Here is a 56,829-nt window from a genome sequence, read left to right as displayed (position 1 = left end):
GCACGCCGACACCTCCTTCCTTTTTAGTCCCGGGAAGGACGGCGCGCGCGCTGGACCACGGACGCCGGACACGACTGAGCCCCTCCCCCGGCCACGGGGAGCACGAGCCGCCCCGCCCTCTCGCCCCGCACCGCACCGTCGCGTGGCGCTCCTGCAACGAGGTGCTGCTACGGGTGCTCTTCGCCGCCGAACCTGAAGTTCCGCACCGCACAACCCGGCCTCGTCCAGGAGCCGGGGCAGCGCTCTTGGGCTTCAGCGGCAGCAACTTCTCACGCGTGGGGTCAATTTGAATGGAAGTGTCACCGGGCGGGCTGCCTCTGGGTGCCAACGGAGCGCCAGGTGGCTGGGAATGTGCTCAGGAAGTGAGGATGCTGATGCCGTCCCCGAGTAGTTTCAGGCCCAAGACGAAAAACAGGACCGCCATCACGGCGACGTTGTGCTGTGCGGCCCAGTCCCGCCAGGAGCTGAGCACACTCTTCGCCCGTTCTCCCATGGTCAGGTAGACGGCAAGCGGTGCGAGCACGCCGAGTGAGGCGATGATCACGAACACGGCGAGCGTCCCGATCTGCTGCGGCACAGGGATTCCGGCTGAGCTGATCGAGGCGCCGGCAGCGACGGTCAGGGGAGCGTTCTTGAGGTTGGCCGCCGACAGGGCCAAACCCAGCGCCAGGATCTTGATGGGGGTGAAGCGGTCGATCGCGGCCATCCATTTGGGCAGCTGAGCCTGCGAGGGGTCGGTGGGGCGTCGGCGCCACTGCCGGGCACCGAAGAGGAGGAGCAGCACACCGAGTGCGAGCTTGAGGGCGCCTACCCAGGTGACCGGTTGCTTGTGTGCGGAGGCGCCGGCGGGCCCGCCGATCGCCAGCATGATGGCACCCAGTGCGGCGAGTCCCAGGAGCCAGCCAAGGGCGTACAGGGTTCCGTTGAGGCGTCCGCCTGGCGTGGCCAGGATGAGGATCATGGCCACGATGGGGAGCGGGCTGACCGCGACAGCGGCTGCCAGACCCAACACATCTCCGACCGCGTGTCCCAAAGCTGCCTCCGCGGGTGGTTTCGGTCGAGCTGGAGTCGGGAGCCCACCACTGTCGTCGAACAGGCGCTCGGCGGAGGCGATGTCGGCGCGCCGGTCACACAGGCCGGCCGGCGCCCCGAGGGTCTCGAAGTCCGCACGGCGCCGGGCGGCCTCATCACTACAGGGCGGCGACTTCGGAGGGGGCCTTCGGCAGGAGACCCGCCTGAGGAGCGGCCGGAACCCCCACCGCGGCCATACTGCCCTGCACGAACCGATGCACCGTCACGGGACATTCTGAAAAAAAGGGCACGTTCACCCTGTTGGCTGGGCCTGACTCCGAGCCGGGCAGTGATGCGTTCGCTCTGTCGCGTGAGGGCCGGGAGCGCACTACGGGTACCGCACCCGAGACGTGCCTCACTCACGTCAGTGCGCGTGTCCGCTCGGAGTCGGTGCGGCGTTCTCGACCGTCAGCGGCAGCAACTTCTTACCGGTCGGGCCAACTGCTGCCTCGTCGGCTGGTGACCGATGAGTTCTGGAGCCGGGTGGGGTCTACCTCTGCACAAGCGAAAGCTGCGCACGAGCTCTGTGAGGGAACCATGACCACCCACGCACTACCACCCGTCGTCGACGCCGCAACTTGGGAGCGCCGGCTCGAAACACTGCGTGCCCGGGAGAAGGCCGCGACGCGGGAGCTTGACGCCATCGCCGCCGAGCGTCGTCGCCTGCCGATGGTCGAGATGCCCGACTACACCCTCGAGGGTGAGGACGGCCTCGTTCGGCTGGCGGACGTCTTTGAAGGCAAGAGGCAATTGATCGTCTACAACCACATGTGGTTCGCCGGCAAGGAATGGCAGTGCCCGGGCTGCACGGGGTTCACCTCGCAGTACACCCGCCTGGAGTTCCTGGACAACTACGATGCGCGATTCGTGATCGTCACCCAGGGCCCGATCAAAGAGGCGCTCGCCTACAAGCAGCGGGTCGGCAACCAGATGGCGTGGTACTCGACTGCCGACAGCTCATTCGGGGCCGACGTCGGCGCACCGCCCGACGGAGGATTCGCGGTCAACGTGTTCCTGCGCGACGGCGACACCGTCTATCGCACCTGGCACACCAACGGTCGGGGAACCGAGCAGCTCAGTCACACCTTCGCGCTGATCGATGTCCTACCGTACGGACGGCAGGAGGAATGGCAGGACTCGCCCGAAGGCTGGCCTCAGTCGCCCACCTACAGCCGGTGGACGACGTCCAAGAACATCGCTGCGCTCTATGGCTCAGGCTCTGGCGGCGGCTGAACTGATCACGGCCGATGAGCGGGTGGATTCATCTTCGCCAGGGCCTCAATCACCCCTTCGAGTACCTCGCTCACCTCAGTGCGCGTGACCACTCGAAGCAGGGGCCGGCGCCGCGTTCTTGACCGCCAGCGGGAGCAGTTTCCTGCCCGTGGGTCCGATTTGAATGGAAGTGTCCATCTGCGGACAGGTAGCCATCCGGACTCGTGCCACCCCCCAGAAAGCAGGCTGGTACACGGGTCTGCCGCCGACCACCGCTTCAGGAGCGAGGTAGGCCGGCTACCCGGCTGACCTCGGGGATCGCTGCGATGGCGACGGGGCGCTGTTCTGTCCGTACTCCGCCGGCCTGCCCGCGGTTCAGCCGGCGCAGGCGGATCGCGTTCAGGAGGGCCGACTCATCAACTCCCTTCCTCAGCCTCGCTGTTCCGGCCCGGTCCATCACAGGAGCACGCGATCGGAGCCGGTGTCCGCGAGGAGTCGTGTGGTCTGCGGGGACGGGTAGTGCAGTCGCAGGGATGCGTGGGTCTCGGCGGCGTGTCGCGACGCGTCGAGGAAGACGCGCAGGCCGCTGCTGTCGCAGCGGACGACGGTGGTCAGGTCGACGTCGATGGTGGTGATGCCGTCATGCAGGCACCGTTCCAGAGCGGTCCGCACCTGGGGCGTGGTGGCCGGGTCGATCTCACCGGCCAGGGTGATCAGTGCTCGCCTGCCCCGGTCGTGCCGGTAGATGTTCAGCTGCGGAAGAGTCATGATGCCTCGGTTCAGATGCCTCGGTTCATGGGTCCGGCCGCTCCTCGCGCAGTCCATGGCCGGGGCGTACGTTCCCGGCCGCAAGCGTCGGGACGGGCGGAGTCGGCGGTCCGTGCATGGGGCCGGTGACAGAAACCTGCTGGTCACGTGTAGGGAGTGGTACGGCTGCGGCGGCGGCGCGGTGGGAAGCGGCCTCGGCCCCCGTCGCGGTGGTCCCGTCGTTCGCCGGGGGTTGGTGACTCGGACCGATCCGGTCCCACCGGGGGCTGCGGCGTGCCGCGTCCGCGGCGGCGGGGCAGGGCGTCGCTGTACCGGTGCACCGCGATTCTGTCGGCGTGCTGGATGTTGAGCCGGTGGATCACGTACGCCGCCGCTGCGATGAGGACCACGAAGGCGGCGGCCGTCAGGAAGGCGTTCATGGCGGCCACCTCACATACCGACGATCAGGCGACTGGTCTGACTGGCCCGACTGGGCGGACCGGTCTGTTCCGGAACGGCCGCGGACACCGCGCAGGCGCCGCCCTCGTACTCCCATGCCTCGTCCGGGTCCAGTGGCCGGTCGGCCGCGGAGACGGTGTGCCGGGCCTCGTCCGCGGCGATGAGCGCGCTCGCGGTCAGCGGTGGGCCGTCGTAGTCGGACGCGGCCGCCATCAGCCGGGCCGCCGAATCCACCCCGGTTTCGGGCGGGATGACCAGCAGGTCCCAGCGGCCGGTGCCGTAGGAAAGCAACAGCAACTTGTGGGGATCGATTTCCGGGGTGAACCAGCCGACCTTGACGATGTGGCCGTCCACGGGTACCCGGCGTGGGACGACCCGCCAGTACTTCGGGTTGACGGCGATGCGGGTGATGCGGCCCCACAAGGGATCCAACACGTCGGTCAGGGCGGGCAGTTCGCTCAGCAGATCCCGGGAGCGGGGCCACCAGGCACCGTCCAGGAGTCCACGGGACGTGCCCTCGGTCTTCAGCACGAGACGCGCGGCCGGGGCTGCGACGGGCTCGACGTGCGGCAGGGTTGGGTACAAGGTCGCCGACATGATGCGGACCCGTCTCAGGGCCGCCTCTGCGGCGGCCCGGGTTTCATCGTTCGCCGAGAACGACCCGGCGTGGAAGCCGGTGTACGAAATGCCCTCGGTACTGTTCACACTACTCCGCGCCGTCACCGGGGCGAAGCTGCGCGACCTCCAGATCCCTGAGCAGGATCTGGCCGCCGCCTGCGCGTATCTGATGGGCGAGGAACTCATCACGGTCGACTGGGCGCAAGGCAATACACCCGCGATGGTCATGCTGACACATCAGGGGATCCGGCTCATGGAGGCCGAAGAGGAGGAACGCGGCTGACACGCCGCGGGGCCCTCTCCGGGCACCGGGGACCGTATTGCCACGGAAGAATCCTTTATGCCGGAAAAGCGTCTTAGGCATAGCATGATGAGTGGGTCGGCGCACTCTCACGTGCGACCACCCGGAAGGGCGGCCCCGGTGTGTATACGCCGGGGCCGTTGCGCGGCTTCACCCCCACCGTGTATGACGAGGGGACGGTCGCAAGCATCCGAGCCGCCGCCGATCTCGTTGCCCGGGACGCTGTCCGTACTGCGTGCCCGCCTCCTGCATCTCGGCGCTCCCAGGGACCATCTGGCGACCACTCACCGGACCGGCCTCTCCCAACCAACCATGGTCGGTGCTGTGGCGCGCCGCCGACGGCTTCGACAGAGTGCGCGCCATCGTCGCTTGCGCGCGAACCATGCCCGAGAGATTCCACTGGCTGATCACCACGGGCCGGACGGCTGGCGGAACGGGGTGATCCCGGGGGCTGTCTAGGGCCTGTCCGGCGGATCATGCCGCAGACGCGGGGCCTGGCACGCCCTCCCCCAGAGGGGGCACCCCCAGCGGCGTTGTGGTCGGTTGCCGACTCCCCCACGCTCGGCTTCGCTCGCGTGGGAGGACCCCCATCGCGTCGACGCCCTTCTCCGCCTTGCAGCTGCACGCTCCCCCACTCTCGACTGCGCTCGAGCGGGGGACCCCCATCGTCCCCGCTCACCTGGGCTGATTTGGCACCGTCGCTTCTCTGCAACCTGATCCGCCGGACAGGCCCTAGTCCACGGTCGCCAGATGGTCGGCGGTTCCACCGTGCCACTCGACGAGGAAGATCGTCGCGTCGTCGCTGGTGACCCCGCCTCGCGCACTCATCAGGGCATGGGAGAGGGCCCGCACCATGGCCCGTACGCCCTTCTCCTTGACCCCGACCTTCGTGACGATGTCGATCAGTTGCCCAAGGCCGAACTGCTCCCCTCCGGCCTCGCGTTCCTCGATGAGGCCGTCGGTGAAGCACAGGACCCGATCGCCGCGCCGCAGCATCTGTTCGCTGACCCGAGGCTCCTCCCCGCCGAAGCCGACCGGCAGGGTCGTCGGGCTCTCCAGCCGTCCGATGACACGTCGGTCGCGGATGAGGAGCGATGGCGGGTGGCCGGCGTTCACCCACTGCAGGTGCCCCGTCGCGATGTTGAGGCGCATCATCTGCGCGGTGACGAAGTGCTCGGGCCCGAACTGGTCGGCGATGACCCGGTCCATGAATGCGTAGATCTCGGACAGACCCACGTCGGCGCGTCGGGCGTGGCGGTAGGCGCCGATCGCCGCCGTCGCCATCACGGCAGCACCCAGACCGTGACCCATGGCGTCGATCACAGCCAAGTGCAGGATGTCGTCGTTGAGGGCGTAGTCGAAGCTGTCGCCCGCGACCTCGTAGGCGGGCTCGAGGATTCCCGCCACCTCGACCTGCGGGACGGACATCATCAGCGGGGGCAGCAGGGACCACTGGATCTCCGCGGCGACACTCATCGCGGTCCGGCGCCGGGCCTTGGTGAACTGGTCGGTGTAGCTGTTCTTCGTCACCAGTATGTCGGCGATCAGGCCGGCCAGCCTCCGCAGCAGCCGCCGGTCGTCGTCATCCACGCGGTCCATGGTGACGCCGAGCACCCCCACCTGGTCGCTGCCGTCCAGCAGCGGCAGGTACATCCGGACCCCGTCCGCCCGCGGCACCTCCACAGGGGTCGCTTCCAGGAAGGCCCTGCCGGCGTGCGACCCCGCGATCGGTTCGGCCTCATCGACCACGAGCCGTCTGCCCGGCAACGGCACGAGCATCACCTGCTCGTAGTCCTGCAGGAGCACCGATACGTCACGGCCGCCGACCCGGCCGATCTCCTCCGCGATCAGCGGCGCGATCAGCTGCGGCGGCATCTCGTGGGCACGGTCGAGCAGCACACCCAGCAGCCGTTCCCCAAATCCCTCGGACCGATCGACCGGGACGTCGTCAGGCCCCCGTACACCCTTCGCCATAACCCACATACCACCATGTTCTCGCTCGATCCTCTGCAATGAGATGCATAAGGCTTACGCACGGTCACCATGAAGCGTTTGGTCCGGTGTCGTGATCTATGAGCCTGGCAGCGCCATGCGCCAGATGCGCGCCCAGACGGAGGCGTACTGCCGTACCAGCCGCCCCGTCGTGTAGGGGACGCCGTGCTTCTCGCACAGTGCGCGCACCCGCGGGGCGATCCTGGCGTAGCGGTTGCTGGGCAGGTCGGGGAAGAGGTGGTGCTCGATCTGGTGGCTGAGGTTGCCGGTGAGGATGTGAAAGACCAGGTTGCCCTCGATGTTGGCGGAGCCGAGGGCCTGGCGCAGGTACCACTCGCCGCGGGTCTCACCCTCGATCTCGTCCGCGGTGAAGGACTCCGCGCCGTCGGGGAAGTGGCCGCAGAAGATGACGGTGTGCGCCCAGATGCTGCGGGCCGTGTTCGCGGTGAGGTTGCCGAGCAGACAGGGCAGTGCCGAGGGGCCGGCCAGCAGCGGGAACAGCACGTAGTCCTTGCCGGCCTGCCGGGCGCCCTTGCGGAGCATGTCCGTCAGGTCGCGGAGGAAGACGCGCAGCGGTTTGCGGCCGTCGAGGACGGCGTCGTGTTCCAGGTCGTACAGCGCGATGCCCCACTCGAAGACCGGGGCGATCGCGGCCGCGTAGAAGGGCTGGGCCAGGTGGGCGGGGTGCCAGGGCTGGTCCGCGCTCATACGGAGGATGGTGTAGCCGAGGTCGCGGTCGCGGCCGACGACGTTGGTCCAGGTGTGGTGAAGGTCGTTGTGGGTGTGTTTCCACGCCGCGGACGGGGTGGGAAAGTCCCATTCCCAGGTGGTGGAGTGGATGGCCGGGTCGCGCATCCAGTCCCACTGGCCGTGCAGGATGTTGTGGCCCAACTCCATGTTCTCCAGCACCTTGGCGACGGTCAGCATCGCCGTGCCGGCCAGCCAGGCCGGCGGCAGCAGGGAGACGGCGAGCGCGGCACGCCCGCCGGCCTCCAGGCCGCGCTGCACGGCGATGAGGGTGCGGATGTAGCGGACGTCCTCGGCGCCGCGTTCAGCGAGGACCTCGCGGCGGAGGGCGTCCAGCTCGCGGCCGAAGGATTCCACGTCGGCGGGGGCCTCGGGTGTGTCGGATCGGACGGCTTGCAGGGTCATGGGATTGCCTCTCGTTGTCTCAGTACGGTGGCTGTCCGGAATCAGCCCTCGCGGAGCTCTCGGATCTCGCGGGTCTCACAGGTCGAGGGCGACGGCGCCCGCGGCGGCCGACATGCAGGTCTGGACGAGTTCGCCGGGCTCGCCAAAGACCTCGCCGGTACGCAGGTCACGGACCCGTCCCGACACGAGGGGGCTCACGCAGCTGAAGCAGATGCCCATACGGCAGCCGCTCGGCATGAGGACTCCGGCGGCCTCGCCGATGTCGAGCAGCGGCGTGTCCGGACCGGCGTCCGTCTCGACGTCGCTGCGGACGAAGCGCACCCGGCCGGGCGCGCCCTCGCGGGACGGGGGAAGCAGTGCCGCCGGGCGGAAGCGTTCGAGGCGCAGCCGGTGCCCGATGCCTTCGCGCTGCCAATGCTCCTGGAAGGACTCGAGCATCGCTTCGGGGCCGCACATCCAGGTGTCCCGCTCGCGCCAGTCGGGGCACAGTGCGGCCAGTCGGCCCACCGTGAGGTGCCCGGCAGAGCGGGTGTGGTGCTCGTACAACCGGAACCACGAGAGCCCGGCGTGCAGTGCGCGCAGCTCCGCCCCGAAGACGGTGCGTTCGGCGTCCGGCGCACTGTGCACCATCACCACGTCCACGTCCGCCGTGTCGTGCCCCCCGGACCGGGCGAGGGCGCGCAGCATGCTCATCGCCGGCGTGACGCCGATGCCGGCAGTGAGCATCAGCACCTTCCTGGGTAGCTCCCCGTCCGGCAGGACAAACTCCCCTTGGACCGGGCCGAGCCGCAGCACGGTGCCAGGGCGCACGCGGCGTGCCAGGTGCGTCGAGACCCGGCTGTCAGGAAGCGCCTTCACGGTGATGGCGAACGGCTCTCCGGGCCGCCGCCCGGGGGCGGAGGAGATCGAGTACGTACGCCAGGTGAGCACCCCGTCGATCTCGGCCCCGACCGGCACGTACTGCCCCGGCCGGTGTCCGGACCAGCCGTGCCCCGGCCGGATCACCAGGGTCGTGGCCTCCGGGGTCTCCTGCTGCAGGGCCTGCACCCGCCCGGCCGGCCACCTGGCCGACAGGAGGGGGTCGAGCAGCGCCAGAAAGTCATCGGGCAGGAGCGGAGTGGTCAGCCGGCCCGCGGCCTGGCGCGCGAGCCGCCCCGCTTGATCGCGCAGGGTGGAGAGAAGAGGCAACGCCATGTTCTGGATTCCTTCGTTCGCCCCGGCCGCGGGGTTCGATCGTCGGCGGTCCAGCCCGGTGAGATCCGGACACCACAGTGAAGCGCTGCTGTCCCGTCCGGGATCAATCGTGCGCCAGTCGTACGCACTCCGCGAACCGGTCTCAGCGGTGGGCTCGTCGTGCCTTTGAGTGGCACATCCTGCCGGAGTTCGAGGACCGAGCGGTCGCCGACATTCTCAAGGCGGACATCGACGCCTGGGAGAAGAAGGAGCGTCAACGGGGCTATGCCGCGTCGAGCGTGAAGACCTGGCGCGGCACGCTCCACCTGCTGCTCGAAGACGCCGTGGACGAAGGGCTCCGGGAGTCCAACCCGGCGACGAAGCGCCGCGGGCGAGGCAAGCGTGCCGGCCGCGCTCGCCACCGTGGCCCGGAAAAGGTCATCGCCGACCCACTCGGTGCGTTGCTCATCGCAGAGCGGGCCGCCTTGCTGTCCGGCCGCGACGACGAGTTCGTAGCCTGCAGCCTCACCGCCTACACCGGCATGCGGTGGGGCGAGGTCGTCGGATCGGAGAGAGAGTTCGTGCGCTCCGACTCGCTTCGCGTCGAGTGGCAGCTATATGAGCTGGACACGGGTGAACTGCACCGATGCCCGCCCAAAGATGACTCCTACCGGACCATCGACGTCCCGGGCCGGCTGTCCGGGCTGATCGCCGACCACATCACCCGCACCGCGCCAAGGCCGTGCCAGTGCCACGGCCGGACGTACGTCTTCCGGGGCCTGGGCGCGGCCAACGGCGCCGCGCGGCAGCCTGGAGCGAAGCTCATCGACGTGGCACGCCGAGCGGCGCTGTCGACGGGCACTGTCTCGAACGTGCTGAACCACCCCGAGCGGGTCACCGAGGCGACGCGGGCCCGCGTGATGCAGGCAGTGACCTTGGGTTCGTGCGAGGCGGCGCGTCTGGTGAGTCCGCGGCGCACTGGCGTCGGACCGGGTTTGCGACCTGGCTGTTGCAACCCGCGGCGACGGGGTGGTACCCGAAGAAGGCGCCCCTGGAGGCACGCCCCGTGCCGGTGCTCGCCGAACCGTGGCCGGGGGTGCCGGCCGGGCGAAACGCCACCGGCCGGGCGGACGGCTGCTGGCTGCCATCGCCCGCGGGCTCACTCCGCACGGGCTCCGGCACTCCCACAAGACCTGGATGGAAGGAGCGGACACGCCACACATACTGATGGACGAGCGTATGGGCCACATCGGCGGCTCGGTCTCCGCCCGGTACTCCCACGTGACTCGGGACATGCGCGCCCGGCTGATGCGGGACTTGACGAACATGTGGGTGACATCACTGGACGCGAGATACCTGCACTCTTCGGAAAACCAGACAGAGGAACAATCATGCAAGCCATCACCGCCCCAGACCGCAACGCCGGCGTCAGCGGGCTGACCCTGACCGACTTGCCGTATCCCCATGCCGCCGAGAACGACGTCATCGTGCGGGTGCATGCCGCGGGATTCACCCGTGGAGAGCTCGACTGGCCCGGAACGTGGTCCGATCGCGTCGGCCACGACCGCACTCCGAGCGTGCCTGGGCACGAAGTCTCGGGTGTCGTGGCGGAGCTCGGATACGGAACCACCGGGCTCACCGTCGGCCAGCGGGTCTTCGGACTGACCGACTGGGCCCGCAACGGCTCGCTGGCCGAGTACGTCGCCGTGGAGGCCCGCAACCTCGCCCCGCTTCCCGCGGACGTCGACCACACGGTAGCGGCCGCACTGCCGATCTCCGGACTGACCGCCTGGCAGGGCCTGTTCGACCACGCACGGATCATGACCGGCCAGACCGTCCTGATCCACGGCGCCGCAGGTGGCGTCGGATCGATCGCGGTGCAACTCGCACTGGAGGCGGGAACCCGCGTCATCGGCAGCGGTCGCTCCGCCGACCGGGACACCGTCCTGGCTCTGGGCGCGCAAACGTTCCTGGACCTCGAGGCCGGCCGACTGGAGGACGCCGGCGAAGTCGACGTGGTGTTCGATGTGATCGGCGGTGACATCCTCGACCGCTCGGCCGCGCTCGTACGCGCCGGCGGCACGCTCGTCACGATCGCCCAGCCGCCCACCGTCCGGCCCAAGGACGGGCGGGCGCTCTTCTTCGTCGTGGAACCCGACCGTGCGCGCCTCAAGGACCTCGTGCAGCGGCTCCGGGACGGACGGCTCGACGTGCGGGTCGGCGCGGTGCGGCCGCTGGCCGAGGCAGTCGCCGCCTTTGTCCCTGAACGACGCATCCCCGGCAGGACGATCATCCGGGTCGCCGAGGACTGAGAGAGTGGCCGACTCACAGGTGCCGCTAGCCATGCGCCCTGCACCATGTCTGCATAGGCGCGCTCGCTGGAAGCCGACACGTGAGGTGGACCACCGAGGCTGGTGCCTCGGTAGCCGCCGTCTGCGATCACCGCCGTCCCGCTGCGATCGACTCAAGCGCATCTCAGGCCGAGCTGCTTGTGGTCCGTTGGGAAGCGGTCAGCCGGCGACGGGAGTCTCAGGCTGCATCTCGTAGGAGTGCTGGATGGCCTGATGCCGGGTCCCGAGGCCATCCGTGACCTTGCGCTCCCAGGGAGCCTGTTGGAGGCGCTTGGTCTCTTCGAGCATCGACGTGGGCTCCAGATTGCGGAAACTGTCGACCTCTCCGGCAGCGACGGACGTCAACGTCGCATAGACCGCTTCAGGATCGAACTGTGACCGGGGGAAGGCGAGCTTGGAGTAGTCAAAAAGCCGTTGAGACGGGTCGTCCTCCCAGCTCTCCCAGGTCTGGAACATCCGATCGTTGAAGCCGGTCAGAAATGGCCCCGGGTTGACCGTGGCGACTTCGATGTTGTGCTCCTGCAGCTCGTAGGCCATGGTTTCGGCGATCGCCTCGACCGCATGCTTGGAAGCGGAGTAGATGCCGGTGAAGGGGTTGACGTTCAGTCCCTCTCGGGATGAGACCCAGACGATTCTTCCGGCGCCGCGCTTGACCATCTGCTTGGCGATCCCCTGAGTGAGGAGCAGCGGTCCGGTGACGTTGACCTCGAACTGGTGCCGGATGTTCGGTGCGGGAATGTCGACTGTTGAGCCCCCTTCGCCGACTCCTGCGTTGTTCACGAGGATCTCCACACCCCAGTTGAGAGCTTTGCGACGATCACCGTCGTTGGTCACATCGAGCTTTTCGACCTGCAGGCTTACCCCTCGCTCGGCCGCCTGGCGCTTCAGCGTCTGGACCTGGCCGTAGATCTCCACCGCGGCGATCACGGCGAAACCCTTTTCCGCCAAGCGCATGGCGGCTTCATGCCCGAAGCCGGTACCCGCTCCTGTGATGAGGACCTTCTTGAGCGCTGAATTCGCCATGTTGATGCGCTTCCTTTCGTATTGCTGGTTCCAACGGCCATCGAGGCCCTGGCCGCCGAGTGAGCTCGACGTGGAGCGGACTGAGGCATGCTGGCACGCTGTCCGTCATATGTGAGCACACCTTCTCTCAAAGGCCGCAGGCTGGGCCGCTGAACTCGAAGATGCTGAGACCTCGACCGACCCTCGATGGTGAATGCCCGTGATCGTTGGCCCAATGCCATCAGTCATGGTCTAATTCCGATCGCTTTCTGTGAAGCCCAGCATTTAGCCTGGATACTCACGGCGTCGTCCGTTCCAGAGTCAATCTTGGAGCTTCATTCTGCACCTCTGTTGCGTCCAATCGTGCAGTCCCCGACGGCGTCGCTGCAGGCAGTGCGCTCCAAAAGGCGCTCCAGGGTCGAGCGTGAGACCGTGTTTGAGATCTGCCGTGCCCTGTGGCTGTAGCAGTCGTTGAGCCGGCGGTGAGCAGCGCTGGCGGGTATCCGTCGGATCTGACCGATGCGTAGTGGGCGCTGGTGGAGCCGCTGCTTCCGCCGCCGCGGACGGGGCCGAAGGGCGGGCGGCGGGAGAAGCATCCGCGACGGAGTTGCGGGTCAGGAGCACTTCCCACGCTATTGATCAGCGCTCGGACAGCCCACCTCGTGAAAGCGCGAGGGGTCAGTCGGCCTGGCTCGTGACTGATCGATCCGGTTGAGAGATGCGGCCCCTGCCTGTCCACTTGACGATCTGATTCACGATGACCAGCGTGACAATTCCTGCGACTACGCCGATGGAGGTGTCCGCCAAACGTAGCAGCGGCTGTTTCCAGGCCCCCTGCGGGCTCAGTCCTGCGACGACCATGACGACAGTGGTGGTGATGGCTGCGGTCGCTTCGTCGCCGGGCCGTCCGACTAGCCCGGGCACCAGGACGCTCAAGCCCACGAGCAGGGCGAGGCCCCAGACTTGGAAGGGCAAGAACGCGAGGTAGACCAAGCACAGTACGAAGCTGATGAGCGTCGCCGACATGCGGGCGATCGCCGCTGTTACGCTCCTACTTTTGGATTCTCGGACCACGAAAATCGCAGAAATCGCAGCCCACATGCCGCCGAGTTGGCCATCCTCGTATGGCTGATGAGCGCTCGACCAAATTCTGGTGGCCGCCCAGTAGCTCAGCAGACTGGCCAGGCCGACCTCGATCGAGTACGTCAGCAGCTTCTCGTTCCCCGCCTTTAGCGAACCCGCCCTCACCGCCATTCTCCGACCGCCGTTTCCTCTTTTAGCCTGTCTCGTCGATGATCAGGACACCGCCAGGCTCGCCGAGCCGCTGAGCTACATATTCCTGCAGGTTGTCCCGGATCTCGTCCGCATCCCACCGGGCCCGGTGCAGCAGGTCCTGCAAGCCGGCCGGGACGTCGTGGCCGACATACTCCGCGAGCTGCCGGCCGTTGTTCCAGCCGACAGGACCCACGGCGTAGAACCGCAGCCCGCGGCTGTGGCAGGTCATGCCCGTTCGCCTACTGCTGACCGGAGTCGCGGGCCGCGCTCACGATGAGATCCGTGACCGCCTGGGGATGGGAGACGAGGGACACGTGCGAGGAGTTGATCTCCACCGTCTTGCGCGCGTGTGCGCGCTTGGCCTCGTACCGCTCGAGCCTCGGGTCTATGGCCCGGTCCTGCCTGCCGACGAGCACGTAGACCGGCTTGTCCCGCCAGGCCGCTGCGGTGAGCTTGTCGGTGAACGCGGACTGCGCGATCGGGCGCTGCGTCGACGCCATGACGGACGCCTGCTGCTGCGGGAGGTCCTGGGCGAAGGTCGCGTGGAGCTTGGCCGGCTGGATGTACACGTCCGTGCCGGTGGTGCCGTCGCCGTTGCGGAACGGCACTTGCCTGAACGCCTTGGTGAGCGGGGCGGCCGGGAACTTGCCGGAGAGGCTGGCGAACGACTCACCCTTGTCCGGCATGATTGCGTTGACGTACACCAGTGCCTTGACGTTGTCGAGCCCGGCGGCCGCCTGCGAGATCACCTCGCCGCCGTAGGAGTGTCCGACGAGGACGATCGGCCCCTTGATGGTCTTCAGGAGGCTGTTCAGGTACGTCGAGTCCTGGGGTATGCCGCGCAGCGTGTTGGGCGGGGCGATGACCTGGTAGCCGTCCCCCTGCAGGCGCTGCACCACTCCGTTCCAGCTGGACCCGTCGGCGAATGCTCCGTGTACGAGCACCACGGTCGGCTTCTGGCCCCCCGGGGCCCTGCCGACGTCGTCTGCGGCGTGAGCCGGCACCACGGTCAGGGCGGAGAGCACCGCCATTCCGAGGGCCAGTCTGCCCTCGCCTGATTTCAAGGTCCCAGAGGGGGTCATATGCTTCCACTTCCTCGACGTACAAGGTGAACTCGGCCTTTTCGGCAACTGAGAACAGCAAGGATCGTGCGGAAGGCGTCGGCCATGGCCGCCGCGATTGCCGTAGCCGGTCGGCTACGCGAACCCGGGCGGCAGCCTCCGGCACAGAAAGCGGAGAGCCGACATTAGACGCCAGATCAGCTTAGCCCTGAATCGACGGCGGTCAAGCCGAGAGGTCACCCAGAGATCGGTGAATGACACCCGTTCACATATCGAATTACTCGTTGACCCGTCTCACATAATCTCAGGAACGTGTCCTACGTGGCGAGGCGGACGAGTCGCATGTAGCAGCAGCTGGCGGCTGCCATGCCGAGAAAGACACCTCAGGCGCTCAGCGTGTCAAGCCGCGGCCGTGAGTTCGGCTGGGAAAGCGACCCAGGACTCCGTTAGGTCTGTCTTGATCTCGGTGCGCTGGGTGTCCTGCTGGGCAGGGGCTGTTGACAGGTGGTGCAGATGCCGGTCCAGCACCTCAAGGTGTTCTGGAGGGCATCGAGGACTGGGCGGATGGTGAGGTCGGCCCGGGGGCTTTTGGGGTCAGGCGTTGTTCGACGAGGAAGGCGTGGGCGGCGGTCACGAGGGTGATGTGGTGGTGCCGGCCGGGCCAGGATCGGCCTTCGAAGTGGTCCAGGCCCAGGCAGCAGCCCGGCAACGGTCGTCGCGCAGTTTCTATATGGTGACACCGAAATTCTATTTGACGTTTCACGATGCCGACATATGTACGCCCCGTTCGGCCACAAGTTGCAGCCTCCAAGAGGCCTGCTCACACTTGTCGCATACGTTTGAACGGTCCCTACATCGTTTCTAGGGCGACGTCTTCCACAGGAGCGTCCTATGGCCAAGATCCTGTGCGTGCTGACCGGCGCGAGCTACTGGACCCTGAAGGACGGGCACCGACACCCCACCGGCTACTGGGCCGAGGAGTTCGTGGCGCCTTACCGCGTGTTCACCGACGCCGGACACGAGGTCACCGTGGCAACTCCGCGTGGAGTCGTCCCCGTGGTGGACACGATGAGCCTGGAGCCCCGCATGGCGGGCGGCGAGGAGAACGCCCTTCGGGAGGAGGCCGTCATCGAGTCGGCGGATGAACTGCGGCATCCCATTTCCCTCAAGGAGGTGCGCCTCGAGGACTATGACGCGGTCTACTACCCCGGAGGTCACGGCCCGATGGAAGACCTCTCGGTCGACCCCGACTCCGGGACACTGCTGCGAAAGGCACTCGCTTCCGGCAATCCACTCGGCATCGTCTGCCACGCCCCGGCCGCTCTCCTCGCGACCCGTGACGCTAACGGCAACACGCCCTTCGCGAACTACCGTTTGACGGGTTTCTGCAACGAAGAGGAGGCCGGCGTCGGTTTCGCCGACAAAGCCAAGTGGCTGCTGGAGGACGAGCTGAAGAGGCTGCCCACCCAGTATTCGCGAGGTCCTGCCTGGGAGCCCTACACGGTCGTGGACCGCAGCCTCTTCACAGGACAGAACCCCGCTTCCTCCGGCCCTCTCGCCAAAGAGCTCGTCAAGGTTCTGTCCTGACCGGGGGCGAAGCCAAGGGGGATATCAATTATCCTCCACCGGATGCCAGTCATGAGTCAGGTCGTCGCCGGCTCCAGGATCACCGGAGTCCACCACATTTCCCTCACTGTATCCAACCTGCAGGACAGTCTGGATTGGTACCAGCGACTGTTCAGCGCCGAGCGCGTGGACTACAAGTTCGCACATCTCTACCGCGAATCCACGGGGTACGGAGTCCTGTTGATCACACCCGGCTCCGGTGTCGTGATCGGGTTGCACGAGAACACGGGCAACCAGCACGAGGGATTTCTCGAATCCCGGACAGGACTGGATCACGTATCGTTCAAAGTCGGCTCGCGTGCCGACCTCGAATCCTGGATGTCCTGGCTCGACGAGCTGGGAATCGCACACACACCCATCAGGGACGAGACGGAACCGTTCGCCTACTCGGACTGTCGTGTTCCGTGATCCTGACAACCTTCAACTCGAGTTTCTCGCCACCCCCTGATGTCTGGATCGCTAGAGCTGCACCAGCACGCCGACGTCCAGGATTCGCGCAGGTGCAGGGGGCAAGTACTCCTCCAGCGACCACGCAAGCAACTCCCGCTCTATATCCCGTGGCCGCTTGGCGGGTCGCTCGCTGTTGGACCGCGGGGTGTTGGACTGCCGGTGGAACGTATGGCTGCAAAAGATGGGGCCTGACGCTGTGCGGGGCGGGCGAGAGTGGGGCAAACGGGTGAATTGCCGGTCTTGTCGAGTGGTCATACGGTTGATTCATGGCTATCGCAACGACGAGTCCTGTGACAGGTGAGGTCCTCGAGAGGTTCGACGAACTGACTCCCGAGGAACTGGAGGACAAGCTTGCCCGGGCCGCGGCCGCGGCCGCCTCGTACCGGTTGACGAGCATCGAGGAGCGGGCGGGATGGCTGCAGCATGCGGCCGAGCGTCTGGAGAAGGAGATCGAGAGCGTCAGCCGGATGATCACCACGGAGATGGGCAAGACCTTCCGTGCGGCGGAGGATGAAGTGGTCAAGTGCGTACACGGGCTGCGTTTCTACGCCGCCGAGGGCCCCGCGTTCCTGCGGGACCTGGACCGTGACGCCGGGCGCGTGCGCGCGAAGCAGACGTTCGTGACGTACCAGCCGATCGGTGTGGTGCTCGCGGTGATGCCGTGGAACCTGCCCTTGTGGCAGGCCATGCGGTTCGCCGCGCCTGCCCTGATGGCGGGGAACGTGGGCCTGCTCAAGCACGCCTCGAACGTGCCGCAGTGCGCCTTGTACCTGGAAGAGCTCTTCCGTGACGCGGGCTTCCCGGACGACGTGTTCCAGACTCTGCTGATCTCCGCGGGGAGGGTGGAGCAGGTGCTGCGCGACCCGCGGGTGGCGGCCGCGACGCTGACCGGCAGCGAACCGGCGGGACGGTCGGTGGCCACCATCGCCGGCGACGAGATCAAGAAGGTGGTCCTCGAACTCGGCGGCTCCGACCCGTTCATCGTCATGCCCTCCACGAACCTGGAGCGGGCCACCGATGTCGCGGTCAAGGCGCGGTGCCTGAACAACGGGCAGTCCTGCATCAACGGCAAGCGGTTCTTCGTCCACCAGGACATCAGTGACGCGTTCATCGAGATGTTCGTGGCGAAGATGGGCGCGCTGGTGGTGGGCGACCCGATGGACGAGGGCACCGACGTCGGGCCGCTGGCCACCGAGTCCGGCCGGCAAGATGTGGAATCCTACGTCGACGACGCCGTCGGCAAGGGCGCGACGGTGCTGCTGGGCGGCCAACGCCCGGACGGCCCCGGCTGGTTCTACCCGCCCACCGTGCTGACCGGCGTCACGCCGGAGATGCGGATGTACCACGAAGAGGTCTTCGGCCCCGTGGCGCAGGTGTGGACGGTCCCCTCCCTGGAGGAGGCCCTGCGGGAGGCCAACGGGCACCCCTACGGCCTCGGGTCGAACCTGTGGAGCGAGGACGAGGCCGAACGCGAACTGTTCATCCGCGACGTTCAATCGGGCATGGCCTTCATCAACGGCAACACGACCAGCTACCCCGAAATCCCCTTCGGAGGCGTCAAACGCAGCGGCTACGGACGCGAGCTGTCCGACCTCGGCATGCGGGAGTTCATGAACGCCAAGACCGTCTGGATCGGCCAGGACGCCTGAACCCCCGGTACCGGGTGGCAGTCGACACCACAGGCATGCGCTCGCCGGCTGTCGCGGCGCGCGGCCCGCCGAGCGTATGGAGGCGCGACGATGAGCGGAGCGAACCGGACGCCGTCGTCCGGGCGGAGAAGGCCCGTGGTCGCGGTGCTCGGCACGGGCACCATGGGGAAGGCCATGGCACGCAATATTGCGGCGGCGGGACTGGGACTGCGCGCGTGGAACCGCAACCGCGCCGCCGCCGAACCGCTTGCCGACGTCGGCGCCGCGGTGTGCGACACGCCGGCCGAGGCCTGCCGCGGCGCCGACGTCGTACTGACCGCGCTCGCGAACGAGAAGGTGGTCGCCGACGTGATGGACCAGGCCCGCGACGGCCTGGACGGCCACACGGTGTGGGCGCAGACATGCACGGTCTCCCCGGACGGCGGTCGCCGCCTCGCGGAACAGGCGACCCGCCTGAACGTCGCGTACGTCGAGGCCCCCGTCCTCGGCACCAAGGAACCGGCCGTGGCCGGCACCCTGACCATCCTGGCCGCCTCCCCCCAGAAGGAAGCACGGGAAGAGGTGCAACCGGTCCTGGAGGCGGTGGGCACGCGCATCGTGTGGCTCGACGAGGTCGGCCAACCGAGCAGCCTCAAACTCGCCTACAACGCCTGGGTCCTGACCACCGTAGAGGGCATCGCGGAGTCCCTCACCCTCGCCGGCGCCCTCGGGGTGGACCCCCGCCTGGTCCTCGACGTCATCGACGGCAGCGGCCTCGACAGCCAGTACGTCCAGAGCAAGGGCCCGAAGATGATCGACGACGACCTCGACACCCCCTCCTTCCCCCTCGAAGCCGCGGCCAAGGACGCCGGTCTGATCACCGACACCGCCCGCGCCGCCGGCCTGCACCTGGGCATCGCGGAAGTCGTACGTGAACGCCTCGACCGCGCGGCCGACGACGGACTCGGCCGCGCGGACGTCGCCGCGACCTACCGCATGTCCCGCCAGGCCGCATCCTGACCGAGCCGTCCCTTCGAGAGAGGCGAGGGAGGAACGATGACCGGTGTCGGCCTCGCCGCCGCGCGTTCGAGCACGGCGCAACTAGCCGAGGTCATCCCCCAGGTGGACGACGAGCAATGGGAGCTGCCGTCCGCGTGCGTCGGCTGGCGCGTCATCGACGTGGTGGCCCACCTCGCGGCCCTCGCCTCCGAGGCGGTGGACCCCCCGCCACCCGACCCCTCACTGCCGAAGAACCGCGAGCGCTACCACGACCTCCGCGTCGACGAACGCCGTGGCTGGAGCCATGCCAAAGTCCTCGACGAGTGGCGGCACAGTACCCCCCGGCAACTGGACCTCCTGGCAGCGGCCCAGGAACCGCCCGGGGCCGACGAGCTCGTCGAGGTGCCCGGGCTCGGGACGTATCCGCGCCACCTCCTGGCGAACACCATGGCGTTCAACGTCTTCTGCCACCTGCGCAACGACATGCTCGCCCCGGACGGCCCGCTCCCGTTCACTCTGCCGGAGCCGACCGACGGCCAGGTCGCCCCCGCCGTCGACTTCATGCTCACCGGCCTCCCCCAGATGCAGGGTCCCGAACTCACCGCCACCGTCAGCCGGCCGCTCGTCCTCGACCTGACCGGGCCGGGCGCCACCACCGTCACCATCCTTCCCGCGACCGGGCCGGACGGGCATCTGACCGTGGCACCCGGTGCGGACGCCACCACCCGGGTCCACAGCACGGCACTCGACTTCATCGCGTGGGCCACCACCCGCAAACCCTGGCGCGACCACTGCCGCATCACGGGGGACCCATCCGCCGCGACACCGTTCCTCGACTGCCTCAACATCATTTAGCAGAAGACTGCGTTATGGCCGAGGACGGCTAGGTGCCCTGCGCTCCGCAGGCTGACACCGCGCCAGTCCGGCGGCCCGGCCGATGTTCACGGCCGCGTTGTCCTGGATGGGAGGGTGCCGACGGCTGCACCGGCGGTACGAACGTAAGGCCGAGCACTTGAACCGCCAGATCAGACCGTTATAAGGGCTGTGCGAGGAGCCACGGCCGAGGGGGGTATCTGGGGTGTCTTGTTTGGATCAAGCCGTCGACGTGAAAGTCGGACCTCGTTGCCGCGTGCCGGCCCCCCAGCATTGCTTTGGGACGAAGAGCGGTCGTGCCACATCCGTGCCAGATCGGGCGGGGACTCACGGGGAATCGGGGTGGGCAGGGGTGCGTGCCGTCCGACTCGGTGCAAGGTAGGGAACCGCTGGTCACGCCAGTGATGGCCCAACCTCGCTCCTAAAGCGGGTGTCGCAGGTGGCGTCATCAGTCGGTCCCCGCCGCGCGGATGCCGGCCTCCAGCGCCGCCATCAAGTCCACCGCCGATGCCGTGCTTTGCGGTCGCGGCGAAGAGCTGCACAGGGATCGTGAGCAGGTTTGCGTCTCGGCGGGCGGCGTTTCTTATCCGAACCGCCACGTGGCCAGAACGCGCCTTCGTCACCCGTTCGGCCTTCAGCATCCGCCTCATCGAACACAGAGAGCAATAATGGAATTACGGAGCGCGTTCATCTCGTTCCGAGAGGGGGCCGGGGTCGTACTCGACGGGGCGCCCGGGATGGGGGCCGTGATCACCCGGCCCCGTCGTCCGACGTCCTGGATTCCATCGGCGCAAACAGGAGGACGTGGCGATGAACCCTGTCCGGCACTCCGGCCGCATACCGGCACGCGCGCTGCGCGGGACCGTCGCGGTGCTGAGCACGTGCGGTTTGCTGCTCACCGCCTGTACGACCATCGGTCCGGAGCAGGCAAGCGCGCGACTGAGCCCGGCACAGGCCCCGCAGGGGGCGGCCGACGCTGCCTCCACGTCCCCGGTGCCGCCGGGGCTGCAGCGCTACTACGGGCAGGAACTGCACTGGAAGACCTGCCCCGATACGCCCGCATTCCAGTGCACGACCGTGAAAGCACCCCTGGACTACGCCCACCCGGACGCGGGCGACATCAACCTCGAAGCCGCCCGCAAGAAGGCCACCAGGACCGGCGCCACGAGGATCGGATCGCTCCTGTTCAACCCCGGCGGCCCCGGTGAATCGGCCATCGATTACCTCACCGCCGCCCCCGATAAGTTCGCCTCCGTGAACGCGGCCTTCGAGCGCCTGAACGCGACCTACGACCTGGTTGCCCTCGACCCCCGCGGTGTCGGCCACAGCACCCCGGTCGACTGCGGCACCGATACGTCCACGGCCGCCACGGACTCGGGCGCGAGTACCCCGTCGACGGACCAGAAAATCCAGGAGAGTGCCGCGGCGTGGGCGGAGGTCGCCGCCGCATGCGCCCGGCACGCCGGTCGGCTGTTGCCCCATGTCGGCACCCTGGACGCGGCTCGGGACATGGATCTGATGCGCGCGCTCCTCGGTGACGAACAGCTGCACTACATCGGCTGGTCCTACGGCACCTACCTCGGGGCGACCTACGCCGAACTGTTTCCCTCCCGCGTGGGCCGCATGGTGCTCGACGGAGCCGTCGACCCCTCGCTCAATGCCGGCAGCCACTACCTGAGCCAGGCGCGGGGCCATCAGGTCGCCTGGGAGGCGTTCGCGACCGACTGCGCCGCCCGTAGCGACTGCCCGGTGGGGCACTCCGTCAAGGAGGCCGGCCGCACCCTCGACTCCCTGGTCGCCCGGCTGGATCGCACCCCCCTGCGGCAAGGCAAGGACATCACCATCGACGGGCAAACGGTGCTCATCACGACCATTTTCCTGCTCAGGGCTCCCAACTGGCCGACGCTCCGCCAAGTGCTCCGGGAGGCGCTGGCCGGTGACACCACCACGCTGCAGGAATCCTACGGCGGTCAACTTTCCGACAGCCTAGGCGTCCAGTCACAGACAGCGGTCAGCTGCCTGAGCTCCACCCTCGGTCCCCGCTACACCGCCGCACAGGCAAAGGCGCATCTCGCCGAACTCAAACAGGTTGCGCCGCAGTTCGGGAAATTCTGGGTCCAGTTTCTCACGTGGTGCACCTCCTGGCCCGTCCCGGCCAACCAGACCGCGCATCCCATCACCGCGCCCGGCGCGGCACCCATCCTGGTCGTGGGCACCACGCGCGACCCCGCTACCCCGTACAACCAGGCACAAGCACTCGCCCGCCAACTCCAGTCCGGCCGGCTGCTCACCTGGGACGGTGACGGGCACGGCGCCTACATACAAGGGAGCACCTGCATCCAAAACGCCGTCGACCACTACCTGCTCGACGGGCGCCTCCGAGCTGCCGGCACGATCTGCACCGACGCACCCGACACCGCGAACGAACCTGTGGGCACGGCGCCCGAAGCCCTCACACCCGCCGAAATGCACCGATGACGATGCACAGGAGATAGCGAAACTGCATACGCCCCCGACAGCGGGCAACACGGGAGGCAGGCGGTAGGGCCCACCGCATCCCTACGCCCGGCGGTGGGGCCTCCCCAGGCGCTGCCGCGCTCCGGGAAGCGCCAGCCATGAAGTGGGCCCGGCGCGCAGTCCGGGCCGACTGCGGGCCGTCCCAGGTCAGCCGAGACCGACCAGCAATGACAGAAGCCCACGGCACCTGAGCCGGTCAGAGCCGTGGGCTTCTGGGGTCCTGCTGGTCGGCCGCAAGGCTGATCAGCAGACCGGCCACTGAGGACCGTCCGCAGACCCCGACAGGCATCGTGCCGAAGACGTGCCGAAGGCGACATGCGAGGCTCCGCCGGGCCGCACGACTGCCCAGGTCAGCGACCCACTGCGGGCGAACAAGCTGTGCGCCTTCTAAGCGCCGGGTCGCATCCAGGGGGGACGAAGCGGGTGCCCCGTTAGGGTGCTCCACATGACCAGCGACGCCCCGGCCTGCCCCGAGTGCGGCCAGCCGATGAAGTCCGGCGGCTTCGTTCTCTCCGAGCGGGAGGACGATGGCCGGCGGACCTGCCGGTCGTTGTGGAAGTGCGTCGATCGGCACGTCTGGTGGGGCTGGGCCGACCGGCCGGATGAGCCATTGGAGGTCTGCCCGGTGCCGGGGCTGTTCCGCTGACATCCAACGTTGACATCAACGACCACGGACAGCGGCAACAACCGGCAGCCACGTGCGGCCCCCGTGGACGCGGTGGACCGCGACCACGCCGGGGCGAGATCGAACTCCTAAAGCGGCGGTCGGCGGCAGCCCCGCGGCGTATCTGTGGGATGGCCGGGCAGCCCACAGCGGGCGAAGCCCTCTCAGCTGGGCAAACCTGGTGAACCGCGTCGGCCTCCGGAGCCGTGCCACTCTCGTGCCAGAACGGACGGGGACTCACGGGGACTCAGGGTGCGCAGGGGTGCACGCCGCCCACTCCATCCAAGGCGGGGAATCCACAGGTCAGGCGCGTGACCGCCAACCTCGCTCCTAAAGCGGTTGTCCACTGTGGAGTTGGGCATCAATGATCCGCCGCACATCAGCGAATTCCACGCCGATCTGTGGTTCACGCCCCTGACCAGGGTCGGTGCAGATGCAGCGGCATGCGCATGACCGTTATGGCTGCGGCATCGTCGGCGAGCTGGCCCCCGACGTGGGCGAGGAGGTCGGTGCGCAGATGCTGGAGCACGTCGTCGGGCGTGCAGTCACTCCACGCGGCGAGACGTTCGGCCAGCAGGTAGAAGACACCGGACTCGTCACGGGCCTCGACAACGCCGTCGGTGTACAGCAGCAGCATGTCGCCCTCCTCGAAGGCGAACTTGTCGAGGACGTATTGGCGGCCGTTGAACTCGCCGAGTCCGAGCGGCGGCGCTGGCTGGCTGCAGTTGAGCGGCACTACGGTGCCGCGATGCAGCATCAGCGGTGGGGGGTGCCCGCAGTTGATCACTTGGACGCAGCCGCCGTGGTCGGGGAAGTCGAGGAGCGCCGCCGTGATGAAGCGCTCATCGTCGTTGTCCCCGCTGCCTTGCGAATCCCATCTGACGCTGCCGTCCAGGTGTGCCGTGAGCGCGGGCAAGGTCGCCTGGCGGTAGGCGAACCCGTAGAAGGACCCGAGCAGCATCGCGGCGTCCCCGACCGCGGCCAGCCCTTTGCCCCGGACGTCGCCGATAAGCAGCCGGGTGCAGGTATCGGTGCGCGCCGCTGCGTACAGGTCGCCACCGATGTGCGCCTCGGCTTCGGCGGCGAGGTAGACCGACGCGACCGTCAACGGCCCGATCCGATCCGGCAGCGGCCGCAGCAGCACCCTCTGCGCGGTCTCGGACACGGAGCGCACCTGGCTCAGCAGCCGCCTGTGCCGGTCGCGCACAACCGTGAAGACGACCAGCACGATCATGGCGACGGCCAGCGAGGCGATCTCCCCGTTCCGGATCTCCGTCCCCAACGCGTGCTGCAGTGAGAGCACCGTGAGCCGGGCGCCCACGGCAACGGCACTGACCAGCGCGGTGAGCCTGGGGCCGGCGAACGCGGCGGTGACGGCGGGCGCCGCCATCAGCAGCGGTCCGAGTTCGATGTACGACGGGATCAGTGCGTCCGCGAGGGCGATCACCGCGATCCACGCGAACGGCAATGCCACCAGGGCACGCCTCCGCCGCCCCCGCACCCCCTCGAAGACTCCAGTCGCCCTCACGGCCGTCACACAACCCTCACCACTGTGGCATACGCCGCCGAGTCAGCCCGGTGCCGCCGACGACGAACCGCGGCCGGCGACGGCTCGCCGGACAGAGGTGTCCCGGCGCCATGCCGACCCGGCGCAGCACCTGGGGGACGCGAAACCGCATTGAACTGAGCTGTTTTTTACGCTATGGCGACCGGGTAAGGAACCGGGTAAGGAAAGGAGCCATGCCTGCCCCGTGAGCCACGCTAGTCAGCTCTGAGTCCACCGCCCGGCAGGCCCGCTCCGTCGCCGCGAACGCCTCCGCAGCCGCCTCATCAAGCCGGTTAGCGGCCCGGACCCCACCACCCGGCCCCGCCCGTTCGCAAGGCGCACGAAGTAAAGGCGCACGAAGTAGTTGGGAGCGTGCCGACGCCTGCAGTTGCCGTCGTGCCAGTGCAGCCAGAACGGCTGCGAGGCCATCCGCCACCCCTGACCACCAGCACTCCGTGCCGATCAAACTTCGATGGTACGAACCTACTGATCATCAACCTTCGAGGGCAAAGATCAACCTTCGACGGCACCGGACAACTGAGCGCTCCAGTCGGCGCACCCAGTCCTGTAGTCGGCCAGACGTGACGCGTGGCGTTACCTGCTTGTCCCGCTGATCCGGTGGGCACGACGTGGTGGGTCGGTAGATGAGCCGTAGCGGCTCCGCAGGGTTTCAAGACTTCGTGGGCCATGTGTGGGCCAGGATGCCCTTGGACGCTACGACCAGACGCATCCTTGCTGGTCAAGACCGGAATAGGTGGCCGTAGCGACCCGGTCTTGAAAACCGTCGTGGCAGCGATGTCACCGTGGGTTCAAATCCCACCGCTTCCGCCCACTGAGCAGTGAGAACGGCCCCTGACCAGGCGAAACGGTCAGCCGTTGTGCTGGGCGGTGCCCGCCTACACCCGTGGTTCCCCGCTCGAACGGGCACGGGAGGGGCACGCTCCCCATCTCTTCACCCGGCGAGCACGCCGACTTGCCCCTCGCTCCTCGCCGCATGTCGCTGGATCGGGCGGGTCGGGGAGGCAGGATCGACCAACAAGGCGCACCATGCGCGACCATAGGGGGCAAATCGGGACTAATCCGTGATGTCACTCGGCTTGTCGGGCACTTCTCGCTCCACGCCCAAGCCTGCGGCGCCGCATGACCCTTTCCGGGGGCCGGACGCCCGCAGCGGGTACGACTTCAAAAGGAGTGACATGCTCACGCGTAAGACCCCTTCTCGGGCCGCCCAGGTGCTCGGCATGGGCATCGCCGCCACGCTGGCCCCCGTCGCGCTGGCTTCCTCTGCCTCGGCCGCGACGCTGCCCGTGGCATGCAGCGAAACCGCCCTGCAGACCGCCATCAACACCGCCAACAGCACCCCCTCGAGCGACACCCTCAACTTGGCGCCCGGCTGCACCTACCAGTTGACCACTGAGCTACCCGCCATCACCTCACCGATCGTGATCAACGGCAGCGGCAGCACCATCACCCGAGTGTCGGGAACGTTCCGCCTCCTCACCGTCAGCGGCGGCAACCTGACCCTGCGAACGGCCATCCTCACCAACGGTGACGCCACGGGCAGCTCGGTCCAGAACGGTGCCGGCGGCGCCATCGTCGTCACGGGCAATGGCACCCTGAACGTCACCAGCTCTGTGATCCGCCACAACCACGCCAACTTCGGCGGCGGCATCAGCGTGTTCAGCGGCTCCCAGGCACGGGTGGGCGCGTCCGTCTTCACGGGCAACACCGCCGCCAACAACGGCGGCGGCATCGTCAGCGACGGCACGCTGACCGTCAACTCCAGCCAGTTCAGCAGGAACACGGCCAACATTGCAGGCGGCGCCGTCGCCAACATCGGAACGCTGACACTCAACTCCTCCAACATCACCAACAACACCGCGCTGAGCGTCGGTGGCGGCCTTGCCAACGGCGTACCCAACGCCCCCGGCGGAACCTCCACCGTGACCACCAGCAACATCAGCAACAACACCGCCGGGAACGCCGGCGGCATCTACAACAACGGCGGCACCGTGACCCTGCGCCTCAGCTTGGTCGCGCGCAATAGCCCGAACAACTGCGCGGGCAATCCGGTGCCCGGCTGCGTCGGCTGATCCTCGGCATCTACCGCAGCACCAGACTCACAGGCTCACAAGCCACTGCAGACCAACGAGCCCCCTCCAGGCCAGGAAGGGGGCTCAAGGGTCACACCGGCTTGCACAGGCCTGGAACGGGGCTCCCCGCTGGATCTGGCACTGAACTCTGCTCAAGCCTCAACTACTTCTTCGCCCCCCACCTTCCCCAGCTTCCATCCCGTACGCCGTCGACCCACACACCGTGGAGCGGGCGTGGTTCATGGCGTCCAGGTGGAGCGCGCCACTGTACGAACGACTGGACGCCATGGGCCGCGTCTGCTCGGCTCTGCCTGGGTCGACGGTGTACGGGATGGAAGCACCCTGCGCACGCCCCTACGGACCCGCGGCCGCGAACGGCGCCCCCTCCATCCCGGTGCCGGCCGATCCCCCGCCGGAGGCACTGCTCTGACCGTGGCCGCTCTATGCGGTGATCGGCTCATGGCCTCCGGCCCTATCCACATGTGGGCGCGCGTCGGCGCAGCCCGCGCGGAGCGGGCCGGAGGCAGGAGCGGCGCGCGGAGCGGAGCCGGGAAGCGCGCCCGGCGGAGCGGAGCGCAGCCGGGGCTTGACCCCGTAGAGAAGGTTGTAACTCAGCCGTGGTCTGAGGCGGAAAACCAGGCTGAGTCACAGATGCTTAGTCAGGAACGACTCAAAGCGTCCACACCACGGCACAGCGGCCGCAGCAAGCTCAAACCCACTCCACCCTCTGAGTGGACGTCCGGTGAGCCTCCAGGCCCCGGCAGAGGCGTACATGGCCCACTCTGCGGCGCCGGCTGCCGACGACTCGTAGTGCCAACAGCAGCCAACGCCGTAGCCACCTCGTCCTCGCTCGCGCCGTCAAGCGCATCAGCGATCCGCGACAGTGCCTCGCTCACCTCAGTGCGCGTGACCACTCGAAGCAGGCGCGGGCGCCGCGTTCTTGACCGCCAGCGGCAGCAACTTCTTGCCGCTGTTGCTTACTTGTGGCCAAGTATCCATCTGCGGACACACCCCACAATCGAAGCACGGCGTCCAGCGGCAGTCCTCGACCTCTGTTTCGTCGAGGGCGTCCTGCCAGTCCTCCCAGAGCCAGTCCTTGTCCAGGCCCGAGTCGAGGTGGTCCCAGGGGAGGACCTCCTCGTACGCGCGCTCGCGGGTGGTGTACCAGTCGACGTCCACGCCGAACGCCGGCAGCGTCTTGTCCGCGCAGCTCATCCAGCGGTCGTAGGAGAAGTGTTCGCGCCAGCCGTCGAAGCGGCCGCCGTCGTCGTAGACCGCTCGGATGACGGCGCCGATGCGGCGGTCGCCACGGGAGAGCAGGCCCTCGACGATGCCGGGCTTGCCGTCGTGGTAGCGGAAGCCGATCGAGCGGCCGTACTTCTTGTCGCCGCGGATCTTGTCGCGGAGCTTGGTGAGGCGGGCGTCCGTCTCCTCGGCCGAGAGCTGCGGCGCCCACTGGAAGGGGGTGTGGGGCTTGGGGACGAAGCCGCCGATCGAGACCGTGCAGCGGATGTCGTTCGAGCCGGAGACCTCGCGGCCCTTCTGGATCACGCGCGTCGCCATGTCGGCGATCTGAAGGACGTCGTCGTCCGTCTCCGTCGGCAGGCCGCACATGAAGTACAGCTTCACCTGGCGCCAGCCGTTGCCGTACGCGGTGGCGACCGTGCGGATCAGGTCGTCCTCCGAGACCATCTTGTTGATGACCTTGCGGATGCGTTCCGAGCCGCCCTCCGGCGCGAAGGTCAGGCCGGAACGGCGGCCGTTCCTCGTCAGCTCGTTCGCCAGGTCGATGTTGAAGGCGTCCACGCGGGTGGAGGGGAGTGACAGGCCGATCTTGTCGTCCTCGTAGCGGTCCGCCAGGCCCTTCGCGATGTCGCCGATCTCCGAGTGGTCCGCCGAGGACAGGGAGAGGAGGCCCACCTCCTCGAAGCCCGTCGCCTTCAGGCCCTTGTCGACCATCTCGCCGATGCCCGTGATCGAGCGCTCGCGCACCGGGCGGGTGATCATGCCCGCCTGGCAGAAGCGGCAGCCGCGCGTGCAGCCGCGGAAGATCTCGACCGACATGCGCTCGTGGACCGTCTCGGCAAGAGGGACGAGCGGCTGCTTGGGGTAGGGCCACTCGTCCAGGTCCATGACCGTGTGCTTGGAGACGCGCCACGGGACACCCGACTTGTTGGGGACCACGCGGGCGATACGGCCGTCGGGGAGGTACTCGACGTCGTAGAACGCCGGGATGTACACCCCGCCGGTGCGAGCCAGACGGAAGAGGACCTCCTCGCGGCCGCCCGGGCGGCCCTCCGCCTTCCACTCGCGGATGATGCGGGTCATGTCCAGCACGGCCTGCTCGCCGTCGCCGATGATCGCCGCGTCGATGAAGTCCGCGATCGGCTCCGGGTTGAAGGCCGCGTGGCCGCCCGCCAGCACGATCGGGTCGTCCGATCCACGGTCCTTCGACTCCAGCGGGATGCCCGCCAGGTCCAGCGCGGCCAGCATGTTCGTGTAGCCCAGCTCCGTGGAGAAGCTCAGGCCGAACACGTCGAACGAACGGACCGGGCGGTGGCTGTCCACCGTGAACTGCGGGACGCCGTGCTCACGCATCAGCGCCTCCAGGTCCGGCCACACGCTGTACGTGCGCTCGGCGAGGACGCCCTCCTGCTCGTTCAGCACTTCGTAGAGGATCATGACGCCCTGGTTGGGCAGTCCGACCTCGTACGCGTCCGGGTACATCAGCGCCCAGCGGACGTCGCACGACTCCCAGGGCTTGACCGTGGAGTTGAGCTCTCCGCCGACGTACTGGATGGGCTTCTGCACGTGCGGGAGCAGTGCTTCGAGCTGCGGAAACACAGACTCGGCGGCCTCGGCAGGCATCTCGCGAACCTTCGTGAGCGGACAGGGGTGACCATCAAGCGTAACCCGCCCGGGGACCTCCCCCGTACGCTCAGACGGACGCCCCGGCCCCGGCACTCTCCCAGAACCCGGGCACCTCGGCCTCCACGGCCGCCGCACGCTGCTCCTCGCGCCCGTACAGCAGCCCGTACGTGAACGAGCTCTCCCCTGCCGCGTGCGCCAGGGCGGCCAGCTCCAGCAGGGCCTGGCGGGCCATGACGCTGTCCTGGTGGTCGCCGAGCAGGTTCTGCAGGGACTTCATGGATTTGGTCAGGGCGGCCGCCGGGTCGCCGAGGGCGGGGGTGGCCGCCTCCGCCGCGTACCGGGTCCGCTTGGCCTTCTTGCGGGCCTCGTGGAGGGCGAGGTCGCGGTCGTGGCCGGGCGGCAGTTCGATCGCCTGCTCCACCAGGGCGGAGAGGGTCGCGTAGTCCTTCTGTACGACCTTGGCGATCACCTTTTCCGGCTTTCCGGCGGCTGCGGCGCGCAGGGGCGGGTCCGCGACCAGGGCGTCCAGCGTGTCGAGGAGGGTCAGATAGCGCTGGGAGTCCAGGACGCCGATCAGCCGGCGGCGCGATCCGCCGCGGCGGGCGTTGGCCCAGGTGCGCAGGCGGGCGCGGACCGGGCCGGAGACGAGGGTGCGGGGCAGGTCGCCGAGGGCGGTGGTGATGCGTTCGGTGAGCACCTCGCGGTCGCGGTCCACGCCCAGCTCGCCCGCGAGCCATTTCAGCTCATCGCGGATCGGGTCGGTGACGGTGCGGTCGAGGACCTTGCCGTACGAGCGGAAGGCGCTGCGCATCCGGCGGGTGGCGACGCGCATGCTGTGGACGGAGTCGTACTCGTCGCGCCGTACGGCCGGGTCCAGCTCGACGATGGCGTCGCGCTGGGCGCGGACGTAGGCGAGGACGTGGTCGCCCGCGGTTTCCGGTTCGGCCGCGGTCCTCGGCTGCTTGCGCTTCTTCTCCGGCGGGGCCGTCTCGGCCAGGGCGCGGGCCAACTTCGAGGGGGAGGCGGACGGTCTTACGCCGGCTTTGCGCAGCCGCTTCTCCACCTTGTCGAGGAAGGCCGGGTCCACGTCGTCGGCGAGTTCCACCTCGATCTCGGTCCACTGGGCCTTGCCGCCCTCGCCGGGTCCGGAGAGCCGGTCGGCCGTCACCTCGTCCACGCTGACCTCGGCGAGCAGTCTGCCGTCGGCGTCGACGAGGTGGCGCAGGTCGCGGGCGGAGCGGAGGCGGACGACGGGGCGCAGCTCGGCGTCGCGGACGCGGGAGCGGATCAGGGCGGCGAGGCTGCGCGGCAGGGTGTCGGAGAGCGGGGCGTGGATCTCGTCGCGGACGTCGGGGGCGACGGGGAACTTGAGATGCCAGCCTGCGTCCGAGCCGCCGGTGCGTCGGCGCAGGGTGATGGCGTGCCTGGCCAGGCATTCGTCGGCGGTGTCGTAGTAGGTGGCGTCCAGCTCCACGACACCCTGGTCCAGGACGGTGGCCACCTTGCCGACGCTGGTCAGGTCGGGCAGACCGCTGTCGTCGGATTCGTACTTGCGCTCGATCTCGCGTTTCTCATCCGCCATGAATTGAATCTAGTGGCAGTTGACCCCGGACGGCAGGGGCAGACCGGGGTTAATAGCTGGGAAACTTCAGGAAAGGGGCAGATGACCGGGCCGTGTGGACCGGAGGCCTACGCCGACATGGGCCGCTGCACCCTGATCGACTGCAGCAGTCCCACCGCCACCCACACCGCGAACATCGACGTGCCGCCGTACGACACGAAGGGCAGCGGCAGGCCCGTGACCGGCATGATGCCGAGGGTCATGCCGACGTTCTCGAAGGCCTGGAAGGCGAACCAGGCGACGATCCCGGCGGCCACGATCGTGCCGTACAGCTCGGTCGTCTCCCGGGCGATGCGGCAGGCGCGCCACAGGACGACACCGAGCAGGAAGATGATCAGGCCCGCGCCCAAGAAGCCCAGTTCCTCGCCCGCGACCGTGAAGACGAAGTCCGTCTGCTGTTCGGGGACGAACTGGCCGGTGGTCTGCGAGCCGTGGAACAGGCCGGCGCCCGTCAGCCCGCCCGAACCGATCGCGATGCGCGCCTGGTTGGTGTTGTAGCCGACGCCCGCGGGGTCGAGGCTCGGGTTGGCGAACGCCGCGAACCGGTTGATCTGGTACTCGTCCAGGATGTGCAGCTGCCACACCGCGATGGCGCCGATCGCGCCCGCCGCGATGAGGCCGAAGACCCAGCGGTTGGAGGCGCCGGAGGCGAGCAGCACGCCCAGGACGATGATGACCATGACCATGACCGAGCCGAGGTCGGGCATGAGCAGGACGATCAGGATCGGTACGGCGGCAAGGCCGAGGGACTGCAGGACCGTGCGGTGGTCGGGGTACTGCTTGTCGCCCGCGTCGACCCGCGCCGCGAGCATCATCGCCATGCCCAGGATGATCGTGACCTTCACGAACTCGGAGGGCTGGAGCGAGAAGCCGCCGCCGAGCACGATCCACGAGTGCGCGCCGTTGACCGTGGAGCCGAGCGGGGTCAGCACCAGCAGGATGCCGAGGACCGAGAGGCCGTAGAGGATCGGTACGGCGTTGCGCAGGGCGCGGTGGCCGAGCCAGACCGTGCCGATCATCAGGGCGAGCCCGATGCCGGTGTTCATGAGGTGCCGGATCAGGAAGTAGTACGGGTCGCCCTGGTTGATCTCGGTCCGGTTGCGGGTCGCGGAGAAGACCAGCAGCGAGCCGATCAGCGACAGCGCGAGGGCCGCCAGCAGTATCGGCCAGTCCAGGCGGCGGGCCACGGAGTCCCGGGCGAGGAGCCGGGTCCAGCCGGCGCGCTGGGGGCCGTACCCGGAGACGGAGAAGCTGTTCGCGCCGGTCATGCCACCCTCCTCCGGCCCGCTCGCGCACGAGAGCGCCTACGGAATCGCCTGCGGGTGTTGCTGTTGCCGGTCCCGGGCGTGGAGGTCGTCGCCGGGGGCTGGGACCCGTCCGGGGAGGGCGAGCCCGACGGCGTGGCCTGTACGTCCTTGACCGGGTCGTCGGAGATCTTCGGGGACTTGATCGTGCCGTCGGTGCGGACCTTCGGCAGCTTCGACTCCGGCTCGGGCAGCAGCGCCTTCTTCTTGTCGATGGAGCCGTCCGCCTGGACGCCGTACATCGCGCTGTAGATGTTGCGCACGGCCTCACCGGAGGCGCCGGAACCCGTACCGGCCTGGGCGATGGTCATGATGACCGTGTAGTCCTTGGAGTACGTGGCCAGCCAGGACGTGGTCTGCTTGCCGTAGACCTCCGCCGTACCGGTCTTGGCGTGCAGGGTGATCTTGTCCTGCGGCCAGCCGGTGAACTTCCAGGCAGCCGTACCGCGGGTGACGACGCCCTGGAGCGCCTCGCTCATGCCCTTGATCGTCGCCTGGTCGACGGGCAGTCGGCCCTTCTTCTTCGGCTTGATCTCCTGGACCGACTTGCCGTCGGGGCTGATGACCGCCTTGCCGATGGACGGCGTGTACATGGTGCCGCCGTTGGCGAGCGCCCCGTAGATCACGGCCTCCTGGATGGGGGTGAGCAGCGTGTCACCCTGGCCGATGGAGTAGTTGATCGAGTCGCCCTCGCGCATCTTGTTGCCCTCGAGACAGTTCTCGTACGCGATCTTCTCGACGTAACTGCCGTCCTTCTTACCGGACTTGCACCAGGCGTCCTTGTTGGCCTTCCAGTAGTCCAGCTTCCACTGGCGGTCCGGGACGCGGCCGGTGACCTCGTTGGGCAGGTCGATGCCGGTCTCCTTGCCGAGGCCGAACTGGTGGGCGGCCTTGTAGAAGTAGTCCTTGGGCTGGCCCTTCTTGGGGTTGATGCCGCCGTCCTTCTTCCACTCCCGGTCGGCGAGGCCGTAGAAAACGGTGTCGCAGGAGACCTCGAGCGCCCGGCCGAGCGAGATCGGGCCGAAGCTCTCCCCCTCGAAGTTCTTGAAGACCTGGCTGCCCACGGAGTACGAACTCGTGCACGGGTAGCCGCCGTCCCACGCGTACCCGGCCTCGACCGCGGCGGCCGTGGAGACCACCTTGAACGTCGAACCGGGCGCGGACTGACCCTGTATGGCTCTGTTGAGCAGCGGGTAGTCGGAGTTCTTGCCGGTGAGCTGCTTGTAGTCCTTGGCGGAGATGCCGCCGACCCAGACGTTCGGGTCGTACGTCGGCGCGGACGCCATGGCGACGATCCGGCCGGTCCTGGCCTCCATGACGACGACGGCGCCGGAGTCGGCCTTGTAGTTCTCTTCGGTGATCTTGTCGTACTGCTGGCGGGCTACCTTCATCGCCCGGTCCAACTCGTACTCGGCGACGCGCTGGACGCGGGAGTCGATGCTGGTGACGAGATTGGAGCCGGGCTCGGCGGCGTCCGCCTGGGCCTTGCCGATGACGCGGCCGAGGTTGTCGACCTCGTAGCGGGTGACGCCGGCCTTGCCGCGCAGCGCCTTGTCGTACTGGCGCTCGATGCCGGAGCGGCCGACCTGGTCGGAGCGCAGATACGGCGAGTCGGTGTCCTTGGCCTGCTGGATCTCGCCGTCGGTGACCGGCGAGAGGTAGCCGAGCACCTGGGCGGTGTTGGACTTGCCGGGGCCCGGGTAGCGGCGCACGGCCTCCGGCTCGGCGGTGATGCCGGGGAAGTCCTCGGAGCGCTCGCGGATCTGCAGGGCCTGCTTGGCGGTGGCCTCGTCGGTGATCGGGATCGGCTGGTACGGCGAGCCGTTCCAGCAGGGCTGCGGCGTCTTGGCGTCGCACAGCCGGACCTTCTGCATGACCTCCTCGGGACTCATCCCGAGGACCCCGGCCAGCTTGGTCAGGACCGCCTTGCCGTCGTCCTTCTGCTTCAGCAGATCGGTGCGGGAGGCCGAGACCACCAGGCGGGTCTCGTTGTCGGCCAGCGGCACACCGCGCGCGTCCAGGATCGAGCCGCGTACGGCGGGCGCGACGACCTGCTGGACGTGGTTGCCGGAGGCCTGCTTCTGGTATTCGGCGCCCTCCCGGATCTGCAGGTACCACAGCCGGCCGCCGAGGGTGCCGAGCAGGGAGAGGACGAGGATCTGGATGACGACGAGACGGATCTGGACACGTGGGGTCCGACCGGTCTCGGGGATGTTGGTCACTGCGGCTGTCGCCCCCTCTCAGTGCATGTGCGAGCAGTGCATGTGCGAGCAATACGTGTACGAGTCATATCCGACGAACCTGTGTGCCCCCGCGTTCGTCAACGCCCGTGTCTTCACAGCCGCTTGACTCCCTTGATGCGGGTGGCGCGGGTGCGGGCCCTCGTCTTCAGGGCGCCGAGGCCGCCGCGCTGACCGCCGATGCGCAGACCCGTGCCCGAGGTGAGCCACCCGGAGGAGAAGTCGCCGCCCTTGGCCGAGGAGCCGGCCTCGGCGAGCGGGTCGTTGTCGGCGCGGCGGGCCAGGAACATGATCCCGGGGACCACGAACGGCGCGAGCAGAAGGTCGTACAGGGCGGCCGTGAACAGCAGGCTGCCGAGGCCGACATGGCGGGCGGCGGTGTCGCCGACGAGGGCGCCGACGCCGGCGTACAGCAGCGTCGCGCCGATCGCGGCGGTGACCACGACGAGCATGGGCCCGGTGGCCGACTTGATGCGGCCGTTCTCCGGCTTGATGAGCCCGGCGAGATAGCCGACCACGCAGAGCACCAGCGCGTAGCGGCCGGCGGCGTGGTCGGAGGGTGGGGCGATGTCGGCGAGCAGTCCGGCGCCGAAGCCGACGAGGGCGCCGCCGACATGGCCGTACACCATGGCCAGGCCCAGGACGGTCAGGAGCAGTATGTCGGGGACGGCGCCCGGGAGATGGAGGCGGGCGAGGACGCTCACCTGGATCACCAGGGCGACGACGACCAGGGCGGTGGAGAGCAGGATCCGGTTGACACGCACGGGGGTTCAGCTCCTACTGCTGCGTCTGGTCGGTGGCGGTCGCGTCGGCGGACGGCGTGACTGTGACGGTCACCGTCGGGGTGGGGGTCGGCTTGGGCTTGGCCGGGAGCACCTCGTCGCGCGGGTCCTTCTTCGGGGCCTGGACGACGACACCGACGACGTCGAGCCGGCTGAAGCCGACGAACGGAGTGACGTAGATGGTGCGGGTCAGGCCACCGCCGGAGGGGTCGACGCGGGAGACGACACCGACCGGGACGCCGGGCACGAAGGGCTTGTCGGCCTGCGAGCCGAAGGTGACGAGACGGTCGCCCTTCTTCACCTCCGCCTTGCCGTTGAGGAGTTCGACGCGCAGCGCGCGGTCGCCCTGCCCGGAGGCGAAGCCGAGCTCGTCGCTGCCCTCCATACGGGTGCCGACGGTGAAGTCGGGGTCGTTGGCCAGCAGAACGGTGGAGGCGTCCGGGCCGACGGTGGTGACACGGCCGACGAGGCCGTCCCCGTTGAGGACGGTCATGTCGCGCCTGATGCCGTCGTTGGCGCCGACGTCGATGGTGATGGTCCAGGAGAAGCCCTGGGCCGCCCCTATGGCGATGACCTCGGCGCCCTTGATGCCGTACTGCCCCTCCGCGGCGACGCTCAGCATCTTGTCCAACTGCTTGAGCCGGCTGCGGTTGCGGTCGTCGCTGCCGAGCTTGGCCTTGAGGGTCGCGTTCTCCTTCTCCAGCTTGGCCAGCCGGTTGTGCTTGTCGCCCGAGTCGCGGACGGCGGCGACGGCGTTGCCGACGGGATCGACCGCCGACGACACGCCGTTCTCGATCGGGCCGAAGACCGCGGCCGCGGCCTGCCGGGCTCCGTCGACCGGCGAGTTCCGGCCACCACGGATGTCCACTGTGATCAGCGCGAACGCGATGGCGATCAGCAGCACCAGGAGCAGCCGGCTCTCTTTCGTGTCCCTCACGTGCGGCGGCCGTGCCCTTCCTCATAGGAATTCGGGTGGCCCCGGAAAGCGCAGACCCGAAGCGCAATCCCAAGGGGCCCATTCAGGGGAGCTTATGCCTCTATATCAACGATCCGCCGTACGAGAGGGGTTCATCTCGTACGGCGGAATCGACGAGTTGCGTCATCTGCGCGGCTGGGCGTCCAGAACCTGCTGGAGCGCCTCGAACTCCTCGACGCACTTGCCGGAGCCGAGCGCCACGCTGTCCAGCGGGTCCTCGGCGATGTGGATCGGCATACCGGTCTCGCGCCGCAGCCGCTCGTCCAGCCCGCGCAGCAGGGCGCCGCCGCCGGTCAGCACGATGCCCCGGTCCATGATGTCGCCGGACAGCTCCGGCGGGCACTTGTCGAGGGTCGTCTTGACGGCGTCGACGATCGCGTTGACCGGCTCCTCGATCGCCTTGCGCACCTCGGCGGTGGAGATGACAACGGTCTTGGGCAGCCCGGAGACGAGGTCCCGGCCGCGGATTTCGGTGTGTTCGTCGTCGTCGAGGTCGTACGCCGAACCGATCGTGATCTTGATCTGTTCTGCAGTCCGCTCACCGAGAAGGAGGCTGTACTCCTTCTTGATGTGCTGGATGATCGCGTTGTCCAGCTCGTCGCCGGCGACGCGAATGGACTGGGCGGTGACGATGCCGCCGAGCGAGATGACCGCGACCTCCGTCGTGCCGCCGCCGATGTCCACCACCATGTTGCCCGTGGCCTCGTGGACCGGCAGGCCGGAGCCGATGGCGGCGGCCATGGGCTCCTCGATGATGTGCACCTGGCGGGCGCCGGCCTGGGACGACGCCTCGATGACGGCGCGGCGCTCGACACCGGTGATGCCGGACGGCACGCAGACGACGACACGCGGCCGGGCGAGATACCGCCGCTTGTGGATCTTCAGGATGAAGTAGCGGAGCATCCGCTCGGTGATCTCGAAGTCGGCGATCACGCCGTCCTTCAGCGGGCGCACGGCGACGATGTTGCCCGGCGTCCGCCCGATCATCTTCTTCGCTTCGGCACCGACCGCGAGGATCCCACCGGTGTTGGTGTTGATCGCGACGACGGACGGCTCGTTGAGTACGATCCCGCGACCCCTGACGTACACCAGCGTGTTGGCGGTCCCGAGGTCGACAGCCATGTCACGGCCGATGAACGACATTGAGTTCCCCATCAGGATTCGTCTGGCCTTCCCGGGTGCTTTTGAGGGCTTTTCAGGTCGGCGAAGGTGGGTGCGGTGACGTGAAGGCTTCTATCGTAGACGCGCCTGCCCGAACACCGCGCGAGGGTCTTCGCCATTGTCAGCATGTGCGAGACCGCCTCGCTTGTGGAGACGGCCTATCGGGGGCACTCGTTCCCCCGATCGGCGCGCATATGCCGAAGGACGGCCGAAAACGAACGGCCGTCCCAGGTCAGGCATCTCGTCGAAGTGACGGGCCCTCAGAAAAAGCTGCGAAAAATTTGCACGGCAGACGCCTCGGCGACAGCGTCGACCGGTCAGCCGCGGCCCGGGAAGAAGATCTTGACCTCGCGCTCGGCGGACTCCTCGGAGTCGGAGGCGTGGATCAGGTTCTCCCGGACGATGACGCCGTAGTCGCCGCGGATGGAACCGGGGGCGGCGGCGATCGGGTCGGTCGGGCCGGTCAGGGCGCGCAGGCCCTCGATGACACGCTCGCCCTCGACGATCAGGGCCACCACCGGACCGGACGCCATGAACTCGACCAGCGGCTCGTAGAACGGCTTGCCCTTGTGCTCGCCGTAGTGCTGCTCCAGCGTGTCCCGGTCCAGCGTGCGCAGCTCCAGCGCGGTGATCTGCCAGCCCGCCTTGCGCTCGATGCGGCTGATGATCTCGCCGGTCAGCCCACGACGGACTGCGTCGGGCTTGAGGAGGACAAGGGTGCGCTGGGTCACGGGAGGGCTCCTTCTTACTGACATGTGCGGTGGCACGAGGCTACAGGGCAGCTCCGGGCACCTGTTACGCAGCGTCAGCTCCGGAGGCCCCCGAGGCTCCGGACTGCGCCGCGAAGCGCGCCTTCGCCTCCTCGATCTTCCTGCCGAAGTGCACCGACGCCCACCACAGCGCCGCGAACACCACGCCAAGGAAGAACATCGTCGGGACGACGAAACCGGAGGCGATCAGCGCGATCTGCAGCGCCCAGCCGAGGGCGATCCCGCCGGGGCGGGTCACCACGCCGCACAGCAGAACGCACAGGACCATCGCGATCCCGCTGACCGTCCACACCGTCGACGTCGACAGGTCCGGGTCCTTCATCGCGACCAGCCCGGCGAACCCGATGATGAAGAACTCGCCGATCAACGTCGACGAGCAGAGCGTACGCATCGGATCCTCAGCCCCTTCCCAGCAGCACGCGGGCCTCGCCCACCGTGATCACCGAGCCCGTGACGAGCACACCGCCGCCCGCGAACTCGCCCTCCTCCTCGGCCAGCGTGATCGCGGCCTCCAGGGCATCGGGCAGCCGCGGCTCGACCTGGACCCGGTCCTCGCCGAACACCTCGACGGCGATCGCGGCCAGTTCGTCCGCGTCCATCGCGCGGTGGCTGGAGTTCTGCGTGACGACGACCTCCGCGAAGATCGGCTCGAAGGCCTCGAGCAGCCCCCGCACGTCCTTGTCGCCGCTCGCGCCCACGACACCGATCAGCCTGCTGAAGTCGAAGGCCTCCCCCACCGCCTCGGCGGTCGCCCGCGCGCCCGCCGGGTTGTGCGCGGCGTCCAGGACGACGGTCGGCGAGCTGCGTACGACCTCCAGCCGGCCCGGCGAGGTGACGGCCGCGAAGGCCTTGCGGACCGTGTCGATGTACAACGGATCCGCGCGCTCCGCGCCGACGCCGAAGAACGCCTCCACCGCCGCGAGCGCCACGGCCGCGTTGTGCGCCTGGTGGGCGCCGTACAGCGGCAGATACACCTCGGGGTACTCGCCGCCGAGACCGCGCAGGTTCAGCAACTGACCACCGACGGCGACCTGCCGCGACACCACGCCGAACTCCAGGCCCTCGCGGGCCACGGTCGCGTCGACCTCGACCGCCTTCTTGAGCAGCACCTGCGCCGCGTCCACCGGCTGCTGCGCCATGATGACGGTCGCGTCCTGCTTGATGACGCCGGCCTTCTCCTCGGCGATCTCGGCAGGCGTCTCGCCGAGCCGGTCGGTGTGGTCCAGGTCGATCGGGGTCACGACGGCGACGTCCGCGTCGATCACGTTCGTCGCGTCCCAGCTGCCGCCCATGCCCACCTCGACGACGGCCACGTCGACCGGCGCGTCCGCGAAGGCGGCGTACGCCATGCCCGTGAGCACCTCGAAGAAGGACAGCCGGAACTCCTGCTGGGCGTCGACCATCTCGATGTACGGCTTGATGTCCTCGTACGTCTCGATGAACCGCTCGGCGGAGATCGGCGCCCCGTCCAGGCTGATCCGCTCGGTGATCGACTGGACGTGTGGCGAGGTGTAGCGGCCGGTGCGCAGGTCGAAGGCGCCGAGGAGGGCCTCGATCATGCGGGCGGTGGAGGTCTTGCCGTTGGTTCCGGTGATGTGGATCGAGGGGTACGACCGCTGCGGCTCCCCCAGCACGTCCATCAGTGCGGCGATACGGGCGACGGACGGCTCCAGCTTGGTCTCGCCCCACCGGGTGGCCAGCTCCGTCTCGACCTCACGCAGAGCCTTGTCCACCTCGGGGTCCTCGGGACGCGCGGGAACGTCGGCCTGCGGCTGACCCCCCTGGGTACGCAGGGTACGGCTGCCGGCTTCGATGACGGCGAGGTCGGGATCACGCTCGGTCTCAGCGCCGACGATCTCGTCGAAGGGGTCGCTTTCACTCACGGGGTCCAGTCTACGTACCCGGCCTGCGGGCAGTCGTGCCGCAAGCGAAAGCCCCCGGTACCGACAAGTACCGGGGGCTTTCACCGACGTACCGACGCCTACGCCTGCGGCAACCGCTCCAGCTGCGCAGCGATCCGTGCGATGTCCTCGTCGGCCTTGGCGAGCCGCGTGCGGATCTTCTCCACCACCTGATCCGGCGCCTTCGCGAGGAACGCCTCGTTGCCGAGCTTGCCGTTCGCCTGGGCCTTCTCCTTCTCCGCCGCCGCGAGGTCCTTCGCGAGGCGCTTGCGCTCCGCCGCGACGTCGATCGTGCCGGACAGGTCCAGCGCGACCTCGGCCCCGGCCACCGGCAGCGTCGCCGTCGCCGTGAAGGCGTCGCCCTCCGGCTGGAGACGCAGCAGCTGGCGGATGGCCGCCTCGTGCGGCGCAAGGGCCGTACCGTCGAGCGTCAGCCGCGCCGGGACCCGCTGGCCCGGCTGGAGGCCCTGGTCGGCGCGGAAGCGGCGGACCTCGGTGATGACCGACTGGAGAGTCGAGATCTCCCGCTCGGCCGCCGCGTCCCGGAAGCCGCTGTCGGCCGGCCACTCGGCGATGACGACCGACTCGCCACCGGTGAGGGTGGTCCACAGGGTCTCGGTGACGAACGGGACCACCGGGTGCAGCAGCCTGAGGGTGACGTCGAGGACCTCGCCCAGGACCCGCTTGCTGACCTCGGCCGCCTCGCCGCCCGCCTGGAACGTGGTCTTGGACAGCTCGACGTACCAGTCGAAGACCTCGTCCCACGCGAAGTGGAACAGGGCGTCGGAGAGCTTCGCGAACTGGAAGTCCTCGTAGTACGCGTCGACTTCGGCGACGACCGAGCCCAGGCGGGAGAGGATCCAGCGGTCCGTCGCCGACATGGCCGACGGGTCGGGCAGCGGGCCGTCCGCCGTCGCGCCGTTCATCAGCGCGAAGCGCGTCGCGTTCCAGATCTTGTTGGCGAAGTTGCGCGAGCCCTGGACCCAGTCCTCGCCGATCGGCACGTCGACACCGGGGTTGGCGCCGCGCGCGAGCGTGAAGCGCAGGGCGTCGGAGCCGTACTTGTCCATCCAGTCCAGCGGGTTGACCGCGTTGCCGAAGGACTTCGACATCTTCTTGCCGAACTGGTCGCGGACCATGCCGTGCAGGGCGATGGTGTGGAACGGCGGGGTGCCGTCCATCGCGTAGAGGCCGAACATCATCATCCGGGCGACCCAGAAGAAGAGGATGTCGTAGCCGGTGACCAGGACGGAGTTCGGGTAGAACTTCGCGAGCGACTCGGTCTGTTCGGGCCAGCCGAGGGTGGAGAAGGGCCACAGGCCGGAGGAGAACCAGGTGTCGAGGACGTCGGTGTCCTGGTGCCAGCCCTCGCCGGTCGGTGCCTCGTCGTCAGGGCCGACGCAGACGACCTCGCCGTCCGGGCCGTACCAGACCGGAATCCGGTGCCCCCACCACAACTGCCGTGAGATGCACCAGTCGTGGAGGTTGTCGACCCAGTCGAAGTAGCGCTTCTCCATCTCCTGCGGATGGATCTTGACCTTGCCGTCGCGGACCGCGTCGCCGGCGGCCTTCGCCAGCGGGCCGACCTTGACCCACCACTGCATGGACAGGCGCGGCTCGATGGTGGTCTTGCAGCGCGAGCAGTGGCCGACCGAGTGGACGTACGGCCGCTTCTCGGCGACGATCCGGCCCTCGGCGCGCAGCGCGGCGACGATCGCGGAGCGGGCCTCGAGCCGGTCCAGGCCCTGGAAGGGGCCGTGGGCGGTGATGACGGCGTGCTCGTCCATGATGGTGATGGCCGGCAGGTTGTGGCGCTGGCCGATCTCGAAGTCGTTCGGGTCGTGGGCCGGGGTGACCTTGACGGCGCCGGTGCCGAACTCGGGGTCGACGTGCTCGTCGGCGACGACGGGGATGGAGCGGTCGGTCAGCGGCAGCTTGATGAGCTTGCCGACCAGGTGCTTGTAGCGCTCGTCCTCGGGGTGAACGGCGACGGCCGTGTCACCGAGCATGGTCTCGGCGCGGGTGGTGGCGACGACGATGGCGTCGTCCCCGTCGCCGTACTTCATGGAGACGAGTTCGCCGTCGTCGTCCTGGTACTCGACCTCGATGTCGGAGATGGCCGTCAGACAGCGAGGGCACCAGTTGATGATGCGCTCGGCGCGGTAGATCAGCTCGTCGTCGTAGAGCCGCTTGAAGATGGTCTGGACGGCCTGCGACAGCCCTTCGTCCATGGTGAAGCGCTCACGCGACCATGCGACGGCGTCGCCGAGGCGTCGCATCTGCCCGCTGATCTGTCCGCCGGACTCGGCCTTCCACTGCCAGACGCGCTCGACGAAGGCCTCGCGGCCCAGGTCGTGCCGGGACTTGCCCTCCTTGCCGAGCTCGCGCTCGACGACGTTCTGCGTGGCGATTCCGGCGTGGTCCATGCCGGGCTGCCACAGCGTCTCGAATCCCTGCATGCGCTTACGGCGGGTGAGGGCGTCGATGAGGGTGTGCTCGAAGGCGTGGCCCAGGTGGAGACTGCCGGTGACGTTCGGCGGCGGGATGACGACGGTGAACGGCGGCTTGTCGCTCTTCGCGTCGGCTTCGAAGTAACCGCGCTCTACCCAGCGCTCGTACAGCGGCCCCTCTACATCGGCCGGCGCGTACTGGGTCGGCAGTTCGGTGTCGGGCGCTGGTGGCTGCTGCTGAGCGTTCTCGGTCACGGGGGTCAGTTTAGAGGTGTCACGACCCAGTCCCGAAACGCGTTTGTTCTGTAACGGTGCGCCCCCCGGCGCCTTGGGCTTCCGGCGACTGCGCCAGGATGTCGGGAACGCATAAGCATCTGGAGGGGAACCCAGTAATGAGCTACAACCAGCCGGGCCCGTACGGCGGGCAGCCCCAGCAGCCCGGACCGTACGGCCAGCCGGGCCCCTACGGCCAGCAGCAGCCGCCGCAGGCACCCCAGCCCGGCTACGGCTACCCCCAGCAGACCCCTCCGCCCCAGCCCGGCTACGGCTACCCCCAGCAGACCCCTCCGCCCCAGCCCGGCTACGGCTACCCGCAGCAGCCCCCGCAGGGCGTCCCGCCCCAGAACCCGCCCTACGGCCAGCAGCCGTACGGTCAGCAGCCCTACCCCCCGCAGCCGCCGGCGCCCGGTGGGAGCGGCAAGAAAACGGGGCTGATCATCGGCGCGGTGGCCGTGGTGGCCGCGATCGCGGTGGCGGTGTACTTCCTGGTCAGCGGTAGCGGCAGCAGCGGCTCGGACATCGCGGACGACGGCCCGCACAAGCTGACTACGCCGGCGACGATCCTCGACGGCCAGTACAAGAAGACCGATTCCGGCAGCGGCAAGATGACCGAGCAGGACCTCAAGGACGCCGAGACGTGGGGCGTCCACAACCCGAAGGACGTCAGCGCGGGTTACACGTCGGGGTCGGGCCTGACCTCGAAGCAGCTGCTGCTCTCCGGCGTGTACGGGACCATCGACGACCCGGAGAAGGTCGTCGACGCCATGTTCGCGCAGATGAAGAAAGACTCCGAGAAGGACCCCTCCGAAGGCAAACTCGTGGGCAGCCCGCAGGAGTTCACTCCCGCGCATTTCGACAGCGGCATCATGAAGTGCCAGGCGATCGAGAGCACCGAGTCCGGGAAGAGCATGCAGATGCCGTTCTGCATCTGGGGTGACCACAGCACGCTCGCGTACGTGCTCTCGTACGACTTGGCCGCCCTGGCAGCGGGCAAGAGCACCTCCCTGGCCGATGCGGCCGACCTGGCCGCCAAGGTCCGCAACGAGGTCCGCGTCAAGGCCTGACCGGTCGCGTACCGGAAACCGAAGAGGCCCAGGTCGGGTGACCTGGGCCTCTCTCGTGCTCGTCGGCTACGCCGTCTTCTGTTCGCCCGTGCCGCGGCCGCGGGCGTCCCTCGGGATCAGCGTCGGGTTCACGTTCGAGTGGACGACGTCCGCCGTGATGACGACCCGGGCGACGTCCTTGCGGGACGGGACCTCGTACATCACCGACATCAGGACCTCCTCCATGATGGCGCGCAGGCCTCGTGCGCCCGTCTGGCGGAGGATGGCCTGGTCGGCGATGGCTTCCAGGGCCTCGCGCTCGAAGTCCAGTTCCACGCCGTCGAGTTCGAAGAGGCGCTGGTATTGCTTGACCAGGGCGTTGCGCGGCTCCACCAGGATCTTCAGGAGGGCCTCGCGGTCCAGGTTGTGGACCGAGGTGATCACGGGGAGACGGCCGATGAACTCGGGGATCATGCCGAACTTCACCAGGTCCTCCGGCATGACGTCCTCGAAGACGTCCTTCGACTGCAGCTCGCGCTTGGAGCGGATCGTCGCGCCGAAGCCGATGCCCTTCGCACCGGCCCGCGCCTCGATGATCTTCTCGAGGCCCGAGAACGCACCGCCCACGATGAACAGCACGTTCGTCGTGTCGATCTGGATGAACTCCTGGTGGGGGTGCTTACGGCCGCCCTGCGGAGGGACGGAGGCCGTGGTGCCCTCGAGGATCTTCAGCAGCGCCTGCTGCACACCCTCGCCCGACACGTCGCGGGTGATGGAAGGGTTTTCACTCTTCCTCGCGACCTTGTCGATCTCGTCGATGTAGATGATCCCGGTCTCGGCCTTCTTGACGTCGTAGTCCGCCGCCTGGATCAGCTTGAGCAGGATGTTCTCGACGTCCTCGCCGACATACCCCGCCTCTGTCAGCGCCGTCGCGTCGGCGATGGCAAAGGGGACGTTCAGCATGCGGGCCAGGGTCTGGGCGAGGAGCGTCTTGCCGGAGCCCGTGGGGCCGAGGAGCAGGATGTTGGACTTCGCCAACTCGATGGCGTCCTCGCGGCTTTGGGCGCCGCCGTTCTCGCCGGCCTGGACGCGCTTGTAGTGGTTGTACACCGCGACGGAGAGGGCCTTCTTGGCCGGCTCCTGGCCGACCACATAGCCCTCGAGGAACTCGTAGATCTCGCGGGGCTTGGGGAGTTCCTCCCAGCGCACCTCGCTCGTCTCGGCGAGCTCCTCCTCGATGATCTCGTTGCAGAGATCGATGCACTCGTCGCAGATGTACACACCGGGCCCTGCGATGAGCTTCTTGACCTGCTTCTGGCTCTTGCCGCAGAACGAGCACTTGAGCAGATCGCCGCCGTCACCGATGCGTGCCACGGTGTGCTTCCCCTTCGCCTGGGAGACGCCTGGACGCCACGGTCCAGCCTCTCCTGGTGCTGCCTTATGTCCGACGGTACCTTGCCGGGCCCCCCGTTCGGGCCCCCCTTGGCAGGGTTCACTTTGACGTGCACCGTGCCAAGGGCGGCAGAGAATACCCGTTCCGCGTCAGCGGACGTCCTCGCTGTTCATCTTGCGGGTGGAGATGATCTGGTCGACGAGGCCGTACTCGAGCGCCTCCTCGGCCGTGAGGATCTTGTCGCGCTCGATGTCCTCGCGGACCTGCTCGATCGGCCGGTTGGTGTGCTTGGCGAGCATCTCCTCCAGCTGCGTACGCATCCGGGCGAACTCGTTGGCGATGATCTCCAGGTCGGAGAGCTGACCGCGGCCCGTGGAGCCGGCCGGCTGGTGGATCAGCACACGGGAGTTCGGCAGCGCCATGCGCTTGCCCGGCGTACCGGCGGCGAGCAGGATGGCCGCCGCGGAGGCCGCCTGGCCCATGCAGACCGTCTGGATGTCGGGCTTCACGAACTGCATCGTGTCGTAGATCGCCGTGAGGGCGGTCATGTCGCCGCCCGGGCTGTTGATGTAGATCGAGATGTCCCGGTCGGGGTCCATCGACTCCAGGCACAGCAGCTGCGCCATGACGTCGTTGGCGGAGGCGTCGTCGATCTGGACGCCGAGGAAGATCACGCGCTCCTCGAAGAGCTTCGCGTACGGGTCGTACTCGCGGATGCCCTGGGAGGTGCGCTCGACGAAGCGCGGGATGACGTAACGGCTCTCGGGCCGCGGCCCGTCGTACAGGCCGCTGGCGGCGCCGGGGAAGTTGTTCATGGGGTTCACCGTCCTGGTGGCGTTCTGGGAGCTGGAGTCTCGGCGGTTCGTGGCGTGGCCGGGCAGGTCAGGCACCGGTGCCGCCGCCTCCCGGAACACCCGAGGCATGCGTGATGATCTCGTCGATGAGACCGTACTCCTTGGCCTCTTCCGGGGTGAACCAGCGGTCGCGGTCACCGTCACGGACGATCGTCTCCACCGTCTGGCCGGAGTGCCGGGCGGTCAACTCGGACATGCGCTTCTTGGTGCGCAGCAGGTACTCGGCCTGGATCTTGATGTCCGAGACCGTACCGCCGAGGCCCGCGGAGCCCTGGTGCATCATGATGTCGGCGTGCGGCAGCGCGAAGCGCTTGCTGGCGGCGCCGCCCGTGAGCAGGAACTGACCCATCGAGGCCGCCATGCCCATGGCGATCGTGACCACGTCGTTCGGGATGTACTGCATGGTGTCGTAGATCGCCATGCCTGCCGTCACCGAGCCGCCGGGGCTGTTGATGTACAGGAAGATGTCCTTGTCCGGGTCGGCGGCAAGGAGCAGCAGCTGTGCGGTGATCTTGTTGGCGATGTCGTCGTCAACCTGCTGGCCGAGGAAGATGATCCGCTCGTTGAGCAGCCGGTTGTAGACCTGGTCGCCGAGGCCGCCACCGATGGAAGGCTCGCCGGCGGCGGAGGGCATCAGATTCGTCACGTATCCACCTGCTCGTCTTACGACGGCGCGGAGCCGTCTTACGTATCCCTGCGGGGCTGGAGCCGTTTCGGGGACTCCACTGCCCTCGTACTCATGGACCCTAACGCGACGGTCCCTTTGAGGAATCCCGGTATCGGGGGTGTTCGCCGGGGGCGTAGCGGCTCCGCCGGGGGCAGGCCAGTTCGTGGGGGGTGGCTGGGGTGCGTTTCGGGCTGCCGGCCCGGTGGGGGTTGATCGCGCCCACGCGACGGAGCCGCACATCGATACAGTCCCGCGCCCCGTGAGGTCGGCTGCGCCCAGGTACGACAGACGGGCCCCTCGGGAGACACCTCCCCAGGGGCCCGTCGTACGTCCTTCTCAGGCGCCGTGGGCTCAGCCCTCGGTCTTCTCCTCGGCCGGGGTCTCGGCGGCGGCCTCCGTGGCCTCCACCGTCTCCGTGGCGGCCTCGGTCTCGTCCTCGTCGTCCAGGTCGACGATCTCGCCGTTGGTGTCCTTCACCGTGGCGGCCTCGACCACGACGGCCAGGGCCTTGCCGCGGGCGACCTCGCCGACGAGGAGGGGCACCTGGCCACCCTCGACGACCGCCTGGGCGAACTGGTCGGGGGACATGCCGGAGGACGCCGCACGCCGCATGAGGTGCTCGGTGAGCTCCTCCTGGTTGACGTTGAGCTTCTCCGACTTGACGAGCTCGTCGAGCACGAACTGGGTCTTGATGCCCTTGACCGCGGCCTCGCGGGTCTCGGTCTCGAACTCCTCGGCGGTCTTCCCCTGGATCTCCAGGTACTTGTCGAGGGTGAGGCCCATCTGGCCGAGCTGGTGGTGCTCGAGGTTGTGCTTACGGGTGTTGATCTCGTCCTCGAGCAGCTTCTCGGGGACCGGGACCTCGACCAGCTCGAGCAGCTTCTCGAGGACGCGCTCCTGGGCCTGCGTGGCCTGGTCGTACTGCTTCATGTTCTCGAGGCGCGTGCGGCTGTCGGCCTTCAGTTCCTCGAGGGTGTCGAACTCGGAGGCGAGCTGCGCGAAGTCGTCGTCCAGCTCGGGCAGTTCGCGCGCGGCGACCTGGGTGACCTTGACGGAGACCTCGGCCTCCTGGCCTGCCGCGGTGCCGCCCTTGAGCTCGGAGGTGAAGGTGGCCTCGCCACCGGCCTCCAGGCCCTTCACGGCGTCGTCGATGCCGTCGAGCAGCTCGCCGGAGCCGATGGTGTAGGAGACACCGTTCGCGATGCCGTCCTCGAGGACCTCGCCGTCGACCTTGGCCTCCAGGTCGATGGTGACCACGTCGCCGTCCTCGGCGGCGCGCTCGACCGGGGAGGTGGAGGCGAAGCGCTCGCGGAGCTGCTCGACCGACTTCTCGATGTCCTCGTCGGTGACCTCGACGGCGTCGACCTCGACCTCGATGCCGGAGTAGTCCGGGATCTCGAGGGCCGGGCGGACGTCGACCTCGGCGGTGAAGTTCAGCGTCTCGCCGTCCTTCAGCTCCGTGATGTCGACCTCGGGCTGGCCCAGCACGCTGAGCTCGGCCTCGTTGACGGCGTCCTGGTAGAACTTCGGAAGCGCGTCGTTGACGGCCTCCTCCAGAACGGCGCCACGGCCGAACCGCTGGTCGATGACCCGGGCCGGGATCTTGCCCTTGCGGAAGCCCTTCACCGTGACCTGCTGGTTGATCTTCTTGTACGCCGCGTCGAGGCTGTCCTTGAGCTCCTCGAAGGGCACCTCGACAGTGAGCCGAACCCGGGTCGGGTTCAGGGTCTCCACGGCGCTCTTCACGGTTCGGTCTCCTTGTGGCTGACTTCTTGGGTTCTGCCGAGCCAGACAGGTCCGGCGGATTTCGCCGCCCGGGAGAGTTCGTAGGCCGAGTGGGCCGGGACACACGGGCGCGCAGCTTGCATAGTAACCGCAGCCCGTCAGCGCCCCAAAAGGCGATGTTGGGGGGACGGTGTCCTTCGACGTCCTGTTGACGCCCGTCTCCGGCCGTCGATGATCGTCGCTGGTCGGGGTGGCGGGATTTGAACCCACGGCCTTCCGCTCCCAAAGCGGACGCGCTACCAAGCTGCGCCACACCCCGTCTGGTGCGACACGTAGGGTACATGCCCGCAGGCAGTGCGGCTGCCTCATTTCCGGGGCGTACGGGTGCGGGGTGGCGGGCCGGACAGTGGAACGGGCGATGGCGTGGTCGATGGGGTGTGCGGTGACACTGCCCGACCCGCTACGATGCCTCCTGTGCCGCGGTCACCTGACCAGCGGCGCGACACGCGCGGGCGTAGCTCAATGGTAGAGCCCTAGTCTTCCAAACTAGCTACGCGGGTTCGATTCCCGTCGCCCGCTCTCTACAGCTCGGGGCCAGGTCAGAGGATCATTCCTCCGCCTGGCCCTGATCGTTTCCAGGGGTTCCGATCAGCCTTCCGTGTCCCCCACGTGCCCCTTGGGCTTTCGATCTTGCTGCTCCTTCGCCTTCCGGGGTTTCTTCAGTCCCTTGTCGACCAGCCCGCTCACGGCGTCGGCGATCAGCCGATCGTGTTCCGCACTGGCGTGCTGGTAGATCAGCGCGGCACGAGCGGTGCTGTGGCCCATGCGCGCCACCAGCTCCCGCGTGCCGGCCCCGGTCGACGCGGCGAGGGTGTTGCCGGTGTGCCGAAGATCATGGAAGTGCAGGCCCTTGATCACGGCGTCGGTGCACGCCTTGCGCCACAGCCGGTTGAAGCGGTTCCGGCGGGGAGTCGCCCCCCAGCGCACCCCCTGGGGCGACTCCGTCAGCCGACCAGCGTCGAGTTGAAGAACGCGATGATCACGCAGAGCCCCGCGCCCAGCAGCAAGAGGACTCCTACCCGGCCGAGTCGCAGCCCTGCGCGGCCGACGAGGCCGGCGCGGAACCCGGGTCGGGCCGCGGAGTTCTTCCGGCTGGCGAATCCGGCGCCCCCGAAGGCGAACAGCGCCATGCCGAACATCGTCAGCGCCGCGTACCCCTCGGTGCGGGCCGGGCTGATCCGCACGTAGGAGCCGGCGTGGACCCGGTCCAGGCGAGCGGTCTCCCCCGAGGCCAAGGAGGGGTTCACCGTGATGCGTGCCGCTGGATCGGTGGTGCGGCCGTCGTCCGACCGGAAGGTGCCGGTGCACCAGATCTCGGGCTTCGGCCGGCCGACCTCTGCGCAGGATGCGACGGTGAGCTTGCCGGGCTCGCCCAGCAGGCCGACGGCGTGGCCGACCTGGTAGAGCCCGAAGACAGTCAGTCCTACCCCGATCAGTACGAACAGGACAAAGAACGTCAGCGCCTGGGCCGGGCTCGCCGGCTGCGACGGCCCGCGGTTCGGGATCACTGTTGCCATGCACTGCCTCCCTGACCTGGTGGCCCCCTGAAGACAACACGTGACGCTATCGGACGGGCCCAGATCCGAGGCCACCGGGAGGCACTCTCGACGGCCGCGTGAGAGCCGCCCCCGAGGCGGGTCTGGGTGCCGGCAGGCTGTGGACACGACCTAGAGCCACACGCGCCCTCTGCGTGCCCGATCGAGCAGCGCCTGACAGGGAACACCGGCGAACCGACCAGGAACGCGCAGGCCACCGTCTCGCCAGGTCAGCCCGCATACGCGATCTTCCAAACCAACTACGCGGGTTCGGTTCCCGTCGCCCGCTCTGTGCATCGAAGTCCCAGGTAGGACGACGACCGCGGTCACCGCGCTGATGACGACGCCGTACGGCATGCGCGGCCGGCGTCGGCCCGGTGTCAGAAGTTTATCGAGTTGATCGTCTCGGCTATGGAGTCGAGGAAGCGGTTTATGGACGGGGCCATGCCCGTCGAGGCGAGGAAGAAGCCGAAGAGCACCGCGACGATCGCGGGGCCGGGTTTGATGTTTCCTCCCCGGATCAGCACCACCAGGATGATCGCCAACAGCAGCACCACGGACAGTGAAATGGCCACAACTGATCACACCCTCGGTCGGTCCGCTCTCCCGGCCTGGGGTACGGCCCCGCACCCCCGCCAGAACCATCGTGCCACCAACCCGGCTCCCGTATGCAGCCCGTGACGGATCGTCGGGTACCGGTCTGGTCCGGGTGATGTCCCGCACAGTAATTCGGGGGTGTGGACGCACGGGTTCCCAGGGGGAATTGCTGCCCATCGTTGCCCTCTCCACACATCACGTCCGCAGGTAATTCGAATTGTTGGTGCAGACGCGTCCCTATGCACCAATTAGTCGGGATGAATCCAGACATTGGGGGCGCCTGGAGGCTTTTGATGTGCTCACCATCACGTAGACAGAGTCGTCAACTTCTGTAATTCCGGGGCAGCAGAACCGCTTAGCCAGGAAAGACAGACGGGGTTTTACGAAATCCCACAGCCGACGCTAGGGTGCCTGAGATGTTTGACGCCGCCTCGTCCCCCGGCCAGAACCGAAGGCCACTCCCCCCGGCACAGTCGCCGGCGGACGGAGTGCCGAGCTCGCGCACCCCGAGGAGTGCGCAGCCACAGGAGGGACAGGAGGCGAGACCCGGCAAATCCGGCAAACAACGCGACGCCTTCTTCGACAACGCCAAGTATCTGGCCATCGTGCTCGTCGCGATGGGGCACTCCTGGGAGCCGTTGAAGGGTGACAGCCGGATCCTGGAGGCCGCGTACACGGTCGTGTACAGCTTCCACATGCCGGCGTTCATCATCATCTCCGGCTTCTTCTCGCGCAGTTTCGACATGCGCCCCGACCGGCTGAAGCGGCTGATCACCGGTGTCGCCGTGCCGTACATCGTCTTCGAGACCGCCTACCCGCTCTTCAAGCGGCTCGTCGACCACGACCCCCACCAGGAGATCAGCCTCCTCGACCCCTGGTATCTGACCTGGTTCCTGGCCGCGTTGTTCGTCTGGCGCCTGACCACTCCCATCTGGAAGCTGGTCCGCCATCCGCTCCCGCTGGCGATCGGCATCGCCATGCTGGCGTCCGTCACCCCCAACATCGGCGACGACCTGGACCTGCAGCGCGTTCTGCAGTTCCTGCCGTACTTCGTGCTGGGCCTGTGCATGAAGCCGGAGCACTTCCAACTGGTGCGCCGCCGCTGGGTGCGCATCGCCGCGGTGCCGGTGTTCCTCGTCGCGCTCGCGTTCGGCTGGTGGGCGGTGCCGCGTATGAACACCGCGTGGTTCTACCACCGCGACTCGGCGCAGGAACTGGGCGCGCCCTGGTGGTGCGGCCCGGTCATGGTGCTCGCGATGTTCGGCTGCTCGCTGCTGCTGACCGCCTGCTTCTTCGCCTGGGTGCCGCGCCGGAAGATGTGGTTCACCGCGCTCGGCGCCGGCACGCTGTACGGCTATCTGCTGCACGGCTTCCTGATCAAGTACGGCGACTACCAGGGCTGGTTCGACCATGCCGCGCTGCACCGCCCGCTCGGCGAGATCCTGGTGACCCTCCTCGCGGGTGCCGCCGTCACCCTGCTGTGCACCAAGCCCGTGCAGCGGGTGTTCCGCTTCGCGATGGAGCCGAAGATGGAGTGGGCGTTCAAGCAGGACGCCGCCGAACTCGCCCGCGAACGGCAGCGGAAGGAACGCGAGCGCGAGAAGGTCGACGCGTAGGTCAGCGCGTTTCCGAGCCTTCCAGACCGAGGAGTGCGCGCATGCGTGCGTACTTCTCGGTCAGTCGTTTCCTGGTCGGTTCGTCGAGGACGGCGAGCCGGTCCGGGTCCGCGTTGTGCGCCAGGTCCGCCTCCTTCACCAGCAGCGCGCCGGGCGTCGCGAGGATGCGCCGCGCGTACGCCTCCGGTTCCTCCCCCGCGCGTTTGGTGACGGCGAGCACGATGTCCTTCGTACGCCGGCTCAGCGCGGCGTCGGCCAGCCACTCGGGCGTCAGCGCGTCGTCCTCGACGGAGTCGTGCAGCCAGGCCGCGGCGATCTGCTGTTCGTCACCGCCCCGGACGCGCACACCCTCCGCCACGGCCCTCAGGTGTTCGGCGTAGGGCCGTCCCGCCTTGTCCGTCTGCCCCTCGTGCGCGGCACGCGCGACGGCCTCGACCTCGGCGAGAGCGAGCGGGGAAGGCTGCGTGTCGGTCACTCGCTCAGTATGTCCCGGCAAGCATGAGGGGGATCAGCGCAGTGGCGGTGACGCCTCGCGGCAGATCAGCAGCAGCGCCCGGTCGTCGTTGACGTCCTTGGCCACCGCCTCGATGAGGTGCCAGGCGGCTCCGTGGAAGCCGCCGGCCACATAGCGGTCGGCCTCGCCCGTCAGCCGGTCCATGCCCTCGACGATGTCCCGGTCGGAGGTCTCCACCAGTCCGTCCGTGAACAGCATCAACACGTCCCCGGGCCGCAGCGAGCCCTTCACGGGGTCGAACTGGGCCCCGTCGTACACACCCAGCAGCGGACCATCGGCCGCCTTCTCCTCCCAGCGCCCGCTGCCCGCGCTGAGCTGGAGACCGGGCGGATGACCGGCCGAGTACAGCTCGTAGTCCCCGGAGTCGACGTCCAGGACCAGGTGGATCGAGGTCGCGAAGCCCTCGTCCCAGTCCTGGCGGAGCAGATAGCCGTTGGCGGCCGGGAGGAAGGCGTGCGGGGGCAGGGAGCCGAGCAGGCCGCCGAAGGCGCCGGACAGCAGGAGGGCGCGGGACGCCGCGTCCATGCCCTTGCCGGACACGTCCGTGAGCACGACCTCCAGCGTGCGGCCGTTGTTCGTACGGGCCGCGACCACGAAGTCACCGGAGAAGGACTGGCCGCCCGCGGGCCGCAGCGCCATCTCCCGGTGCCAGCCGTGCGGCAGCTTGGGCAGCTTGCTCTGCACCCGGATCCGCTCGCGCAGGTCGAACAGCATCGTGCCGCCGCGCCGCCAGGGCACCCCGACCCGGCTGCGGAACTGCGCCGTGAGCAGCCCGAAGAAGCCACAGGCGGCGACCACCAGGACCACGCCCGGAGTGACCCGGGCCGCCCCCTCGGTGTACGGCCCGAGCTGCACCGACTCCACGATCAGCGCCGTGGCGGCGGCCGCGTACAGGCCGAGCAGGCTCGCCGGGCGCAGCAGCAGCCCGCCCGCGACGATCGGCAGCACCAGAGTGGCCGGCGAGATCCATACCGAGTTGGCGAGAGTCATGGCCGTGAGCACCGGGATGGTCAGCAGCAGTCCAAAGAGTGCGATCCAGTCCGAGCCGTCGCCGCGGAAGTAGTCCACGGCGCTTCTGCGCAGGCCGACGCGGGCCCGGTGCCACTGCATCCTGCACCGCGCCGTGAACGTATCGGCCTTCGCGCGCCGTTCTCGTTCTGCTGCCATTAGTTCGGGACCCTATCCACCGGACCAGCCGCTCGGCACGTGAGGTCCCACTTGTCCCCCGTCCGAGGCCCAACTTCACAGGTGACTTCACAGGGAATTTCACAGTTGACTTCACCAAGTGAACTTCACCGGGCGGCCTTCCGCTGCCGTCCGGGAGAAATTCACTGGCTCGTCCCGCAATGCCCTGGTACGCATGCTGTATGGGAACAGACCTTGCGCAAGACCGTGCCATTGAGCTGCGGGCGCCGCGGCGGGACGAGCTGGACGGGTGGTACGACGGCCTGCTGCGGGCGTTCGGCGGGATTCCGGAGTCGGTCGAGGAGCGGACGGCCTGGCTCGCGGTCCTGGAGCCCGAGCGGGCCATCGGCGCCTTCGACGGGGACGCGTGCATCGGTACGGCCGGTGCGTTCAGCTTCCGGCTGACCGTGCCCGGCGGGGCCGCGGTGCGGGCGGCGGGCATCACGGCAGTCAGCGTGGCCGCGACGCACCGGCGGCGCGGGGTGCTGACGTCCATGATGCGGCGGCAGTTGGACGACGTACGGTCGTGGGACTGGCCGCTGGCCGTACTGACGGCATCGGAGCCGGTCATCTACGGGCGGTTCGGGTACGGCGCCGCGACGTACCACGTCAACGCCGAGATCGACACGGCACGGGTACGGCTGACGGTGCCGCCCGGCACGGACGACGTACGGCTGCGGTACGCCGCGCCGGCCGATGTCCTCGACGCGTGCGAGGAGTTGTACGCACGCGCGGTGCCGTCGCGGCCCGGGATGGTGGCGCGGCTGCCCGGCTGGGAGCGGCTCCTGCTGCTCGATCCGGAGAGCGCGCGGGACGGGGCATCGCCGTTGCAGTGCGTGATGGCCGAGCGGGACGGGGAGTTCGTCGGGTTCGCGCGGTTCCGGGTGAAGCCCGCGTGGGAGGCCGCCGGGCCCAAGGGCACGGTGGTGCTCGAGGACATGGAGGCGGTGGATCCGGCCGCGCACGCGGCGGTGTGGCGGTTCCTGTTCGGCATCGACCTGACGTCCACGCTCACCGCGAGGCGGCGGCCGGTGGACGAGCCGTGGCAGTACATGGCGTCGGACGTACGGCGGTGCCGGCTGACGCTGCGGGACTCGCTGTATGTACGGCTGGTGGACGTCGGGGCGGCGCTCGAATCCCGTACGTATCAGGCGCCGGTGGACGTCGTGTTCGAGGTCGAGGACGCCTTCTGCCCCTGGAACTCCGGGCGTTGGCGGCTGAGCGGGGACGCGAAGGGGGCGGTGTGCTCGCGGACCGGGGACGCGGCGGATCTCGTTTTGTCGGTACGGGAGTTGGGGGCGGCGTATCTCGGTGGCGTGTCGTTGGCATCGCTGGCGGAGGCCGGGCGGGTGCGGGAGCTTCGGGGCGGGGCGCTGGGGGAGGCTTCCCTGGGGTTCGGGGGCGTTGTGGCGCCCTGGCTGCCGCACGGGTTCTGACCTCAGCTTGTGGGTGCCTTCAGTTCCGCTGGCAGGTCGGGCACCAGAAGAGGTTGCGGGCTGCCAGGTCCGCCGTGCTGATCTCCGTACCGCAGAGGTGGCAGGGGAGGGTGGCCCGGCGGTAGACGTACACCTCGCCGCCGTGGTCGTCGACGCGGGGTGGGCGGCCCATCGCCTCGGGTGTGTGCTCGGGGCGGACCGTGTCGATGCGGTTGTTGCGGACACCCTCGCGCATGAGGGCGACCAGGTCGGCCCAGATCGCATTCCACTCGGTGGGGGTGATGTCCCTGCCTGCGCGGTACGGGTCGATGTGGTGCCGGAAGAGGACCTCGGCGCGGTAGACGTTGCCTACACCGGCGATGATCTTCTGGTCCATGAGGAGCGCGGCGATGGTCGTACGGCTGCGGGAGATCCGCTTGTACGCGGCTTTCAGGTCGGCGTCCGTGCGGAGGGGGTCGGGGCCGAGGCGGTCGTGTATCGCCTGCTTCTCGGTGTCAGTGATCAGAGTGCAGGTGGTGGGGCCGCGGAGGTCGACGTACGAAGTGGCGTTGGCGAGGCGGAGACGGACCGTCTCGGTGGGCGGGGGTGCGGGGGTGGCGCCGAAGGTGACCTTGCCGAAGAGGCCGAGGTGGATGTGGATCCAGTCGGTGTTCTCGGGGTCACGGAAGCCCAGGAAGAGGTGTTTGCCGTGGGCTTCCGTGTGGGTGAGGTGTGCTCCGGTGAGGAGGGCGGCGGCGTCGGAGAACTTGCCCTGGGGGCTGGTCACGTGCGTGGGCGTGCCCTTGAAGTGGCTCGCGTAGTCCTGTGCGAGGCGGTGGATCGTGTGGCCCTCTGGCACAGTGGCTGTGTCCTTCCGTTTTCTGCCCACCCACCCGCCCGACTCGGTCGGCTGAGTGGTCACCGCCGCGGGGCTCCGCCCCGGGCCCCATCCTGCCCCGCCCCCGCAATGCCGTTGCTTGAGTCAGTGAAGTACTGCCGGGTGCAAGGTGATGACCTTCGCCGTGGTCTTGCGGGTGGGCTGACGGACCTGGCCTTTTGC

The 56,829-nt window shown here is 68.4% G+C and carries 47 protein-coding genes, 2 tRNA genes and 2 pseudogenes; 16 read left to right on the top strand and 35 right to left on the bottom strand.

The features are described 5' to 3' along the window. Positions 1-355 precede the first annotated feature (355 nt). Complete coding sequence (locus ACFYXB_RS21550) at positions 356-1,012, bottom strand: GAP family protein (RefSeq protein WP_389584683.1); 657 nt, start codon at positions 1,010-1,012, stop codon at positions 356-358. Between the two features lie 596 nt (positions 1,013-1,608). Between ACFYXB_RS21550 and ACFYXB_RS21545 the strand changes: the two genes are divergently transcribed. Next, complete coding sequence (locus ACFYXB_RS21545; protein WP_389584680.1) at positions 1,609-2,304, top strand: DUF899 domain-containing protein; 696 nt, start codon at positions 1,609-1,611, stop codon at positions 2,302-2,304. A 435-nt stretch (positions 2,305-2,739) separates the two neighbouring features. On the opposite strand, the gene ACFYXB_RS21540 is transcribed toward ACFYXB_RS21545, so the two are convergent. The 3 genes from ACFYXB_RS21540 to ACFYXB_RS21530 all read right to left on the bottom strand — a co-directional run bounded on the left by ACFYXB_RS21540 (position 2,740) and on the right by ACFYXB_RS21530 (position 4,194). After that, entirely contained in the window at positions 2,740-3,051 is a 312-nt protein-coding gene (locus tag ACFYXB_RS21540) for an STAS domain-containing protein (protein ID WP_389584678.1), read from the bottom strand. 143 nt (positions 3,052-3,194) lie between these two features. Next, positions 3,195-3,470, bottom strand: a complete 276-nt coding sequence (locus ACFYXB_RS21535) for a hypothetical protein (RefSeq protein ID WP_389584675.1) — start codon at positions 3,468-3,470, stop codon at positions 3,195-3,197. A gap of 10 nt (positions 3,471-3,480) precedes the next feature. After that, entirely contained in the window at positions 3,481-4,194 is a 714-nt protein-coding gene (locus tag ACFYXB_RS21530; protein WP_389584672.1) for a DUF5994 family protein, read from the bottom strand. On the opposite strand from ACFYXB_RS21530, the gene ACFYXB_RS21525 reads away from it, so the two are divergent. After that, positions 4,175-4,390, top strand: coding sequence for a hypothetical protein (locus tag ACFYXB_RS21525; RefSeq protein WP_389584669.1), 216 nt, complete (start codon positions 4,175-4,177; stop codon positions 4,388-4,390). The genes ACFYXB_RS21530 and ACFYXB_RS21525 overlap by 20 nt on opposite strands. Before the next feature lie 750 nt (positions 4,391-5,140). On the opposite strand, the gene ACFYXB_RS21520 is transcribed toward ACFYXB_RS21525, so the two are convergent. The 3 genes from ACFYXB_RS21520 to ACFYXB_RS21510 form a co-directional block, all read right to left on the bottom strand. Next, positions 5,141-6,382, bottom strand: a complete 1,242-nt coding sequence (locus tag ACFYXB_RS21520; protein WP_389584666.1) for a PP2C family protein-serine/threonine phosphatase — start codon at positions 6,380-6,382, stop codon at positions 5,141-5,143. A 96-nt stretch (positions 6,383-6,478) separates the two neighbouring features. Next, the gene (locus ACFYXB_RS21515) at positions 6,479-7,546 is read right to left on the bottom strand and encodes a fatty acid desaturase family protein (RefSeq protein ID WP_389584953.1); all 1,068 of its coding nucleotides are present in this window, start codon (positions 7,544-7,546) and stop codon (positions 6,479-6,481) included. 81 nt (positions 7,547-7,627) lie between these two features. Beyond that, positions 7,628-8,746, bottom strand: a complete 1,119-nt coding sequence (locus tag ACFYXB_RS21510; RefSeq protein WP_389584663.1) for a ferredoxin reductase — start codon at positions 8,744-8,746, stop codon at positions 7,628-7,630. A 155-nt stretch (positions 8,747-8,901) separates the two neighbouring features. On the opposite strand from ACFYXB_RS21510, the pseudogene ACFYXB_RS21505 reads away from it, so the two are divergent. Further along, positions 8,902-10,165: pseudogene (locus ACFYXB_RS21505) on the top strand (LacI family DNA-binding transcriptional regulator); the annotation flags it as partial. After that, positions 10,117-11,037 carry an NADP-dependent oxidoreductase gene (locus ACFYXB_RS21500; protein ID WP_389584660.1) on the top strand — a complete coding sequence of 307 codons (921 nt, stop codon included), beginning with the start codon at positions 10,117-10,119 and terminating at the stop codon, positions 11,035-11,037. The pseudogene ACFYXB_RS21505 and the gene ACFYXB_RS21500, both read left to right, overlap by 49 nt. A gap of 198 nt (positions 11,038-11,235) precedes the next feature. On the opposite strand, the gene ACFYXB_RS21495 is transcribed toward ACFYXB_RS21500, so the two are convergent. From ACFYXB_RS21495 to ACFYXB_RS21475, 5 genes and pseudogenes are all read right to left on the bottom strand, one after another. Further along, complete coding sequence (locus ACFYXB_RS21495; protein ID WP_351351086.1) at positions 11,236-12,099, bottom strand: SDR family oxidoreductase; 864 nt, start codon at positions 12,097-12,099, stop codon at positions 11,236-11,238. 657 nt (positions 12,100-12,756) lie between these two features. Further along, on the bottom strand, positions 12,757-13,332 hold the full coding sequence (locus ACFYXB_RS21490) for an FUSC family protein (RefSeq protein ID WP_389584657.1): 576 nt from the start codon (positions 13,330-13,332) through the stop codon (positions 12,757-12,759). Positions 13,333-13,354: 22 nt separating this feature from the next. Next, on the bottom strand, positions 13,355-13,582 hold the full coding sequence (locus tag ACFYXB_RS21485) for a hypothetical protein (protein ID WP_389584654.1): 228 nt from the start codon (positions 13,580-13,582) through the stop codon (positions 13,355-13,357). Between the two features lie 10 nt (positions 13,583-13,592). After that, entirely contained in the window at positions 13,593-14,384 is a 792-nt protein-coding gene (locus ACFYXB_RS21480) for an alpha/beta fold hydrolase (protein ID WP_389584651.1), read from the bottom strand. A 559-nt stretch (positions 14,385-14,943) separates the two neighbouring features. Further along, positions 14,944-15,108: pseudogene (locus ACFYXB_RS21475) on the bottom strand (IS701 family transposase); the annotation flags it as partial. A gap of 197 nt (positions 15,109-15,305) precedes the next feature. Between ACFYXB_RS21475 and ACFYXB_RS21470 the strand changes: the two are divergent. The 7 genes from ACFYXB_RS21470 to ACFYXB_RS21440 all read left to right on the top strand — a co-directional run bounded on the left by ACFYXB_RS21470 (position 15,306) and on the right by ACFYXB_RS21440 (position 23,153). Then, on the top strand, positions 15,306-16,001 hold the full coding sequence (locus tag ACFYXB_RS21470) for a type 1 glutamine amidotransferase domain-containing protein (RefSeq protein WP_389584648.1): 696 nt from the start codon (positions 15,306-15,308) through the stop codon (positions 15,999-16,001). Between the two features lie 51 nt (positions 16,002-16,052). Further along, complete coding sequence (locus ACFYXB_RS21465) at positions 16,053-16,448, top strand: VOC family protein (protein ID WP_389584646.1); 396 nt, start codon at positions 16,053-16,055, stop codon at positions 16,446-16,448. A gap of 308 nt (positions 16,449-16,756) precedes the next feature. Further along, a complete protein-coding gene (locus tag ACFYXB_RS21460) occupies positions 16,757-18,139 on the top strand; it encodes an NADP-dependent succinic semialdehyde dehydrogenase (protein ID WP_389584643.1) in 1,383 nt (460 codons plus the stop codon). A 48-nt stretch (positions 18,140-18,187) separates the two neighbouring features. Continuing rightward, positions 18,188-19,138, top strand: coding sequence for an NAD(P)-dependent oxidoreductase (locus tag ACFYXB_RS21455; RefSeq protein WP_389584950.1), 951 nt, complete (start codon positions 18,188-18,190; stop codon positions 19,136-19,138). 36 nt (positions 19,139-19,174) lie between these two features. Continuing rightward, on the top strand, positions 19,175-19,972 hold the full coding sequence (locus tag ACFYXB_RS21450; protein ID WP_389584641.1) for a maleylpyruvate isomerase family mycothiol-dependent enzyme: 798 nt from the start codon (positions 19,175-19,177) through the stop codon (positions 19,970-19,972). A gap of 828 nt (positions 19,973-20,800) precedes the next feature. Then, the gene (locus ACFYXB_RS21445) at positions 20,801-22,468 is read left to right on the top strand and encodes an alpha/beta hydrolase (protein ID WP_389584638.1); all 1,668 of its coding nucleotides are present in this window, start codon (positions 20,801-20,803) and stop codon (positions 22,466-22,468) included. A gap of 484 nt (positions 22,469-22,952) precedes the next feature. Beyond that, on the top strand, positions 22,953-23,153 hold the full coding sequence (locus tag ACFYXB_RS21440; protein WP_389584635.1) for a dehydrogenase: 201 nt from the start codon (positions 22,953-22,955) through the stop codon (positions 23,151-23,153). 424 nt (positions 23,154-23,577) lie between these two features. On the opposite strand, the gene ACFYXB_RS21435 is transcribed toward ACFYXB_RS21440, so the two are convergent. Further along, entirely contained in the window at positions 23,578-24,645 is a 1,068-nt protein-coding gene (locus ACFYXB_RS21435; protein ID WP_389584632.1) for a PP2C family protein-serine/threonine phosphatase, read from the bottom strand. 1,268 nt (positions 24,646-25,913) lie between these two features. Here ACFYXB_RS21435 and ACFYXB_RS21430 point away from each other — a divergent pair. Continuing rightward, positions 25,914-26,810 (top strand): hypothetical protein, encoded by an 897-nt coding sequence (locus ACFYXB_RS21430; protein WP_389584629.1) that lies wholly within the window; start codon positions 25,914-25,916, stop codon positions 26,808-26,810. A gap of 897 nt (positions 26,811-27,707) precedes the next feature. On the opposite strand, the gene ACFYXB_RS21425 is transcribed toward ACFYXB_RS21430, so the two are convergent. The 11 genes from ACFYXB_RS21425 to ACFYXB_RS21375 form a co-directional block, all read right to left on the bottom strand. Next, positions 27,708-29,678 (bottom strand): TIGR03960 family B12-binding radical SAM protein, encoded by a 1,971-nt coding sequence (locus ACFYXB_RS21425; protein WP_389584626.1) that lies wholly within the window; start codon positions 29,676-29,678, stop codon positions 27,708-27,710. 70 nt (positions 29,679-29,748) lie between these two features. Continuing rightward, the gene (locus ACFYXB_RS21420; RefSeq protein WP_389584623.1) at positions 29,749-31,263 is read right to left on the bottom strand and encodes a CHAD domain-containing protein; all 1,515 of its coding nucleotides are present in this window, start codon (positions 31,261-31,263) and stop codon (positions 29,749-29,751) included. Between the two features lie 107 nt (positions 31,264-31,370). Continuing rightward, a complete protein-coding gene (rodA, locus tag ACFYXB_RS21415; RefSeq protein ID WP_389584620.1) occupies positions 31,371-32,570 on the bottom strand; it encodes a rod shape-determining protein RodA in 1,200 nt (399 codons plus the stop codon). Further along, complete coding sequence (gene mrdA, locus ACFYXB_RS21410; RefSeq protein ID WP_389584617.1) at positions 32,567-34,828, bottom strand: penicillin-binding protein 2; 2,262 nt, start codon at positions 34,826-34,828, stop codon at positions 32,567-32,569. The genes rodA and mrdA overlap by 4 nt, the downstream gene beginning before the upstream one ends. 113 nt (positions 34,829-34,941) lie before the next feature. Continuing rightward, entirely contained in the window at positions 34,942-35,610 is a 669-nt protein-coding gene (gene mreD, locus ACFYXB_RS21405) for a rod shape-determining protein MreD (protein ID WP_389584614.1), read from the bottom strand. Positions 35,611-35,623: 13 nt separating this feature from the next. Beyond that, the gene (gene mreC, locus ACFYXB_RS21400; RefSeq protein WP_389584611.1) at positions 35,624-36,565 is read right to left on the bottom strand and encodes a rod shape-determining protein MreC; all 942 of its coding nucleotides are present in this window, start codon (positions 36,563-36,565) and stop codon (positions 35,624-35,626) included. A gap of 162 nt (positions 36,566-36,727) precedes the next feature. Then, on the bottom strand, positions 36,728-37,747 hold the full coding sequence (locus tag ACFYXB_RS21395) for a rod shape-determining protein (RefSeq protein WP_389584608.1): 1,020 nt from the start codon (positions 37,745-37,747) through the stop codon (positions 36,728-36,730). 335 nt (positions 37,748-38,082) lie between these two features. After that, a complete protein-coding gene (gene ndk, locus ACFYXB_RS21390) occupies positions 38,083-38,496 on the bottom strand; it encodes a nucleoside-diphosphate kinase (RefSeq protein WP_389584605.1) in 414 nt (137 codons plus the stop codon). A gap of 64 nt (positions 38,497-38,560) precedes the next feature. Further along, entirely contained in the window at positions 38,561-38,926 is a 366-nt protein-coding gene (locus ACFYXB_RS21385; RefSeq protein ID WP_351354537.1) for a DUF4233 domain-containing protein, read from the bottom strand. Positions 38,927-38,933: 7 nt separating this feature from the next. Then, positions 38,934-40,418 (bottom strand): bifunctional folylpolyglutamate synthase/dihydrofolate synthase, encoded by a 1,485-nt coding sequence (locus tag ACFYXB_RS21380; protein WP_389584601.1) that lies wholly within the window; start codon positions 40,416-40,418, stop codon positions 38,934-38,936. A 98-nt stretch (positions 40,419-40,516) separates the two neighbouring features. Next, positions 40,517-43,141 carry a valine--tRNA ligase gene (locus ACFYXB_RS21375; RefSeq protein WP_389584597.1) on the bottom strand — a complete coding sequence of 875 codons (2,625 nt, stop codon included), beginning with the start codon at positions 43,139-43,141 and terminating at the stop codon, positions 40,517-40,519. 137 nt (positions 43,142-43,278) lie between these two features. Here ACFYXB_RS21375 and ACFYXB_RS21370 point away from each other — a divergent pair, with 137 nt between their 5' ends. Further along, the gene (locus tag ACFYXB_RS21370; protein WP_389584594.1) at positions 43,279-44,229 is read left to right on the top strand and encodes a hypothetical protein; all 951 of its coding nucleotides are present in this window, start codon (positions 43,279-43,281) and stop codon (positions 44,227-44,229) included. 66 nt (positions 44,230-44,295) lie between these two features. Here ACFYXB_RS21370 and clpX read toward each other — a convergent pair whose 3' ends face one another. The 5 genes from clpX to ACFYXB_RS21345 all read right to left on the bottom strand — a co-directional run bounded on the left by clpX (position 44,296) and on the right by ACFYXB_RS21345 (position 49,166). After that, positions 44,296-45,582 (bottom strand): ATP-dependent Clp protease ATP-binding subunit ClpX, encoded by a 1,287-nt coding sequence (clpX, locus tag ACFYXB_RS21365; RefSeq protein WP_351354549.1) that lies wholly within the window; start codon positions 45,580-45,582, stop codon positions 44,296-44,298. A 168-nt stretch (positions 45,583-45,750) separates the two neighbouring features. Continuing rightward, a complete protein-coding gene (locus ACFYXB_RS21360) occupies positions 45,751-46,416 on the bottom strand; it encodes an ATP-dependent Clp protease proteolytic subunit (protein WP_351354552.1) in 666 nt (221 codons plus the stop codon). Between the two features lie 67 nt (positions 46,417-46,483). Beyond that, a complete protein-coding gene (locus ACFYXB_RS21355) occupies positions 46,484-47,089 on the bottom strand; it encodes an ATP-dependent Clp protease proteolytic subunit (protein WP_351354623.1) in 606 nt (201 codons plus the stop codon). Positions 47,090-47,473: 384 nt separating this feature from the next. Beyond that, positions 47,474-48,868, bottom strand: a complete 1,395-nt coding sequence (gene tig, locus ACFYXB_RS21350) for a trigger factor (RefSeq protein ID WP_351354554.1) — start codon at positions 48,866-48,868, stop codon at positions 47,474-47,476. A gap of 221 nt (positions 48,869-49,089) precedes the next feature. Continuing rightward, a tRNA-Pro gene (locus ACFYXB_RS21345) sits at positions 49,090-49,166 on the bottom strand. A gap of 189 nt (positions 49,167-49,355) precedes the next feature. Here ACFYXB_RS21345 and ACFYXB_RS21340 point away from each other — a divergent pair. Continuing rightward, positions 49,356-49,426: transfer RNA gene (locus ACFYXB_RS21340), tRNA-Gly, on the top strand. A gap of 69 nt (positions 49,427-49,495) precedes the next feature. On the opposite strand, the gene ACFYXB_RS21335 is transcribed toward ACFYXB_RS21340, so the two are convergent. The 3 genes from ACFYXB_RS21335 to ACFYXB_RS21325 form a co-directional block, all read right to left on the bottom strand. Beyond that, positions 49,496-49,834, bottom strand: coding sequence for a tyrosine-type recombinase/integrase (locus ACFYXB_RS21335; protein ID WP_389584589.1), 339 nt, complete (start codon positions 49,832-49,834; stop codon positions 49,496-49,498). Positions 49,835-49,851: 17 nt separating this feature from the next. Then, on the bottom strand, positions 49,852-50,424 hold the full coding sequence (locus ACFYXB_RS21330) for a hypothetical protein (RefSeq protein ID WP_389584586.1): 573 nt from the start codon (positions 50,422-50,424) through the stop codon (positions 49,852-49,854). A gap of 398 nt (positions 50,425-50,822) precedes the next feature. Continuing rightward, positions 50,823-51,017, bottom strand: coding sequence for a hypothetical protein (locus ACFYXB_RS21325; RefSeq protein WP_351354575.1), 195 nt, complete (start codon positions 51,015-51,017; stop codon positions 50,823-50,825). Positions 51,018-51,455: 438 nt separating this feature from the next. Here ACFYXB_RS21325 and ACFYXB_RS21320 point away from each other — a divergent pair, with 438 nt between their 5' ends. Next, the gene (locus ACFYXB_RS21320; RefSeq protein WP_389584582.1) at positions 51,456-52,655 is read left to right on the top strand and encodes an acyltransferase family protein; all 1,200 of its coding nucleotides are present in this window, start codon (positions 51,456-51,458) and stop codon (positions 52,653-52,655) included. Between the two features lies 1 nt (position 52,656). Here ACFYXB_RS21320 and ACFYXB_RS21315 read toward each other — a convergent pair whose 3' ends face one another. Both ACFYXB_RS21315 and ACFYXB_RS21310 read right to left on the bottom strand, forming a co-directional pair. After that, the gene (locus ACFYXB_RS21315; RefSeq protein ID WP_389584579.1) at positions 52,657-53,130 is read right to left on the bottom strand and encodes an HD domain-containing protein; all 474 of its coding nucleotides are present in this window, start codon (positions 53,128-53,130) and stop codon (positions 52,657-52,659) included. A gap of 33 nt (positions 53,131-53,163) precedes the next feature. Beyond that, positions 53,164-54,336 carry a PP2C family protein-serine/threonine phosphatase gene (locus tag ACFYXB_RS21310; protein ID WP_351354584.1) on the bottom strand — a complete coding sequence of 391 codons (1,173 nt, stop codon included), beginning with the start codon at positions 54,334-54,336 and terminating at the stop codon, positions 53,164-53,166. Positions 54,337-54,536: 200 nt separating this feature from the next. Here ACFYXB_RS21310 and ACFYXB_RS21305 point away from each other — a divergent pair, with 200 nt between their 5' ends. After that, on the top strand, positions 54,537-55,790 hold the full coding sequence (locus ACFYXB_RS21305; protein ID WP_389584575.1) for a GNAT family N-acetyltransferase: 1,254 nt from the start codon (positions 54,537-54,539) through the stop codon (positions 55,788-55,790). A gap of 19 nt (positions 55,791-55,809) precedes the next feature. Here ACFYXB_RS21305 and ACFYXB_RS21300 read toward each other — a convergent pair whose 3' ends face one another. Continuing rightward, entirely contained in the window at positions 55,810-56,628 is an 819-nt protein-coding gene (locus tag ACFYXB_RS21300; RefSeq protein WP_389584572.1) for an Fpg/Nei family DNA glycosylase, read from the bottom strand. Between the last annotated feature and the right edge of the window lie 201 nt (positions 56,629-56,829).

Source organism: Streptomyces sp. NPDC002619 (genome assembly GCF_042889305.1).
In the GTDB taxonomy this organism is placed as follows: Bacteria; Actinomycetota; Actinomycetes; order Streptomycetales; family Streptomycetaceae; genus Streptomyces.
The sequence above is the reverse complement of the archived record's forward strand: the minus strand, read 5'-3'. Positions and strand labels throughout refer to the sequence as shown.

Bases quoted from the DNA above. Each gene is read 5' to 3' on its own strand.
- ACFYXB_RS21545 (WP_389584680.1), top strand. From the start codon at position 1,609: ATGACCACCCACGCACTACCACCCGTCGTCGACGCCGCAACTTGGGAG.
- ACFYXB_RS21540 (WP_389584678.1), bottom strand. From the start codon at position 3,051: ATGACTCTTCCGCAGCTGAACATCTACCGGCACGACCGGGGCAGGCGA.
- ACFYXB_RS21535 (WP_389584675.1), bottom strand. From the start codon at position 3,470: ATGAACGCCTTCCTGACGGCCGCCGCCTTCGTGGTCCTCATCGCAGCG.
- ACFYXB_RS21525 (WP_389584669.1), top strand. From the start codon at position 4,175: ATGCCCTCGGTACTGTTCACACTACTCCGCGCCGTCACCGGGGCGAAG.
- ACFYXB_RS21520 (WP_389584666.1), bottom strand. From the start codon at position 6,382: ATGGCGAAGGGTGTACGGGGGCCTGACGACGTCCCGGTCGATCGGTCC.
- ACFYXB_RS21510 (WP_389584663.1), bottom strand. From the start codon at position 8,746: ATGGCGTTGCCTCTTCTCTCCACCCTGCGCGATCAAGCGGGGCGGCTC.
- ACFYXB_RS21500 (WP_389584660.1), top strand. From the start codon at position 10,117: ATGCAAGCCATCACCGCCCCAGACCGCAACGCCGGCGTCAGCGGGCTG.
- ACFYXB_RS21495 (WP_351351086.1), bottom strand. From the start codon at position 12,099: ATGGCGAATTCAGCGCTCAAGAAGGTCCTCATCACAGGAGCGGGTACC.
- ACFYXB_RS21490 (WP_389584657.1), bottom strand. From the start codon at position 13,332: ATGGCGGTGAGGGCGGGTTCGCTAAAGGCGGGGAACGAGAAGCTGCTG.
- ACFYXB_RS21485 (WP_389584654.1), bottom strand. From the start codon at position 13,582: ATGACCTGCCACAGCCGCGGGCTGCGGTTCTACGCCGTGGGTCCTGTC.
- ACFYXB_RS21480 (WP_389584651.1), bottom strand. From the start codon at position 14,384: ATGGCGGTGCTCTCCGCCCTGACCGTGGTGCCGGCTCACGCCGCAGAC.
- ACFYXB_RS21470 (WP_389584648.1), top strand. From the start codon at position 15,306: ATGGCCAAGATCCTGTGCGTGCTGACCGGCGCGAGCTACTGGACCCTG.
- ACFYXB_RS21465 (WP_389584646.1), top strand. From the start codon at position 16,053: ATGAGTCAGGTCGTCGCCGGCTCCAGGATCACCGGAGTCCACCACATT.
- ACFYXB_RS21460 (WP_389584643.1), top strand. From the start codon at position 16,757: ATGGCTATCGCAACGACGAGTCCTGTGACAGGTGAGGTCCTCGAGAGG.
- ACFYXB_RS21450 (WP_389584641.1), top strand. From the start codon at position 19,175: ATGACCGGTGTCGGCCTCGCCGCCGCGCGTTCGAGCACGGCGCAACTA.
- ACFYXB_RS21445 (WP_389584638.1), top strand. From the start codon at position 20,801: ATGAACCCTGTCCGGCACTCCGGCCGCATACCGGCACGCGCGCTGCGC.
- ACFYXB_RS21440 (WP_389584635.1), top strand. From the start codon at position 22,953: ATGACCAGCGACGCCCCGGCCTGCCCCGAGTGCGGCCAGCCGATGAAG.
- ACFYXB_RS21430 (WP_389584629.1), top strand. From the start codon at position 25,914: ATGCTCACGCGTAAGACCCCTTCTCGGGCCGCCCAGGTGCTCGGCATG.
- ACFYXB_RS21425 (WP_389584626.1), bottom strand. From the start codon at position 29,678: ATGCCTGCCGAGGCCGCCGAGTCTGTGTTTCCGCAGCTCGAAGCACTG.
- ACFYXB_RS21420 (WP_389584623.1), bottom strand. From the start codon at position 31,263: ATGGCGGATGAGAAACGCGAGATCGAGCGCAAGTACGAATCCGACGAC.
- rodA (WP_389584620.1), bottom strand. From the start codon at position 32,570: ATGACCGGCGCGAACAGCTTCTCCGTCTCCGGGTACGGCCCCCAGCGC.
- ACFYXB_RS21395 (WP_389584608.1), bottom strand. From the start codon at position 37,747: ATGTCGTTCATCGGCCGTGACATGGCTGTCGACCTCGGGACCGCCAAC.
- ACFYXB_RS21385 (WP_351354537.1), bottom strand. From the start codon at position 38,926: ATGCGTACGCTCTGCTCGTCGACGTTGATCGGCGAGTTCTTCATCATC.
- ACFYXB_RS21370 (WP_389584594.1), top strand. From the start codon at position 43,279: ATGAGCTACAACCAGCCGGGCCCGTACGGCGGGCAGCCCCAGCAGCCC.
- ACFYXB_RS21360 (WP_351354552.1), bottom strand. From the start codon at position 46,416: ATGAACAACTTCCCCGGCGCCGCCAGCGGCCTGTACGACGGGCCGCGG.
- ACFYXB_RS21355 (WP_351354623.1), bottom strand. From the start codon at position 47,089: ATGCCCTCCGCCGCCGGCGAGCCTTCCATCGGTGGCGGCCTCGGCGAC.
- ACFYXB_RS21330 (WP_389584586.1), bottom strand. From the start codon at position 50,424: ATGGCAACAGTGATCCCGAACCGCGGGCCGTCGCAGCCGGCGAGCCCG.
- ACFYXB_RS21320 (WP_389584582.1), top strand. From the start codon at position 51,456: ATGTTTGACGCCGCCTCGTCCCCCGGCCAGAACCGAAGGCCACTCCCC.
- ACFYXB_RS21310 (WP_351354584.1), bottom strand. From the start codon at position 54,336: ATGGCAGCAGAACGAGAACGGCGCGCGAAGGCCGATACGTTCACGGCG.
- ACFYXB_RS21305 (WP_389584575.1), top strand. From the start codon at position 54,537: ATGGGAACAGACCTTGCGCAAGACCGTGCCATTGAGCTGCGGGCGCCG.